Genomic DNA, 55,448 nt, shown 5'->3' on the forward strand with positions numbered 1-55,448 from the left:
TGCTCGCCGGACTGCGCATCCCCCACATCCGCGCGCGGTTCGGCGACCGCACGATGGAGCTGGCCGCGGTCCTGCTGGCCGGCGGCCTCGTCCTGCTCGGCCTGGTTTCGTGGGTCGCCCAGGGGAAGGGCACGGCGATCTGGCTCGCCTGCTTCGAAGTGCTCAGCGTGCTCCTCGGCGCGGCGCAGGCGAGCCAGTACGGCCCGTTGGTCGGGACGGTCCTGGCCGCGGTGCCCCCGCGCATCGCGGGCCTGGCCGGCGGCTTGTTCACGACAGCACAACAGGCCGCGCTGGCGCTCGGCATCGCCACCATCGGCGGGCTCTTCGGCACTCTCGCCCCCGCGCTCGGCTGGCAACACGCCTTCACGGTCGCACTCGGCGGGCAACTGGCCACCACCGCACTGTTCTGGCTCCTCGCGCGGCGACTTCGGAACCGCAGAGCACTCATCGATTTCCCGCAATCAACGAAAGAAGGACATCACCCGTGATCAAGATGGTCATCACGCTGAAGCGCCGGAAGGACATGACCCACGAGGAATTCATCCATTACCAGCAGAAAATCCATCGGCCGCTGCTGATGTCGATCCCGGAGTCGGAGCGCTACATCCGCCGGTTCGTCGTGTCCTACCCGGTCGCGGCACCCCGGTACCCCGAACCGGAGTACGACTCGGTGGTCGAGGCCTGGTTCGACAGCATGGCCGATCTCGAAGCCCTGTTCTTCAGCGACAACTTCCTGAAGATCGTCGACCCGGACCACGAGAACTTCATCGATCTCTCGAACTTCGGGCGGATCATCTGCGAAGAGGACGTGGTCGTCGACCGCGGGTAGGAGCCCCGGCAGGGGCCCTTCTCGCGACAGCCCTGCCCGACGCGGCTCGCGGCCGTACCACCGACCGGGTCCTCCGGTCGGTGGCGGCGACCCCGCGCCGCACCTCGTCACAGCGGGCGGCGCAGCCCGTCCAGCACGAGGGTGATGACACCGTCGGCCTCGGCCCGCCAGGCAGGGCGGTCATGAGCCGCGCCGATGCCGTGCAACGCCATCATCACGGCACCGGCGTCCACGTCGTCGCGAACGGTACCCTCCCGCACGGCGGCGGCCACCAGGTCGCCGACCGCCTCCTCCAGCGCCCGGCTGCCCTCGGCGAGGGCACCTGAGCGATCAGCCCACAGCGTGGCCAGCGTCCGGGCGAGGCCCTGGTGGGCGGCTATGTGGTCGACCATGTCGCGGAGGAAGGTCGCCAACGCCTCCCCCGCGGGCAGCGTGGCCTGCAACTGGCCGGCGCGGTCGCACAGCGCGGCGACTTCTCCGTGGTAGACCGCCTCGGCCAGTGCCTCCCTCGTGGGAAAGTGGCGATACAGCGTGCCGGTGCCCACCCCGGCCAGGCCGGCGAAGTCGTCGAAGCGCAGGTCGAAGAATTCGCCGGCGTCGAAGACCTCCCGAGCCTTGGCGAGCAGGGCCTGGCGCTTGCGCTGGGCGTCGGCCCGCAGCGGCTTCTCAGCGGTCACGCACTCCCCTCACGTTGACAAATGGAGATGACCTCCATATTTTCGAAAGTGGAGATGACCTCCAAATCGATCCTACCCCACGAGGTACCCCGTGAAGATCCTGATGTTCGGCCGAGGCGTGATCGCCACCATCTACGGCTGGGCACTGCAGAAGGCGGGCCACGACGTCGAGTTCTACGTCCGGCCGGGCCGCGCGGCGACGTACGGGGACGCGGTGGACCTCGATCTGTTCGACGGGCGGCGCCGGGTGTGGGGGCAGCGCGTCACCGAGAAGTGGCCGGTGCGCTACCGCGAGACCCTGGAGCCCGGCCACGACTTCGACCTGATCGTGCTCAGCGTGCCGCACCACCGCCTCACCGAGGCGACGGCCTTCCTGACCCCGCGCGTCGCCCAGGCCACGGTGCTGGTCTTCGGCAACCTCTGGACCGAGCCGGCAGCCGCGATCGGCGCCCTTCCCCTCGACCGGGTCGCCTGGGGCTTCCCCCAGGCCGGTGGCGGTTTCGACGCGGACGGCGTGCTCCGCGGAGGACTGCTGCCCTCGGTCGTCTTCGGCACCCTCGGCCGGCCCCCGGCCGACCGGGAACTCGCCGTGCGCCAGGCGTTTCGTGAGGCCGGGCTCCGGATCAAGGAGCGACCCGACTTCCGCGGCTGGCTGTGGGTCCATTTCGTGTCGGATGCCGGCATGTTCTCGCAGGGCCTGCGGCGGGGTTCCCTGTCCGAACTGGCCGGGGCGCGGAAGGACCTGCGCGAGGCGCTGCTGGCCGGCCGCGAGCTGCTGCCGCTCCTCCGGGCGCGCGGCCTCGACCTGCGACGTCACCGGGGCGGTCTGCTGCCGTTCCGGGCGCCCACCTGGCTGACGGCCGCCGCGCTCGCCTGGCTGACCACTCATGTCCCGGCCGCTCGCATGGGCCTGACAGCACACGACGACCCCGACGCCGAGGAGCCGCGTGAGGTCTGCCGGGACACCCTCGCCGAAGCACGACGACTGGGCATCTCGGTACCACGGCTGGAAGCGGCGGAACCGCACTTCGCCCGCGAGGGACCGGGGCGGGCCTGAATCCACCGATGTCGCCGATCGAGCGCACGGCGGCGGGCGCCTGGGACGCGCGCGAGCCCATTTCCCCGTCACGTCCGAAGTGGACTTGCCGTCGTCAGCCCCGAGGGCCGATCCGATCGGGACGCGACGACCCGCGCCGGATTCGTTTCCGCGCAAGGGATCCGGTGCAGTCGATGGCCGGCACGCGTAGGGTGGATCATGATCCGCGCCGGCGCGGGCCGGTAGCGCACAGGGGCACGCGAGTGCCGAGAGGGGATGGCGTCATGAGCACACTTGCCGTTGTCGGGGCGGGGCCCCAGCTGGGGATGTCGATCGCCCGGCGGTTCGCACGCGAGGGCTTTTCGGTGGCGCTGCTCGCGCGGAACGGTGAACAGCTCGAAAAGCTCGCGGCGACACTGCGGGACGAGGGCGCCGACGCCGGGGCGTTCCCCGCCGACATCCGCGATGCGGACGGCCTGCGCACCGCGCTGGCAGCGGCGGAGGAGCGGTTCGGCGGGGTCGACGTGCTGGAGTTCTCGCCGGCGCCGAGCCTTGCCGACCTGCGGAACCAGCCGCTTGTCGACGCGAGCGAGGTGACGGTCGAGTCGGTGCTGCCCGAGTTCGACCTGTACGTCCGTGGCGGTATCACCGCCGTCCGGCAGGTGCTGCCGGGGATGCTGTCCCGCGGAACGGGCACGATCATCTTCACCACGGGAGCGGGATCCGGCCCGATGATCGCCCCGCACGTGGCGAACGTGCAGATCGCCACCGGGGGCTTGCGCAACTGGGCGCTGAACCTCCACGCCTCCCTGGCGGACCGAGGCGTCTACGTCGCTCATGTGGCCCTGGCCGCGATGATCGGCCAAGGCGGACCCGACGCGGAGCCCGACGCCATCGCGAACGCCTACTGGACGCTGCACACCGAGCGCGCCGAACCGGAACTGGTCTACGACGCGATGCCCGAAGACTGGCAGATGGGCACGGTCGCCGACAAATTCGTCGTCGACTAGCAGTGTCCCGAGTTCGTGATCCGTGCTTCCGCCGCCGGGCGCCCACCTGCGCGAGCACGAACTGACCCCGGACCACGCGGCGGAAGTCGAGCGGGCCGGCTACCCACTGGGTGACGACCCGATCGCCACACTCGTCGCGCTCGCCGACGCGGTGCACGCCGTCAAGGCCGGGTGACGGGCCACCGGATCAGTCCGACGCGTTCGGCGGCGGTCTCGACGACCAGGTGCTCGCGGTCCCCCGGCTCGCACTCCCGCTCGACGAGTGCGCGAGCCGTCGGCACGGCCGTCCCCGGTCAACGTACCGCCGGCGGGCAGGACGGAACCGCTCTCGCACATCGCTCGCGGCTAAGGGATCAGGCCGAGCCGCCGGGCCTGGGCCACGGCCTCCATGCGCCCTTGGGCGCCGAGCTTGGCCAGGATGTTCTTGACGTGGTCTTTCACCGTGTAGACGCCGATGCCCAGCCGCTCGGCGATGCCCTGGTTCGGCAAACCCGTCGAGAGCAGCGCCAGCACGTCCTGCTCCCGGCCCGTCAGGTGGGGGACGTCCGCCTCCGGCGACCGCTCGCCGACCAGGAGTCCGGCGGTGTTCAGCAGCCGCGCGCGCAGCCGGGGGTCCCCGATCTCGTCGGCGAGGGCGCGCAGGTCCGCGTAGGCCTCGGACACCCGTGACCGCCGGATGCCGTCCTCGGTGGCCTGCCGGTCACGCAGCCGGCGGAGAACGTCGGTGACGGCCAGATCTTGTTCGAGGGCACGGGCTTCGTGCGACACCGCGTCGAGCAGGCGCCCCATCTCGCGTTGGCTGGTGCGCAGGGCGACGTAGAGCACCGCGACCGAGCGCCGCGCCACGATCACCGGGGCAGCCGCCATCGCCCGCAACGCTTCGGCCCGGATCACCTGGTCATAGCGGTGGGTGATCGCCGGCGAACCGACGTAGTCCGGGAGCGACAGCGCACGTTGCCGGTAGGCGACGCGGCCACCCACGCCTTGCCCGGCGCCGAGCAGGACGCCGCGCAGGGGGCCGACCACGGGACCGTCGAACGCGTTGAGCAGGACACCCGACCGGGTGACCCGGCCGGCGAACGCGAGGCTCACCCCGGTCGCGGCGCGCAGCCTGGCCAGGGCCGCGGTCACCGCCGGGCCCAGGGGATCGACCCCCCTCTTCGGAGGGTGGCTCGCCTCGTCGCTCACGGCCACAGTGTCACCCGGGCGGTGCCCGTTGACAATCGCCCGCCGTCCGAACCGGACCGAAGACGCCCCGGAGAAACCTGATGCAGCCTCGAACCCTCGCCGCACAGCCGCTGGTCGGCACCTGGCTGACCGAGTACGCCACCGCTGAGGCGGACGCCGCCCACCTGCTGTGTGACCGCCACGACGCCCGGTCCGTCGCGTTCACCTTCGTCGCCCCGGACCTCACGCACCGCGACGTGACCTACGGGGAGCTGGCCGATCGTTCGCGGCGGCTGGCCACCGTCCTCGCCGGGCGGGGCGTCCGGCGGGGTGACCGGGTGCCGGTTCTCATGGGCAAGCGCCCCGAACTGGTGACGACCCTGCTGGCGATCTGGCGCCTCGGCGCGGTGCACGTCCCGCTGTTCACCGCGTTCGCCACCGGCGCCATCCGGATGCGCGTCGAAGCCGCACGGGCACAGCTGGTCGTCACCGAACCCTCCCAGCGGGCGAAGCTCGACCCCATCGAAGGCATCGACGTCCTCGAGACCGGCGAGGAGTTCGACCGGCTCGTCGACGACGCGGTCCCCCTCGCCACCTCGGTCGCGGTCGGCGGCCGCGAGACGATGCTGCAGCTGTTCACCAGCGGCACCACCGGCAAGCCCAAGGGCGTCCCGGTGCCGGTCCGCGCACTGGCGTCCTTCCACTGCTACCTGCACTACGGCCTCGACGTCCGCGAAGACGACGTCTTCTGGAACGCCGCGGACCCGGGCTGGGCTTACGGCCTCTACTACGGCATCCTGGCCCCGCTCGTCACCGGACGGCGCAACCTGCTCCTCGAGACGGGCTTCACCCCGGAGTCCACAGTGGACGTCATCGGCAGGTTCGGCGTCACGAACTTCGCCGGCGCGCCCACCATGTACCGGGCGCTGAGCAAGAGCGGCCTGGTGCGGAACCTGCGGCTGCGCCGAGCCTCCTCGGCCGGCGAACCGCTGACCCCCGACGTCGTCGACTGGGCCCGCGAAGCGCTCGGCGTCGAAGTCCGCGACCACTACGGCCAGACCGAACTCGGCATGGTCGTCAACAACCACTGGCACCCGGACGTGGCCCGCCCGGTCAAGCCCGGCTCGATGGGTCAGCCCATGCCCGGCTACGTCGCGGGAACCGTCGACGGCCAGATCGCGATCGACGTCGAACACAGTCCCCTGCTGTGGTTCACCGGGTACCACGAAGACTCCGAGAAGACGTCGGAGCGGTTCACCGCCGACAAGCGCTGGTACCTCACCGCCGACTCCGGCCGCGTCGACGACGACGGGTACTTCTTCTTCACCGCCCGCAACGACGACGTCATCCTGGCCGCCGGCTACCGGATCGGCCCGTTCGACGTCGAAAGCGTGCTGATCACCCACCCCGCCGTCGCGGACGTCGCGGTCGTCGGCCGCCCCGACCCCGACGGCATCCGCGGCGAAGTCGTCGAGGCCTTCGTCGTCCTCACCGGAGACGCCGAAGCGAACGACGAACTGGCCGCGGAACTCCGGCAGCTCGTCCGGGACAACTACTCCAAGCACGCCTACCCGCGCACGGTCCACTTCGTCGACGCGCTGCCGAAGACGCCCAGCGGCAAGATCCAGCGGTACCTGCTGAGGCAGCGGTAACCGCGTCAGGTGGTGTCGCGTGAGAGGTGGTCGGCGTTTCGCCGGGCAGCCCGGACCCGCCCGCGGCCTCGGTGTCTCACCCGGCCGAGGTGCGCGGCGCCGGCTTCGCCTGCTCGATCGCCGCCGCCGCGTGGCGCAGGGCCGCCAGGTACTCCGGAAGCCGGTTCGGGGCGTAGCGGAACTCCGGGACGCCCAGGGAAACCGCCGTGTGCGCGTGGTCCTCCCGGCCGCCCACCGCCACGCCCAGTGCGACGAATCCCGACCTCGTCTCCGTGACGTTGGTGCCGAAACCCTTGGCGCGCACGTCTTCCAGGGTGCGGCGCAGGCTGCGGGGGTCGGCGGCCAGGCGTGAGCCGCTGTGGAGCGCGATGACGTCTTCGTCGCTCATCGTCGCCAGCATCGCCCGGCCGCCCGAGACCATGTGCGCCGGGAGCACCAGGCCGGTCCGGTCACCGACCCGGACCGCCTGCCCCGACTCGACCGTGGCGACGAAGTGCACGTCACGACCGCGCAGCACCTGCAGGAACACCGTTTCGCCCGTCCGCTCCGCGAGCTCCTTCATCGCCGGCGCCGCCGACGCCCGCAGCCGGTTCAGCGGATCGCTGCCCGCTCGCTGCACCGGGAGGCGGTGGCCCGCCCGGTACTCACGCCTCACCCCTTGCTCGGCGAAGTCGCGGTACACCAGCGCGCTCAGCACCCGGTGCGCGCTCGACCGGCCGATGCCCAGCAACTGCGCGACGTCGCCGACCGTCACCGACGCACCGGCCTGCAGCGTCGCCAGCACCTGCAGCGCGTGGTCCACCGATTTCAGCGGATGACCCGGCGCGCGTCCCATCGCTTCACCTCCGCACCTCGATGGCCTGATCTTAGCTGGTCAGCGCTTTGCGGTTCCGCACTGCGGAACGGAGGCCACCGCCGGGCTCCGGCGAGGCACCGTTCTGCACCATGACCGGACGAGAACCAGCGTTGCCGCACCCGACGATCGACCTGCCCGGCGAAACGATCGAGGTCGACCGATCCGTGGACGTCGCCGTCGCGGGTGGTGGTCCGGCCGGGTTCTGCGCGGCCGTCGCCGCGGCGCGGTCCGGAGCCCGGACGGTGCTCGTCGAGCAGGCGCCCTTCCTCGGCGGCACGGCCACCGGCGCGATGGTCGCCAGCTTCATGGGCTTCTACTGGCGGGACGTGCGGGTCGGCGGCGGCATCGGCCACGAGATCACCGAACGCCTGGTGAAAGCCGGCGGAGCGAAGGGGTTCACGCCGTACGTCCTCGCCGAGGCGAGCCGGAACCCGGTCAAGGTGCGGACCTTCCCGTTCGATCCGGAGGTGCTGAAGTTCGTCCTCGACGACCTGCTCGCGGAGAGCGGCGCCGAGGTGCGGCTGCACACCCAGGTGGTCGATCCCCTCCGGGAAGGCGCCACGGTCCGCGGAGTCGTCACGCAGGACCAGTACGCCCGTCGCGCGATCCGGGCGCGGGTGGTGGTCGACGCCACCGCGAACGCCCTCGTCTGCCGCCGCGCGGGGTGCCGGACGCAGAACCGGGTCGAGCAGCGGCGAGACCGCCAGCCGATGACGCTCATGGCGAGGCTGTCGAACGTCGATGTCGCGCGCTTCCGCGCCCTGCCGCGCGAAGAAAAGCGGCGGCTCGCGGTGTCCGGCGTGCGGGCCGGCGCGCTGAAGCAGGAGCTGCTCTCCCTGGTCAGCTCGCCCGAAGGCTCGGACGCGTTCATCCTCATGACCCGGGTGACCGGGCTCGACGGCTCCGACAGCGCGGATCTCACCATCGCCGAGCGGACCGGCCGCACCCAGGTCCGGGCCGTCGTCGAGTTCCTGCGGACGTCCGTGCCGGGGTTCGAACGCTCCTACCTCGCCGCGCTGGCGCCCTGGATCGGCGTGCGCGAAACCTGGCGCGTCGAGGGTGACTACACGCTGACCGAGGACGACGTGCTCGGGGGACGCCAGTTCGGCGACGCGATCGCCCAGGCCGGCGGCCCCTTGGACGTGCACGACACGACGGGGACCGGACTCGTCCTGCTCGAACCACCCGCACCGTTCGCCGTCCCGTACCGGTGCCTCGTCCCGCGGGGGACCGAGGGGCTGCTGGTGGCGGGCCGGTGCCTGTCCGCGACCGGGCGCGCCATGGGCGCCACCCGGCACATGGGCACGGCGATGGCGACCGGCCAGGCGGCGGGCACCGCCGCGGCCATCGCGGCCGCCGAGGCCGTCGGCACCCACGACGTCCCGGGCGAGCAGCTGCGCCGAGCACTGCGCGACGCGGGCGCCATCGTCGATTCCCCCCTGCCCTGACACCCCCGCACTTCCCTTGCCCAGTCCCGTAAACCCGACGTCGAAGGCGGTCACCGTTGACCCACACCTCATCGGCTCTGCACCCGAGGACGACCTCGCGAGCCAGACATCGCGCCGTCGCCGCGAACCTCATCGGCACCGTGCTGGAGTGGTACGACTTCTACCTCTACGGCACGGCCACCGCGCTCGTGTTCGCCCCGCTGTTCTTCCCCGCGGCGAGCGCGGTCGCCGGAACGCTGGCGGCCCTCGCCACCTACGCGATCGGCTTCGTGTTCCGCCCGGTGGCGGGCATGGTGCTCGCGCGGTGGGGCGACACGATCGGGCGCAAACGCCTGCTGGTCCTCTGCCTGGTGCTGATGGGCGCCTCGACCGGCGCCATCGGGCTGCTCCCGACGCACGCCCAGGCCGGGCTGGCGGCCCCGGTCCTCCTGGTGGTCCTGCGGCTGGTGCAGAGCCTGGGAGCCGGCGCCGAATACGGCACCGCGGTGACGATGACCGCGGAGTACTCGACCGCCGGTCGGCGGGGGCTGTACGCGACCGTGCCGGCCCTCGGCGTCGGGCTGGGGATCATGCTCGGCACCGGCGCCTTCTCGGTCATGTCCCTGCTCCCCCGGCAGTCCTTTTTGGACTGGGGCTGGCGGCTGCCGTTCCTCTTCGGGTTCTGCCTCGTGTTCGTCGGGCTCTACCTCCGGTTGCGGGTGCCGGAGTCCCCGGCGTTCGAGCGGCTGCGGGAATCCGGGACGCTGGCGGCGAGTCCGCTGCGGGAACTCCTGCGCACCGGCCGCAAGCACCTGGTCCTGGCGTCCCTGGCCCGCTCGACCGAGTCCGTCTGCGCCCAGCTGTTCAACGTCTTCGCGATCTCGTACTGCACCGCGCAGCTCGGGATGGGCGCCGGGCCGGCCCTGACCGGGGTCCTGGTGGCGAACGCCGTCGGGCTCGCGGTGATCCCGCTGAGCGGGCACCTGGCCGATCGCGTCGGCCGCCGCCCGGTGTTCCTCTTCGGACTGTTCTTCCTCGCCGCGTTCGCCTTCCCGTTCTTCTGGCTGCTCGAGACGCGGAACCCGCTGCTCGTCGTCGTCGCGCTGGTGCTCGCCTACGGGCTCGGCGTCAAGGTCATCCTCGCGGTGTCCGGCGCGTACCTCGCCGAGATGTTCGAGCCGCGGGTCCGCAACTCGGGCGTCACCGTCGCCCGTTCGCTTTCCGATCCACTGGGCGGATTCACCCCGTTGATCGCGTCCGCGCTGTGCGCGGCGACCGGTTCGTACTGGGCGATCGGAGCGCTGCTCGTCGTCCTCGCCCTCACTTCGGCGGGCGCCGTCCTGGCGAGCCCGGAAACCCGTGAGCCGTCCCCGAAAGGTGTGTCCTCGTGAACTTCCCCGTCGAGCAAGGTCATCCCGTGGCCCGTGCCGGGATCGACGGCCTGCGCGTCCTGGTCGTCGGAGCCGGGAACGGCATCGGCGCCGGAGTCGCCGAACTGCTGCTGGCCTCGGGCGCGGTGGTCGCCGGCAGCGACCTGCCCGCGGTGCCTCCGCCGCTGCCCCGTCTGGCCGGCTGGTGGCCCGTCGACCTCACCGATCCGGCGGGAGTGCGAGAGCTGGTGAGCAGCGCGACACGCACCTTGGGCCGGCTCGACGGGGTCGTCAACTGCGTCGGCATCCTCGGTGACCCCGCCCCCGCGGCCGAGGAGCCGATCGAGCACTTCGAGCACGTCCTGCGCGTCAACCTCACCGGGGCGTTCGCGCTGTCCCAGGCGGTGCTCCCGGTGATGGCCGCCGCCGGGTACGGCCGCCTGCTGCACATCGCCTCGATGGCCGGCAAGGACGGCAACGCCGGCATGACCGGGTACTCCGCCTCGAAAGCCGGGCTCATGGGCATGGTGAAGGCACTCGGCAAGGAGTACGCGACCACGGGTGTCACGGTGAACGCGATCGCGCCGACGATGGTCGAGACGACCCTGATCCGGGGCATGTCCGACGAGCAGGTGGCCCGGCTGCGCACCCTCATCCCGATGGGCCGGCTCGCCACGGTGGCCGAGGTCGCCGCGCTCGTGCGGTGGGCCGTCTCCCCGGCCGCGTCGTTCACCACGGGGTTCACCTACGACCTCTCGGGCGGGCGGGCGACGTACTGATGGCCGGCTGGGATCACGAAACCGACTTGCTCGTCCTCGGCTCGGGTGCCGCCGGGCTCACCGCCGCGGTCGTCGCCGCGCGGGCGGGCCTGTCCACCCTCGTCGCCGAGAAGTCGGAGTGGGTGGGCGGAACCACGGCCCGCTCGGCGGGCACGGTGTGGGTTCCGGGGCACCGGCAGCAGGCCGATCCGCGAGCGGACGTCGTCGAGGCGACGCGCTACCTCGACGCGCTCGTCGGCGACCGCGGCCACCGCGACCTGCGCACCGCGTACCTCCGCTACGCCCCCGAAGCCCTGGAGCACCTGCGGGACCTGGGAATCGGCTTCCGGCACACGGCCGGTGCCGCCGACTACCACCCCGAGGTGCCCGGAGCGGGCGCCGGGCGGGCGCTCGAACCGGAGCCCTTCGACGGACGGCGGCTCGGACGGCGGGCCTTCGGCCGGATCCGCCACCCCGTGCGGGAGTTCACGCTCCTCGGCGGGACCTTGATGCTCCGCCGGGCGGAAGCCGACGAGCTGGCGGCCGCGTTCACCGGGCGGACCGTCCGGGCCGCGGCGACGGCGGGCCGCCTCGGCCTGCGCTGGCTGCTCGACCGCGCGGGCGGCTACCCGCGCGGAACCCGGTTGACGATGGGCAACGCGCTCGTCGCCGCCCTCTACGAGCGACTGCCGGCGAGGACGGCGGACGTGTGGTTCACCGCGCACGCCGGCGAACTGGTCGTCGGCGAGCGCGGCCGGGTCGAAGGCGCGGTGGTGCACCGGCGTGGCACGGTCAACCGGGTCCGCGCCCGGCGCGGCGTCGTCCTGGCCTGTGGTGGCTTCGCCGCGAACCCCGCGCTGCGCGCCGCACACCTGCCCGAGCCGGTCGCCCAGTTCACGCCGGCCGTACCGGAGGCCGCCGGAGACGGCCTGCGCCTGGCCCGATCGGCGGGCGGAGCGCTCGGCGCCGCCCGGGACGACAACGCCCTGTGGTTCCCCGCTTCCGTCGGCCGGCGCCGCGACGGCAGCACGGTGGTCTTCCCGCACATCTGGGACCGGGCCGGGTCCGGCGTCGTGGCCGTCGACCGGACGGGCCGCCGGTTCGTCGAGGAGTCGGTGTCCTACCACCGCTTCGTCCGCGCCATGTACGCCGCCCGGCCGGATCCGGCGGTGCCGGCGTGGCTGGTCACCGACGCGGCGGCGCTGCGGAAGTACGGCTTGGGCCTGGTCCGGCCGTACCTGCCGGGAGCGGCGTTGCGGCGTCATCTCGACGACGGCTACCTGCGGTCCGGCCGGTCCGTGCGGGCGCTGGCCGCGGAGATCGGCGTCGATCCCGACGCGCTGGCGCACACCGTGACGGCACGCGGAACCCTCGGCCGGCCGCCGTTCTACGCCGTCGCCGTCTTCCCGACGCCGTTGGCGACCACCCTCGGGGTGCGGACCGATATTGACGCCCGCGTCCTCACCGGGACGGGCGAACCCGTGCCGGGTCTGTACGCCTGTGGCGATGACGCGCACTCGTTCACCGCGTCGGAGTATCCGGGGCCGGGGTGCCGCGTCGGCGGCGCCGTGACGTTCGGCTACCTCGCGGCGCGGCACGCGGCACGGTACACCCGGGAAGGGAACGGCATTTGACCAGCACGCCGCCGAACCGGCGCACGATCCTCGGGAGCGCACTGATGGCCGGATTCGGGCCGCCACCGGGTCACGGGAAGACAGCCGAGACGGACTTCGTCCTGGTGCACGGGGCGTGGCACAGCGGTGCCTCCTGGGCGGACGTGAGCTTCGAGCTCACGGCGGCGGGCGGGCGCGTCAGCGCCCTCGACCTGCCGGGCGCGGGCCCGAACGCCCGCTTCCCGGTGTCGTACCCGACCGCCGGGCAGCAGGGGCTCACGACCGAAGTGTCCCCGCTGCGGGACCTCACGCTGGACGACACCGCCGACGCCGTCGTGGCCGCTCTCCGGCGGCTGCGCGGTACCGGGCGCAGGCTCGTCCTGGTCGCGCACAGCCTCGGCGGGCTCACGGTGACCAGGGCCGCGGAACAGGCTCCCGGCCTGGTCGACCACCTCGTCTACGTCGCGGCCCTCGTGCCCACGCTGCTGGGGTCGGCCGCCGCCTACCTCCGCCTGCCCGAGGCCGGGCCCCGCTACCCGGACCTCTACGTCGGCGACCCGGCGGCGATCGGGGCGACCCGGATCAACTTCCGCAGCACCGACGCCGGCTACCGCGCCCTGCTGCACCGGACCTTCTACGGCGACGTCGGCGAAGAGCGGTTCCTGGCCTTCGCCAACGGTCTGGTCCCGGACAACCCCACCCGGATCGCGGCGGCCGAGGTCGGCGCGACCCGGCAACGGTGGGGTTCGATCCCGCGCTCGTACGTGCTGACGACGCAGGACCGGGTCGTCACCCCGGCGCTCCAACGACGGATGATCGACGACGCCGACCGGTTCGCCCCGGCCCACCGCTTCCGGGTCGGCTCGCTCGAGAGCAGCCACTCGCCGTTCGCTTCGCGGCCGAAGGACCTGGCGCGGCTGATCCGGACGCTCGCGGCGTGACGGCCGATCAGGTGGGGCGACCCCCTTGCCCCGCGTGCAGCGACGCCAGGAGCCGCAGCCGGTCCGCGTCGGGGCCGCCCGGTTCGGCGGTGAACACCACCATGACCGGTCCGGGGTTGCCGGGTAGCGGTAGGTGTCCCAGTCCAGCAGGATGTCGCCCACCGCGGGCACCCGGAAGGTCTTGGTGCCGCTCACCGACTCGCGAACGTCGTGGCGGGCCCACAACCGCCGGAACTCGGCGCTGCGGATGCTCAGCTCGCCGACGATCGCGGTGGCGCGGGGATGGGTGGGGTCGGCGGCGACGGTGGCCCGCAGCATGCCGATGTAGTCCAGCGCCTGCTTCTCCCAATCCGTGGCCCGCGGGCGCAGCCTCAGCGGTCGGCTGGAGGCGATACGCGACGTGGCTCACGTGGGTGAGGCAGCCGGACACATCATCGACGCCGCCGATCATCGTCACGCACGTGCGAAGTTCCTACCTTCGGAAGGAGACATCGGCCCGACAGCTGGAGAAGCAGTTGAACATCGAAAACTCGGTGGCGGTCGTGACGGGGGCGAACCGTGGCATCGGAGAGCAGTTCGCCCGGAGCTTCCGCGTGCGAGGGGCGTCAAAGGTGTACGCGGGCGCCCGGTACGCGGCGCGTGACGATGCCGGGCGTCGAGCCGGTATCGCTGGACATCACCGACCCGAAGTCGGTTGCCGCGGCCGCTGCGCTGGCCGGCGACGTCACGCTGCTGGTCAACAACGCCGGGGTCGCCCAGGCGCGGAACCTCGCCGACGGCGATGTCGACCGGATCCGCGCCGAGATCGAGACGAACGTGTTCGGGACGCTCTCGATGGTCCGCGCGTTCGCTCCGATCCTGGCCCGCAACGGTGGCGGGGCGATCGTCAACATCCTCTCGGCGGCCTCCTGGTTCTGCTACCCGGGAAGCAGTTCCTACGCGGTGAGCAAGGCGGCGCAGTGGAACTTGACCAACGGCGTGCGTATGGAGCTGGACGCGCAGGGCACGCTCGTCGTCGGCGTGCACGTGGGCATGGTCGACACCGACCTGACCGCCGCCCTGGACGTGGCGAAGATGCCGCCGGCCGAGTTCGTCGAGATCGCGCTCGACGGGCTCGAGAACGGTCAGGTGGAGATCGTCGCCGACGACCTGAGCCGCCGTGCCAAGGCCGCCCTGGCCGGTCCGCCCCGCCTGCTCGTCCCGTGAGGCTCCCGCGCCCCGCCGCTGACGAAGTGCTGTTCGCGGTGGAGGCGGTGTCGCGGAACCACGGCGAGGTGCGCTACCTCGCCGCGCTCACCCCCGTCGCGATCGCCGCCACGTGAGGGGTCCAGCCGCCGGCTGAGCACCGTCCCGGCGGGTGATCGTTACGCCGGGATCCGGCGGCCGAGGTCCCCAGCCGCGCACGGTGGTGCGGAAGCGGAACTCGCTCGGAGCCGAGCCGCGAGCTCGCCGGAAGGCGCGGCTGAACGCGTGCGGTGAGGTGTACCCGACGGCGGCGGCAACGGCTTCGACCGTGTCATCGGTGTCGCGCAGCCGTGCGGCGGCGAGATCGATACGCCATGCCGTGAGGTAGGCGCCGGGTGTCCGACCGAGCGCGGCCGGGGAAGCGCCGCGACAGCGTGGCGCGCGAGACCCGGGCTGCAGCGGCCAGGGTCGCGGTCGTCCAGGCGCGGCCGGGTTCGCCACTCACGGACGCGGCCGCAAACGCCGCGCGGTTCGGTTCGGGCATCCGGCCGGCGCGGCCGCGCCGCGCGCCGTGGCCGACGCCGTGCGCGGTCACGGCCCGGACCCGGCCGGCCCCGGGGCGGGGAGGAATCACGTCGGCTCCAGCCATGTTCCGGCTGTGGCAACCCCGCGGCCGACCGTGCAGTCCAGTGCGGCGCAGATCCGATCCAAGTCGCCCAGCCGGACGCTGATCGGGCTCTGCGTCCGCGCCCGTCCCGGTCGTGCGGAGCTACGCCGGGTTCTCCGCGACGGCGAGGTAGTCCGTGTAGATCTGCGGCGAGCCCGAAAACGAGGCCAGCTGCTTCCACTCCTCGTACATCTGCTTGGTGTCGCGGTGGGCAGCCGCGAACTCCGCGGCCACGCCGGTAGCGATATCGGGCTCGGGGTAGAAGACGTCCAGCGCCTCCAAGCTCGCGATCTCCATCATCATCACGTACTGGTCGAGACGGTTGCCCCGCTCGCCCTTGAGCACGTGGAACCGCCAGCCCGGGTAATCGTCGATCCGGTGGTGGTTCTCGGCGATGAAGCGGTCGAACATCTCCTCGGTCGCCCCGGCGCGCAACGCCAGGTTGTGAATCCCGACGACCCGGGCGACGGGCTCCTCCCCCGGGCGGTCGCGGTAGCGAGGGCCCGGCGTGACCGTGCTCCGCGGATTGTCGGCCAGCAGCCGGTAGTCGGTGAACAACGTCGGCAGCTCGCCGAACGTCCCCAGCCGCCGCCACCGCGCCAACACCACCTCCGCCTCCGGGTGCCTCGCCCAGAACTGCCGGGCCGGCTCGGTCTGCTCACCCCGGGCCGTGACGTAGCGGTCGCGTTGCTCGGCGCTGTCGATCTCGTACAACATCAGGTACTGCCCGGTCCGCTCCCCACGCAACCCGCGCAGCAGAGTCCACCGCCACCCCGGGTACAAGGGCAGGTGCACGCCTTCACCACGCACGAAGGTCTCGAACTCCTCCGGCGTGACACCAGCCTCCGTGTCGATGGCGATGTACTGGAAGGTGAACACCGACGAGCGTCCCAATTGCGTCCAATCCTCGGGCCGGCAAAGGAACGCGCTTCCGACGAGCACGACTCCCCTGCACCACATCCTGCCAGCTCCAGAGCAACGGTGCCCGCGAGATCCTCGTCGCCCGGCTGGTTGTCCGGAACGTTGTCCTTGTCGGTGTTTCCCGCCGTGGTCAGCGGCTCACCGTAAGGCGTGCAGGTCCGCGGCGCGCCGACTCGATGGCCGCTCCGGTCAGCGGTCAGGACGAGGTCACCCCGGATGGTGGATGCGTCCCAGGTGGCAGCCGCCGGGCGCGTTCGGCTCCACCCGAGACCGGTAGAACGTCTGGTGCTGCTTCGCCGCGGCTGTCCACGTGTACCGGCGCGACAGGGATCGGCCGGGCGCCGGGTCGGCGCCGGCGAGGGCAGCGCGGAACTCGTGGGCGAAACCGGCCGGGGTGGTGGCGAAGCGCGCCACTGCGCCGAACACCTCGCGCAGCACCGGCAGATCCCGGGTGACCACCGGCACTCCGGCGGCCAACGCCTCCATCGCGGCCAGCCCGAAACCCTCCTTCGTGGACGGGAAGGCGAAGACCGCGGCGGACGCCACCAGCGCCGGCAGCTCGTCGTGCGCGACCGGCCCGAGGACTTCCGGCTCCACACCCAGTTCGGCGGCGCGCTTCTCCCAGCGGGTCCGGTAGTCGCGGTAGTCGAACAACGTTTCCCCGCCCGCGATCACCAGGCGGACACCGGGTTCGTCCCGGACCAGCAGCGCGTACGCCTCCAGCAGGTCCAACGATCCCTTCCGCGGCTCGATGCCGCCCACCGCCAGGACGTACCGGCCCCGCTCCGGCTCCCGGGCGGCCGTCGCGAACCGGTCGTGGTCGACGCCGTTGGGGATCACCGCCGCCTCGATACCCCAGCCGGCGCGGACTTCCGCCGCCACCGACGCCGAAACGCAGATGTGCGCGTACGGCCGGATGATCGCGCGCTCGTGGCAGGCCGCCAGTTCCGGGGTGGTGAAGGTGTCCAGGTGGTGGATCGTCCGGACGCAGCGGTCGACGGCGTTCGCGCTGATGCAGTCCTGCGCGTGCACGATGTCGTAGGCGTCCGGGGTGAACGCCGCGCGCAGCACCGCGATCGACCGCAGGATCCGCTCTCCCACCGATTCGCCGGGGACGTCCGGGAAGGGCACGATCGAAAGCCGCACCCGCGGGTCGACCGGCCGGAAGAACCCCGCGTCGCCGCCCCGGCCGAGCGTCCACACCGTGACGTCCTCGCCCAGCTCGGCGAGGGCCTCGGCCAAGGCGAGCGTGTGCACCACGCCGCCGCGGGGTTTCGTGGAGTAGCTCAGCAGGGCGATGCGCATCAAGCCTCCCGGTACACCGACGGTTTCCGTTCCCCCAGGTGGTGCAGCACGCGCCGGGCGTTGGCGAGCTCCTGCTCGACGTCGAGCTCGGCCACCGCGATCCCGGCCTTCGACCAGGTGCGGGCCAGGATCTCCCCACCCGGCCCGACGACCTTGGCCTGGCCGAGGAACCGCATCCCGCCCATCGCGCCGGTCTGGTTGGACGAGACGAGCACCACCTGGTTCTCCGCCGCGCGCGCCTGGTCGTAGAGGTCGAACAACCGCGACTGCCGGTCCTGCGCCATCCGCGGCGCGCGGTTGGTGATGCTGGTCGGCCACGCGCTCAGGCAGGCGACGACGTCGGCGCCGTCGACGGCGAGCGAGCGCGCCGACTCGGGGAACGTCTTGTCGTAGTCGATCAACATGCCCAGCCGCCCGACCGGGGTGTCGAACGCGGCGAACTCGGCACCGGGTGCGTAGGCGACCTGCTCCCCCGGCGGCTGGTGGACCTTGCGGTGCCGGCCGAGCACGCCGTCACCGGTCACGCACACCGCGGAGTTGTAGCGCCGTGGCCCGTCGGCCTCGCAGTAGCCCACGCAGACGACCATTTCCGCGGCGAGCGAGGCGATGGTCTTCAGCTGCGGGCAGTCCGGGTCGAGCGCGGGCGGCAGCGCGTCGGGGTCCGGATGGCGCAGGTCGGCGAGGTACCCGCCGAGGGCCGCGTCCGGCAGCACCAGCAGCGCGACGCCGGACGAGCGCGCGTGGTCGATCAGCGTCGCGATGCGCTGCAGGTCGAAGTCGAGGTCGCGGCCGAAGTGCGCGGCGACGGCGGCGATGCGGATCTGCCCCATTCACGGGACACTAACCGGGTAGGCGTCGGGCCGTCTGTCCGCCAGGTGTCCCATCGACCGCCGGGCCGTGGCCAGCGCCTGCTGGACGTCGAGTTCGGCGATCGCCATGCCTTCGGCCACGCCCGTGTCGGCGAGCACCTCGCCGCCGGGGTCGACGACCTTGGCGCTCGCGACGAACCGCAGGTCGCCGAAGGTGCCGGTTTGGTTGGCCGAGAGCCAGACGATCTGGTTCTCCAGCGCGCGGGCCCGGTCGAACAGGTCGAAGCGGCGCTTCCAGCGGTCCTGCTCGAGATCGGGTGCCGCGTGGGTGCGGCTGCCGGGCCAGGCGCTCATGCAGACGACGATCTCGGCGCCGTCCAGTGCCAGCGCTCGCGCGGATTCGGGGAACGCCTTGTCGTAGCAGATCAGCATGCCCAGCCGCCCGGCCGGCGTGTCGAACGCGGCGAACCCGCGGCCGGCGCCGTAGCTGGCGTTTTCGGCGAGGGGCTGGTGGACCTTGCGGTGGTGGCCGAGGACGCCGTCGCCGCTGACGCACACCGCGGAGTTGTAGCGGCGGTCCCCGTCCAGCTCGCAGTACCCCGCCGTGACGACGAGGTCGCCGGCGAGCGCGGCCAGCCGCCGGATTTCGGGACCGTCGGCGGCCAGCGCGGGCGGTCCTTCGGCGCCGCCGTCGAGGTTGGCGAGGTAGCCGCCGAGCGCGGCCTCCGGCAGGGCCAGCAGCCGGACGCCCTCGGCTCTCGCCTCGCCGATCAGCTTCTCGATGCGGGCGAAGTCGGCTTCGAGGTCACGGTCGAACGGCGCGGCCGCCGCCGCCATCCGCAGTGTCGTCATGAGTTCCCCAATCCGGTGACGCCGCCGTCGACGGCGGTCGTCAGTTCGCCGTCGGGCCAGCGCAGCGCGACGCCGGTGCCCGTCACCAGCTCGCCGCAGGCCGCGGTGACCGCGGGCCCGGCGGGGGCCGGGGCGCCGGCGGTGAGCATCGCGAAGCCCGGAAAACAGGTCAGCCAGTCCCCTGTGGACGCTCCAGGCGGCCGCGGCACGCGCTCGACGTCGAGCACCGCGCCGCAGCCGGACGCCTCGGCGAGCATGCCGAGTGTGCCCGCGATCCCGGCCATCGAGACGTCCTTGGCCGCCGCCGGCCGCGCTTTCGCGACCGAACCGAGCAGTGCGCGCAGCTCGGACGTGCCGCGAGTGCTCGTCGAGTCCCACTGACGTCCCCCGTACCCGGGTCGCCAGCCGCCGCCGAGGTCGGCGGTGAGCCAGACGCGCTGCCCCGGTTTCCCACCACCTCCGGGCACCGGATCGGCGGTGCGGCCCAATGCGGTGACCGACAGCGAAGCCGGGACACCGAACTGGGTGTGCCCGCCGAGCACCGGCACACCGTAGGCCTCGCTCGCCTTCCGCAGTCCACTCAGGACACGGGCGGCGAAGGAGGCGTCCCGGGCGCCCAGCGCGTCGAGCAACCCGGTCGGCATGGCCCCCATCGCGGCCAGGTCGTTGAGGTTGACCAGCACCGAGCACCAGCCCGCCCATTCCGGGTCGCGTTCGACCATGGCCGGGATGATCGCGTCGCAGGCGGCGACGACGTCGGTGCCGGGCAGCGGGACGCCGTCGTCGCCGACGAAGCCGGGCACGCCGGTCAGGCCGCGCAGCAGCGGGCCGAGGGCGGCCTTCGTCGAGCGGGCCAGCGCGGCGATCCGCCCGATCGGCCACCTCATCAGGACGTGGTCGTGGCCGGCGACGGTCACCGGCCGCACCCGGTGCCAGCCGAGCCGGGTGAACAGCTTCTCGGTGCGGGTCTGCACGGTCGCTTCGAACCGCAGCGCGCCTTCGGCCTCGGCTCGCGCGCAGGCCGCGCGGACCAGGGCCGAGCCGATCCCGGGCGGCGCGCCGGGGGCGACGACCAGGCGCCCGCCCCGCCACCAGCCGAGGTCGGGCCCGTCGGTCACCGGGCCGAGCCGGACGCCGCCGAGCACGTCCGCGGCGGGGTTTCGCGCGACCAGTACGACCGTGCGCGGGTCGGTGTCGTGGTCGTCGAGGTCGTGCCCGTCGAACAGGCCCTGCCGGGTCACGAAGGCCTCGTGGCGCAGGGCCCGGTAGGCCGTCCGTCCACTGTGGTCGGCTTCGTCGAGGTGGAACGCCGGGCGGTCGGCGACGCTGCGGACGTCGCCGAGCAGCGCGAGGATGTCGTGGTCCACGTCAGCCCCCCGCCGCGCTCAGCAGGCCGCAGGCGCCGCACGCGGCACAACCGGCGCCCTGGTCGGCGCCGGTCATCCCGGCCGCCCGCAGCAACGCCGCGACCCGGCCGGTGACGTCGGCGACCAGCCCCGGCGACGGCGCGGTGGCCCCGTCGCGGCGGGCCAGGGTGCCGAGCATCGGGCGCATCGGCACGACGAACGGGTAGACACCGGCGCCGATCAGCCGTCCGGCGCCCGCGACCAGATCGTCCGGGTCCTCGCCGAGCCCGATCAGCAGGTACGTCGAGACGCGGTTGCGGCCGAACACCCGGACCGCCTCCGTCCATGCGGCCTCGTACTCGGCCAGCGGCACGGTCGACTTGCCCGGCATCCAGCGCCGCCGGACGTCGTCGTCGAGCGACTCGACGTGGATGCCGATCGACGTGGCTCCGGCGTCCCGTAGTTCGGTGAGCACGCCGAGGTCGCCCGGCGGTTCGATCTGCACCTGGATCGGCAGTCCGGGCACGGCGTCGAGCACCGCGCGGACGCAGCGCACGAGGTGCCGGGCGCCGCGATCGGGCCCGGCCGTGGTGCCGGTCGTCATCACCATCTGCCGGACGCCGTCGAGGCGCACGGCCGCTTCGGCGACTTCGGCGAGCTGCTGCGGGGTCTTGGCAGCCACCGTGGACCCGGCCCGCAGCGACTCCTCGATGGTGCAGAACCGGCAGCGCTGGTCCTCGGCGTACCGGACGCACGTCTGCACGACGGTCGTCGCGAGGACGTCCTTGCCGTGCAGCAGCGCGATCTTCCGGTACGGCACACCGTCCGTTGTGGACAGGTCGTAGAACCGGGGCCGCGCCACCGGCGTCACGCTGAGGCCGAGGTCGGTCGTCCCGCGGTGGATCCGGCCGTCCCGGACCTCGTACGGGCTGTCGGGGTTCAGCGGCAGCGTGGCGTTGGCACCGTCGACGACCAGGTGGCCGTCGTCGCTCGGCCCGGCGCCCTTGCTGCGCTGCACAGGTGCGTCCACGCGCACCCCGCGGACGGCGATGTCGGCGCGGGTGTCCAGCTCCTCTTCGATGCCAACGCGCACGTACCGCTCCCTAGAACATGTAGGTGGAGTTGATGATTGCGCCCTTGCGCGCGTAGTGGATCAGCGCGTCCTGCACATCGAGGGGGTGGGTCGGGATGACGCCCTCGATGAGGTCCTCCTCGCGGGCGCCGTGCAGCGACAGCCCGAACCGGCAGCAGTAGGCCTTGCCGCCCTCGGAGATGAACGTCTTGAGCTGGTCGTTGATGTTCAGCTCACCCGGGAACGCGGCGTTGCCGGTGGTCGGGAAGCCGCGGGTGGCCAGGCAGTTCAGCGAACCGGGGCCGTAGAAGTAGATCGCGGCCTCGAAGCCCTTCCGCAGCGCGCGCGTCGCCTGCAGGATCGCCACGAAGCTCACCGACGACTCGTGCGCGATGCCGTGCACGAGCGTGAAGTAGCTCTGGCCGGGTTCGGCCTGGTAGTCCGGGAAGACCTTGGTCCCGCCGTACAGGCTGGAGCCCTGGGGCAGCGACGGGTGCGGGATCTCGTCGAGGCTGGTCTTCTCGGTTTCGGTCAGCTCTGCCATCGGTCTATTTCCCTTTCTTCGGTCCGTACAGCACGTCGAACGTGCCGCGGAAAACCAGGTCGGCGAGTTCGCCGTCGCCGGCCGCGGCGGCCAGCTTCGCGAGTTCGCCCTCGTGATCGCCCCACGGCTGGTCGGAGGCGAACAGCACGCGGTCGTGGCCGAGGCCGCGGCGCGAGATCTCCTCGACGAGCCAGCGCGGGGTGAAGCCGATCGCCCAGGACAGGTCGGTGTAGACCTGCTTGCCGGCGGCGATCCAGTCGAAGAACCGGCCGCCGACGAGCTTGATGTGCCCGCTCATCCCGCCGCCGAAGTGGACGAGGTGCAGCTTGACGTCGTCGGCGTAGGCGTCGACGAGCTTGCCGACCTCGTCGACGTCCGAGGCCGCGCCCGGCGAGGTGTGGACGTGCACGACGAGGTCGTGCTCCCTCGCCGTGGCGAAGATCTTGTCGAGCTGTGGCTTGCACGCGGCGTCGGATGCCTTGCCGCCCAGCAGGAAGCTGAGCTTCAGTGCCCGCACGCCTTCCGCACCCGCCAGTTTCAGCGCTTCTCCGGTGCGATCGGCGTCTTCGGCTCGTGGAGACACCCACAGCGCGGCACTGATCCGGTCGTCCTTGGCCGCCGCCTCGACGCAGAGTTCGTTGAAAGAGAACGCGATCGCCGGGTCCGGCACGCCGTAGTTCGGGATCACCAGGGCGCATTCGGTGCCTTCACGGTCCATATCGGACAGCAGCTCGCCGATCGTCGCGCGGCTGCCGATCGCGGGGGCGACCGGCGGCCCGCCGTAGAACGGGTACGCCGGCAGCACGCCCAGGTGCCGGTGGGCGTCGTTCGTCCACTTCATCAGGCCACCGTCCGGGGCGCGACCCAGTCGTCGTCGGCCGGGTAGGTGCTCACCGGCGTGCCGGAGAGCCACCGGACGTCGCCGCGGCCGCCGCCGGTGATCCGCCGGGCGAGGTACTCCGCGTCGGCGGCGACGCCGCAGAACCGGCCGGAGCCCCAGGTGTGCTGCCACGGCAGGCCGAGGAAGTACAGACCGGGACAGCTGGTCACGCCGCGGTGGTGCGTCGGGTAGCCCTTGCCGTCGAACACCGGGACGTCGATCCACCGGTGGTCCCGGCCGAACCCGGTGCTCCAGACAACGGCCGAAAGCGCTTCCGCGTCGAGAGCGCGAGGCCCGTCCGGCGGCACCCAGACCGGTTTGTACCGCTCCTCCCGGGGCGCCGCGATCCCGCGCTGGGCGATGAAGGCGTCGATCGAGTCCTTGATGCCCTCGGACACGGCGTCCGCGGCGTCGAGGTTGCGACGCAGGTCGTCCGCGAACTCCAGCTGTCCACTTCGGACGCTGGTCAGCCTGCCGTAGAGCTGCATGCCGTCCGCGGCGAACGCCCGCAGGTCGATGTCGTGCCCGCCGTCCCGGCCGGTGACGTAGTGGTTGGCCCGGAACCGGACGGCGTCCGCGTCGGCGAACTCGTCGATCCCCCGGGCGTAGTAACCCATCTCGTCGAGCCACGCGACGACGTCGCGGCCGCGGTAGCGCCGGGCCACCCGCGGCGCCGACCCGACGGCGAGGTGCACCCGGCGCCCGGCCAGGTGCAGGTCTTCGGCGATCTGGCAGCCCGACTGCCCGGTGCCCACGACCAGGACGTCCCCGGCGGGCAGCTGAGCGGGGTTGCGGTACTCGGCCGAGTGCAGCTGGACGACGTGCTCGGGCAGCCGCTCGGCCAGCCGCGGCTTCAACGGCACCTGGTACGGGCCGGTGGCCAGCACGACGTGGTCGGCGGTCAGCTCACCGGCCGACGTCGTCAGCCGGAAACCGCCGCCGGGCAGCTGCCGCAGCCGCGTCGCTTCGACACCCTCGTGCAGCGGGACGTCGAACTCCCGCACGTACGCCTCGAGGTAGGCGACGATCTCGTCGCGGACCATGAACCCGTCCGGATCGTCGCCCGCGTAGGGGAACCCGGGCAGCCGGCATTGCCAGTTCGGCGTGACCAGGCAGAAACTGTCCCAGCGGCGGGTCCGCCATTCGTGCCCCGCGCGCTCGCGTTCGAGCACCAGGTGCCCGACCCCGGCAGTGGTCAGGCAGTGGGACATCGACAGTCCCGCCTGGCCACCGCCGACCACGATCACCGGCCGGTGCAGGCCGTCGAGCTCGAAGTTCATGCCGATCAGTGCACCGGCGAGCCATTTCCGGACGGTTTCGCCCGGAACACCGGCGCGTTACCGGAACGCCGGGGCGTAACGCTTCTCCCGGCGAGCGCTTAACAGGGGCGCGCTGGGTCGCCGCCGTCGCGCGCCGGGCGGCGCCCCGATGGGGGCGAGAGCCGGAACACGGGCCAGCCGATCTCGGTCCGCCAGGTCGCCGGATCCGGGTCGTCGCGCGGGCCGGCGAGGTAGGTCTCGTGGACGGGACCGGCCACGGTGAGGGCGTGGTCGACCACCCAGGCGCCGAGCCGGCCGTAGGTGACGTCGATGTCGTCGTGGGGTCCGGAATGGACGACGACGGCGAGCTCGGCGGCCGGCAATGCCACGGGCCGGACCCGCCCGCGCGACGGCGGGTCGCCGACGGGCCGGTGGACCAGGACCGCGCCCCGGCCACCGGTGAACAGCTCGTTGGCGTAGCGGCCACCCGGTGGGCCGAGCGACGGCAGGCCGGCGACCGCGGCGTCGAGTTCGGCCATCGCCTCGTCGTACCAGGCCGGCACGTCATCGTGGTCGACGACACCCTCGACGGCGGCGACCGTCTTCGCCGCCACCGAACGGAGCTCGACGGCCGGCTCGCCGCCGCCGGGACGCAGCAGCCGCCGCAGCGAGACCACCGCGGCCCGGGTCCGGTCCAGTTCCGCCTCCAACCGCCGCAAGTGCCCGCCGGCCAGGTCCGCTCGCTCCGCCGCGTCCTCGGTCGCGAGGATCTTGGCCACGTCCGCCAGCGGCACGTCCAGCTCCCGCAGCCGGTGGATGACCTGCGCGGCGGGGATTTGGTCGGCGGTGTAGTACCGGTAGCCGCTGGCGGGGTCGACCGAGGCGGGCTCCAGCAGCCCGGACTCGTGGTACCGGCGCAGGGTCCGCACACTCAGGTGCGTCAGCTTCGCGAACTCGCCGATCGTCAATCCACGGAACACCTCCCCACTGTGCACCGCTTGACCCTCTCCCCGGGAGAGACCCCACCGTGGTGGTCATGAGTGAATCGATCGACCTCCACGAGCTGCCCGCGGTGATCACCGGCTACCTGGCCGCCCACCAAGCCCGCGACCTGGACCCGGCGCTGGCTGGCTACACCGAGGACGCTGTCGTCACCGACGAGGGCCGGACCCACCGCGGCAAGCAGGAGATCCGCACCTGGCTCACCCGGACGGCAAGCCAGTACACGTACACGACGACACTCGTCGCGGCCCACCGCATCGACGACGAACACTACGTCGCGGTGCACCACCTCGAGGGCGATTTCCCCGGCGGGGTCGCCGACCTGCGGTTCCGGTTCACCTTGGACGACGATCGGATCGCCGAACTGGTGATCGAGCCCTGAACAGTGCCACGCGGCGTCAGGACCGACGCCCCTCTCGAGGACGCCGGTCCTGACGCCGTCAGCGCCGGGCCACCTGCACGCTCCAGTCACCCAGGCCGAACGGCGGGGCCGTGACGTCCACGACCGTGTTGCCGATCGTCGTCCAGGGGCCGAGCGGGCGTGCGTCGTAACTCCCCACCGGGGCATCGGTGAACGTCGCGAAGCCCGCGGCGTCGGTCCGGGCCAGTGAGACGACGTGACGGCCGTCCTCCGTCAGGGCCACCGTCGTCATCGCCAGGCCTTCGTCGGCGTCCGGCTGCCCGTTGCCGTTCTTGTCGATCCACACGCGGCCCTTGGCGTTCGCCTTCTTCCCCGGCACCTTGGCCCCGGCGAACGTGTACGGGCCGGAGTTGTAGGTCTTGCCGTCGTCGATGTAGCAGCCGAGCCCGGTGCGGCCGAAGTAGGCGGCCCGCTCCGGCACCTTGCCCGAAACCTTCAGCACCACGCGCTCCCCCGGCGCCAGCTTGCCCGCCGGGTGCCAGGGGTCGAAGGCGCCCCACTGCTCGTGCGGCACGTCCAGTTCCTGCCCGAACCCGCCCGGGTCGCAGCCCGCGTAGAGGTCGGTCAGCGGCTGGTCGCCGGTGTTCTGCAGCGTGACCGTCGCCGTCCCGGTCTCCCCGACGGCGTAGCTCTGCTTGTCGAGGGTGATGGTTTCGGTCAGGACGTCGCTCAGCGGCCGGATCGTCGCGACCTCGAGCGCGGTGTTCGCGCCGCTGCCGTCCAGCCGCAGCTGGGGCAGGGACGGCGGGGTCACCCAGCCGCCGGGCACCTTTTCGAAGTGCAGGGAGTAGCTCGACGACACCGGCAGCGCGTCGAAGGCGAACCGGCCGGCGGCGTCGGTGATCGCGACCAGGTCGTGGGACATCCCGTTCGCGATCACGTGCGCCTCGGCGCCGGCGAGGTTCACTTCACCCGCGGACGGCTTGCCGTCGCGGTCGCGGTCGCCGAAGAGGTGCCCGGCGATGCGGTCGGTGGTCTCCTTCGGCAGCAGGGGCACGGTGACCAGCGTCGAGTTGTCGGCGTAGTCGACGTCCAGCTCGCCGGACGCGGTGAACTCCACGACCGGGTTGCCCTGCTCGAGGGTGCCGACGCTGCCCCGCAGGTGGTAGGTCCGGCTCTCCCCCGGCGCGAAGGTCCCGCCCGGGCCCTGGAACTCCAGGTCGCCCCAAGGTTCCGACGGGACGTAGAAGAACGGCCCGGACTGCGTGTAGGCGGCACCGTGCACCTTGGTCGCCGTCGCGTCACCGGTGTTGGTGATGGTCACTTCGACCGGGACGGCGTCCCCCGGCAGCCAACGTCCCTGCTCGACGGTGGCCGTGATCTTGAGGTCCGGCCCGGTTTCCGCGAAGGCGGGCGCCGCGGCGGCGGCGCCGGCGATCGTGAATGCCGCGCTCAGCGCGCCGGCAGCGCGAGCCGACCGGGCGAATCTGCCCGTGATCATGTACTTCCCCCCTCTTCGAACTGTCCCGGCCAACTTACGACCGGTGCCGGGGACTCCGGCAGCTCGGAACATTCCGGGCACCGGCAACGGCAACCGGGAAGCCGGTTCGGGCGTGTACCGAACGGACCACTACACCCTTCCTCGCCGTAGCGCACGGCCGAAGGCCGGGCCCGGCCCTCACCCTCGCCCGGGCCGGGCGAACGACGTGCGCGCGGTCCGGCGGGAGTTCCACAGCCGCCCGGCCGCAGCGCCGGAAGACTTCGCCGGCCGGCGGGACGTCGTGACCCACCGGGTGTCTTCGTCCACGACAGGACAGGCGTGCCAGAGGTAGGACGAGCAGTCCGGTGGGGCATTCGAGCCGGGGACACCGCAGGCCACCGGCCACCGTTTCGGGTTCACCGTCCCAGACGGCAACGCGTGCGGTGACCGAGCCGCGGCTGCAGAACCGGCGCACAGGAGTTCTGCATGTTCGAACCGCACTCGACCGGTCATGTGCGGTAAAGCTCGGTAAGGAGCTCGAGCACGCTGCGAGTGGCGGGGTGAGGGTCGGCGCGCCACCAGGCAAGTCGTACATCGACAGGTTCGGCGTCGCGCACCGGCCGGTAGACGATGCCGGGCCTCGGATAGTGGTCGACGACGGACTGCGCTGTGACCCCCACGCAGCGGCCGGTGCCGATGATCGTGAGCCAGTCTTCGATGTCGCGGCTCTCCTGCGTCGCGGGCCGCGCGTTCGCGGGCCACAAATCCGCGGTCGTCGTTCCCGTGCGCTGGTCGACGAGCAGGACGCGGCTGCCGAGATCGGCCAGGTACACCGAGCGACGCCGCGCCAAGGGGTCGGAGGCGGCCAGCGCGCACCAGCGCGGTTCCTGTCCGACGACAGCGCTCTCGAAGCGAGGGTCCTCCAGCGGCCTGCGCAGGACCGCGAGCTCCGCGGTGCCCTCAGCCAGGCCGGCGCTCGGGGAGTTGAGGCGAAGCAGGTGCAGCAGCGTTTCCGGGTGCGCTTCCCGCCACCGGTCCTGAAAGGCGGGTGTGAGTCGGCCGAGCGCCGACCAGGCGTGGCCGATACGCAGCTCGGCATGGTCCGACGTCGCTTCCCGCACCAGGTTCTCGACCTCGGTCAGCACGCGCCGGGCGTGCGCCACGACGCGGAGTCCGATCGCCGTCGGCGAGGTTTCGCGGGACGTACGTCGCAGTAGCCGGACTCCGAGGCGCTTCTCCAGCGCTGCGAGTGTGCGAGAGACCGCCGCCTGGGAGATGCCGAGCGCGATCGCGGCGTCGGTGAACGTGCCCTCGTCCACGATCGCGACGAGGCAGCGCAGCTGGCGCAGCTCGACATCCATAACCAAATCGTATAGCTCGCGCGTTCCCTGCATTTTGCACACGGTTCAGTGCGCCGCAGGATCGATGCGTGCAAGCAGAATCCGATCGCCCGGCAGGCCGCGCCGTCTTGCCCGCGAAGCATCGCGCCGTGCCCCTAGCCGGGGTCGGCATGATGCTCACCAGCGGTCTTTCGACCCAGCTCGGCGCCGCGATCGGGTCGCTGGCCTTCCCGGTGCTCGGACCGGTCGGCGTCGTCGCGGTCCGCCAGTGCGTCGCGGCGGTGGTGCTGCTCATCCTCGTCCGGCCCCGCCTTCGGTCCTTCACGCGGCGCCAGTGGGGGCCGGTGCTGCTGCTCGCGGCCGTCTTCGGTGTGGTGAACCTGTCGCTCTACACCGCGATCGACCGGATCGGTCTCGGCCTGGCGGTGACCCTGGAGTTCCTCGGTCCCGTCACGATCGCGCTGGCCGGCTCGCGCAGACGCGTGGATCTGGGCTGTGCCGTACTCGCCGTGGCAGGAGTCGTCGTCTTGATGCGTCCACGCCCCAGCGCCGATTACCCGGGCATGGGGCTCGCTCTGCTCGCCGCTGCCTGCTGGGCCGCTTACATCCTGCTCAACCGTTCCATCGGGCAGCGCATCCCCGGCGCACAGGGCACGGCCGCCGCGGCGGGGCTGTCCGCCGTGGTCTACCTGCCCATCGGAGCCGGCGTCGTGGTCCACCACCCCCCTTCCGCCGGCGCGGTCGGTGCGGCCGTCGCGGCCGGGCTCCTGTCCTCCGCATTGCCGTTCCTCGCGGACTTGTTCGCGCTCCGCCGCGTTCCCGCCGCGGCGTTCGGGTTGTTCATGAGCGTCAACCCGGTGTTCGCCGCGGCCGTCGGCGTACTCGTCCTGGGACAGAAGCTCGACGTCGCCGCCTGGTCGAGCATCGCGGTGATCATCGCGGCCAACGCCATCAGCATCCTCACTCCGTTGCCACACAAAGGAGCCCTTCCATGCCCGGTGTCACGCTGACCGACCATCACTTCTCCGTCCCCCTCGACCATGATCAGCCGGATGGCGAGCACATCGAGATCTACGCCCGCGAGGTGGTGGCCACCGGACGCGAGCACGAGCGGCTTCCCTGGCTGCTGTTCTTGCAGGGCGGCCCCGGCATGCTGCCGCCGCGTCCGGTCGGCCGGGACTCCTGGCTGGACCGCGCACTCGACGATTACCGCGTTCTGCTGCTCGACCAGCGCGGCACGGGCCGCTCCAGTCCGATCAGCCGGCAAACGCTCCCGGCCCGTGGCGGGCCCGGCGCGCAAGCCGGCTACCTCACCCATTTCCGAGCCGACGCCATCGTCCGCGACGCCGAACTGATCAGGCGCGAACTGACCGGCGAACCCTGGTCGGTGCTCGGCCAGAGCTTCGGCGGCATGTGCACCGTCACCTACCTCTCGTTCGCGCCCGAGGGCCTGCGCGAGGCGATGATCACCGGCGGTCTTCCCGGTTTGGGTGTCACCCCCGACGAGGTCTACCGCGCCGCCTATCCGCGCGTGCAGCGCAAGAACACCGCGTACTACCGCCGGTACCCGCAGGACGTCGCCGCGGTCCGCCGCATCGCCGCGCACCTGATCGAGCGTCCGGCACCCATGCCGGACGGATCCTTGCTCACCGTCGAAGCCTTCCAGTCGCTCGGGATGATGCTCGGCACGAGCGACGGCGCGGACGTGCTGCACTACCTTTTCGAAGACACCTGGGCCGGCGCGGAGCTGTCCGACGGCTTCCTCGCCCGCGTCGCGGCTTTTCTCAGCTACGCCCAGCTGCCGCTGAAATCGCTCATGCTCGAACTCACCTACGCCCAGCGCGGCACCGGCGCGCCGAACTGGGCGGCTCAGCGGGTGCGCGGCGAGTTCCCCCAGTTCGACGCGCGCAGGGCGGTGGCCGGGGACGACCCGGTGCTGTTCACCGGCGAGACGACCTACCCGTCCCTGTTCGACCAACCCTGTCTCGCGCCCCTGCGCGAGCCGGCCGAGGTGTTGTTCGCCCGCGGGGACTGGCCCGACCTCTACGATCCTCGGCGCTTGGCCGCGAACGAAGTCCCCGTGGCCGCCGCCGTCTACCTCGACGACATGTACGTCGACGCCACTTACTCGTTGCAGACCGCCGAGACCATCAAGGGCCTACGACTGTGGGCGACCAACGAGCACGAGCACGACGGGCTTCGCGTCAGTGGCGGGCGCGTCCTGGACCACCTGCTGCGAATGCTGCGCGGCCAGATCTGAACCGGAGCGCCTGCCAACCGGCTGAGTCGCGGCCAGGACCAGGAGTGCCTGGTCCTGGCCGGGCCTGGGGCTGGTATCGAAGTCGATCCGCCGGGCCTCGACGACGCTCAGCGGGCCAGCAGCTCCCGGATCGCGGTCGCGATCTCGCCGGGTGCTTCCTCGGCCATGAAGTGCCCGGCCCGGGTCAGGCGGTGGTCGAGGTCGGGCGCCCACGCCTTCCACAGGCCGGCGGCATCGTAGCCCAGCTGCGCGCCCCAGTCCTGCTGGACGACCGTCACCGGCATGGCCAGCTGCGAGCCGGCGTCGAGGTCGGCCTGGTCGTGGTCGACGTCGATGTCCGCCGAAGCCCGGTAGTCCGCGACGATCGATGGCACCGCGGCCGCGCTCGCCCGCAGGTACTCCGCGCGCACCTCGGCCGGGATCGCCGACGGGTCGTTGGCCCACGCGTCGAGGAACGAGCCGAAGAACGCGTCCGCGCTGGCCGCGATCATCGTCTCGGGCAGGCCGGGCGGCTGGGCCATGAGGAAGAGGTGGTAGCCGACCGCCGCCGGGACGCCGTGCAGGACGTTCCACATGTCGAGCGTCGGCACCACGTCGAGGATGCCCAGGTGGGTGATCGACTCGGGGTGGTCCAAGCCCGCCCGGAAGGCAACCAGGGCACCCCGGTCGTGCCCGACGAGGGCGAAGCGCTCGTGGCCGAGCGCCGCCGCCAGTTTCACCACGTCGGCGGCCATGGCGCGCTTGGCGTACACGCTCCGGTCGTCGGCCGCCGGCTTGTCGCTGGCGCCGTAGCCGCGCAAATCGGGGCAGATCACCGTGTGCTCGCCGGCGAGCCGCTCGGCGACGTGCCGCCACATCAGGTGGGTCTGCGGGAAGCCGTGCAGCAGCACGACCGGGTCGCCGCTGCCGCCGACGGCGGCCGCCAGTTCCACGCCGTCGGCGCCGGGCAGGCGGACGTAGTCGAAACCGCGGATGGTGAGCGTCATGGAAGGCCGTCTTTCTGCTTGAAAGGACTTGATGCGGCCAGCTTCGGCGACGCCGATCAGCAACCGATCAGTACGAGGGGCGTGGCCGGGGCGCGGCCCCGATGATGGGGGCATGCGAATCGACGTGCTGGGCGCCGTGCGGGCGCTGGGCGACGACGGGAGCCCGGTGGACCTGGGCGGGCCGCGCCATCGCGAAGTGCTCGCCCGGCTCGTGGCGGCCGAGGGGCGGATGGTCACCACCGACACGCTCGTCGGCGACCTGTGGACCGACCCGCCCGCCCGCGCCGTGGGTGCGCTGCGCACGTTCGTCGCCGCCCTGCGGCGCGCGCTCGAACCCGGCCGGCCGCCGCGGACCCCGCCCCGGGTGATCGTGACCGAGGGCCCCGGCTACGCACTGCGCCTGCCGCGCGAGGACGTGGACGTCCACCGGTTCGAGGACGCCCTGGACCGAACCCGGCGGGCTCCCGGCGCCGTGACCGACCTCAGCGCGGCGCTGGCGGCTTGGCGGGGAACCGCTTACGCCGATGTGCCGGACTCCGCGTGGGCCCAGCGCGAGCGAACCCGGCTGGAAGAGCTGAGGCTGACGGCCGTGGAGTTGCGCGCCCGCGTGCTGCTCGACGCGGGCGAGGGCGGTGATCTCGTGGCCGAACTCGGCGCCCACGTCGCGGAACACCCGTGGCGCGAGCCGGCTTGGGGGCTGCTGGCCCGTGCCTTGCACCGCGCCGGACGGCAGGCCGACGCGCTGGCGACCCTCCGCCGCGCTCGCGCGATGCTCGTCGACCAGCTCGGGCTCGCCCCCGGCGCCGAACTCCAGCGGCTGGAGGCCGAAATATTGACCGGGGCCGGGACCGCGTGGCCCGCCTCCGGTGCCCGGTTCGGCCCGCGCACGACCGTGGATTTGGCCCGCACCCTCGCACTGGCGGGTGGCGACGCCCTCGTCCACTCGCGGCGTGACCGCCTGACCGCGATCCAGGCCGCCGAACGCACCGGCGACCTCGTGCTGACGGCCCGGATCATCGGCGCCTACGACGTGCCCGCGATCTGGAGCCGGGCCGACGACCTCGAGCAGTCGCGCGCCGTCGTGGCGGCTGCCGAGCGCACGCTCACCTCGCTCGGCCCCGGCAGTCCGCCCGACCTGAGAGCCCGCCTCTTGGCGACCGTCGCCGTGGAGAGCCGGAGCGGCGATCTCACCGCCGCCGAGCGGGAACGCGCGCGGCGAGCCGCGGACGAGGCCGAAGCACTGGCCCGCGGCGTCGGCGATCCCGCACTGCTGGTGTTCGCGCTCAACGGGGTTTTCCTGCAGTCCTTTTCCCGCCCGGGGCTGGCGGCCGTCCGCGACCGGACCGGCGCCGAAATCCTCGACGTGGCGACGCGGCACGACCTGCCGGCCTTCGCCGTGCTCGGCCGGCTCGTCCGCCTGCAGTCCGCCTCGGCCACCGGCGACCTCGACACCGCGGCCGCGCACGCGGCGGCGGCCGAACAGCTCGCCGCCACCGCCGAGTCGCCCTTGGTCGCCGTCCTCACCGCGTGGTTCCGGGCCCGGGCGACGGCCGCCCGCGGCACGGAACCCGGCGGCCCGGCCCCCGCCACTGCCGCCGCGCAGTACCGCGCCGCCGAGGACGCCCTGCGGACGGCGGGCATGCCGGGACTGCACCGCGGCCTGTTCCCCTTGGCACTGCTGGGGTTGCGCCTGCTGCACGGCCGGGCCGCGCCCACCGATCCGCACCTCGACTGGGGTCCGTACCGCCCGTGGACCCAGCCCCACGTGTCGCTCGCCCAAGGCAAGCGGGAAGAGGCCCGCGCCGCCCTCGCGGCCGCGCCCGAACCACCGCGCGACCACCTGCAGGAGGCGATGTGGTGCCTGACCGCCCACGCCGCGGTCCGTCTCGGCGAGCGCGGGATCGCGGCCGCCGCCGCGGAAAGCTTGCGCGACGCCGCGGGCGAACACGCCGGCGCGGCGAGCGGAATGCTGACCTTGGGACCGGTGGCGCGGTACCTGGCCGAAGCGGCCGCCTGCGCCGGAACGCGGTGAGCGCCGGGGTTCGGCGGGTGAGCTGCCGCCGCGTTCCGGCGGAGACGTGCGGCTTCGTCACCTGGACGCACCAGCCGTCCTTCAGAGGTCGGTGTCAGCGTCTCCAGTCAGCGCAGAAACTCGAGCAGCAGCGCGGTGAGCTCCCGCGGTCGTTCTTCGGTGAGCCAGTGGCCGGTGCCGGCCATCACCCGGGTCTCGACGTTCGAGGCGTAGCCCTTCCACTGGGTACCGACGGCGCTGCTCAGCGCCTCTTCGCCACCGACGGCCAGGACCGGCATCTTCAGTAGCCCCGCTTCACGGAATTTCTCGTTCTGGGCGATGTCGGTGTGCAGCGCTTGGTACATGTCCATCCACGCCCTGAACCGGCCGGGCTCGCGGAGGTAGCGGGCGTAGAACTCGTAGTCGCCGGTGTCGAACGCGTTGTCCACTGCCAGGTACTGCTCGATGAAACCCCTGACCAGGTCACGCTCGTGCCCGCGGACCAGATCCTGAGCGAAGTCCTTCTGGAAGAAGCCGAGGTGCCACGTCGAAAGCTCACCCTCAGGCGGGAAGGCCGGGAACGTGTAGAGGGACCGGTCGGGGATGGGCCCCTCCATCACCACCATCCTGCTGACCTCGGTGGGCCACATCGCGGCGTACGGGTAGGCGATCCACGCGCCGATGTCGTGGGCCACGATCTGGATGCCCTTGGTGAGGTCGAGGTGGGCGAGCAGCGTGTGCACGTCGTCAGCCAGCTGTGTCGTGTCGTAGCCGGTCCCCGGCACCGAGGAGTCACCGGTTCCGCGAAGGTCGACCGCGATCACGGTGTGGTTCTCGGCGAGCGCCTGAAGCTGCGGCTCCCACTCGGCGGACGTCTGCGGAAAGCCGTGCAGGAGAATGACCGGTGAGCCGCTGCCTCCGCGGAGGTAGTGCATCCGGAATCCGTTCACCTGCGCGTAGTTCGACTGGTAGCCGACCGGCGGCCGGCTGGGCGATTCGTCGGCCTGGGTGGCGGCGCTCTGCGCGGCAGCCGACTCCGGCCTTGGGGTTACGGCCGCATCGGCCGAGACCAGGCCGGCCCCCACGACAGCGGTGGCCGCGGTGATGGCGGCAAGGACTGCCCTGCCCAGGACAGTCATTCTCGTTCTCATTGTTTTCCCCTAAAGGTGTGATCGGCGCGGTGAGGTCGACTGCTTTAAGTTCCGATCGGTACAGAACGCTAGCACATCAAGACCGATCGGTACTAAAGTCTGCGTCATGAGTGGTTCGCGGAGCACAGTGTTCGGTCGCCCCCGGGAGTTCGACGTCGACGAGGCGCTGGAGCGCGCCATGCAGGTGTTCTGGGCTCGGGGATACGACGGCACGAGCCTGACGGACCTGACCGGCGCCATGGGAATCACCAAGTCGAGCATGTATGCCGCGTTCGGCAACAAGGAGCAGCTCTTCCGCAAGGCCGTAGCGCGCTACGCCGAGGGGCCGGCCTCCTACGCGACGCGCGCCCTGCACGAGCCCACGGCACGCGGGGTGGCCGAGGCGTTCCTCCGCGGAGCCGTCCGGACCACGACCTCGCCCGGCGCCCCCGCCGGCTGCCTGTCCGTTCAGGGCGCACTGGCACTGAGCGAGCAGGGCCGCCCGGCACACGATGTGCTCCTCGCCTGGCGCAACGATGCGGGCGTACGGCTCGAGGAGCGTTTCCGACGCGCCGTCGACGAGGGCGACCTCGGGCCGGACGCCGATCCGAGGCGTCTCGCCCGGTTCATCATGACGATGGGATTCGGCATCGCGGTCCAGGCCGCGAACGGCCTGGGGACCGACGAACTCGATGCGATCGTCGCCACGGCGCTGCTCGCCTGGCCGGGCTAGCGCTCTGGCACCTCATCCGACGAACGAGTCCGGAAGGAAGGCGATGGGAGAACCCGGAAGACGGCCGACCGGTGTCGGGATCGTGGGCCTGAGCGCGTCGGGAGGGTGGGCGGCCGGAGCACACCTGCCGGCACTTTCGGCCGTCGACGGCCTGGAACTGACCGCGCTGGCGGCGAGTTCCGAAGCCTCGGCGGTCGCTGCCGGCGCCGCGTTCGGGGTGCCCGGCTACGCCTCGGTCAAGCAGCTCGCCGAGGACGAGAACGTTGACCTGGTCGTCGTCGCGGTCAAAGTGCCCAGGCATCGCGAGCTGATATTGCCCGTGCTGGCGGCAGGAGTACCGGTGCTCAGCGAGTGGCCGTTCGCCGTCGATCTGGCCGAGGCCGAGGAAATGCACCAAGCCGCCCGCGGGACGCGTACCTTCATCGGGCTCCAAGGGCGTTCCTCACCCACCGCCCGCTGGCTGGCCGACCTCGTCGCCGGCGGATACGTGGGAAAGGTGCTGTCCGCGACGGTGCTGGCGTCCTCGGTCGAGTGGGGTACCCCCGTCTCCGAGCGCATGCGGTACACGCTCGACCGCGCGCTCGGGGCCACGATGCTCACCATCGCCTTCGGGCACGCCATCGACCTGGTGTCCATGATCGTCGGTGAGTTGCAGGACGTAGTCGCTTCGACAGCGGTCCGGCGACCGCTCGTCCCTCTGGGCCGCACCGGCCGGACGGTCCCGATGACAGCCGAGGATCAGATCGCCGTCTCGGGCACGTTGCCGGGCGGCGCCGTTCTCTCCGCCCACCACCGCGGCGGAACGCTGTCGGGACCCGGATTCTCCCTTCTCGTCGACGGCACTGACGGAACCCTCGAGGTCACCGCCGCCACCGGGTACCCGCACCTCGGCCCCGTCACGGTACGCGGCTCACGCGGTCGCGCCCCGCTGTCGGAGCTCACCTTGCCCGACGACTACGACGACTACCCCCAGCTCGCCGGAACACCGATTCACACTTTGGCGCACGCCTACGCGGCGGTCCGCAACGATCTCACCCACGGCACCGCGACCGCCCCGGACTTCACCCACGCCGTCAAACGTCACCGGCTCCTGGACGCGATCGGCCGGTCCGCCGCCGAAGGACGGCGAGTGTCTCTCCCGGGCTTCTGACAAGACCCGACGGAGGCGGTCGACGGCCGACCCGAGCACCTGCGCGGCTCCGCGCGGTTCCGCAACCTCACCCGGTTCGGTCACCCAGGACGGCCCGTCCCTCGGTGGACGGCACGAATCCCGGGAAGCTCTGCTCCCGTTTGCCGAGCCAGTGCGCAATGCGCGCCGGGGCGCGGACGTAGGGATCGGGGACGCCCAGTTTGCGCGCGGCGTCCAGCGGCCAGTTCGGGTTGTAGAGCAGCTCTCGTCCGAGCGCGACCAGGTCCGCCCGGCCGTGCTCGATGACGGATTGGGCCTGTGCCGCGTGGACTATGTGCCCGACGGCCATCGTCCTGCTCCCGGTCCGCTCGCGGATCTGGTGCGCGTAGGGCACCTGGTAGCCGTAGTCGGTTTTCAGGCCGGGGAACGGCAGCCCGGTGATCCCGCCGGAGCTGCAGTCGATGACGTCGACGCCGTGGCCCCGCAGTTCCCGCACCAGCTCGACGGTCTGGTCGATCGTCCACTCGACATCGACGCACGAGAGGCGGACGAACAGCGCCTTGCCGTCCGGCCAGACCGTCCGGATGCGATCGACGATCTCGACGAGGAACCGGAACCGGTTCTCCGCGGAGCCGCCGTAGCGGTCGGCGCGCCGGTTCGCCAGCGGGGAAAGGAAGCTGTGGATCAAGTAGCCATGAGCTGCTTGTAGCTCAACGACTTCGTAACCGGCTTCGTCGGCTCGTCGAGCGGCGTTGGCGAAGGCCACCACGGTGTCTTCGATGTCGCGCAGCGTCATTTCGACGGGGGTGTCGGCCCCTTCGAGGCCGAGGGGTATCGCGCTGGGCGCGAGCAACGGCCAGTCCGCGGAGGGCGGTGGCGTACCGGGGATCCACGGCGGGTTCCGGCGCCCTTTGCGGCCGGCGTGGATGAGCTGGATGCCCGGCACGGCCCCACCGGCCTTGACGACCTCCACGAGCTGCGCGTAGCGGGGAACCACGTCGTCCTCCCACAGACCGAGGTCCCCCGCGGTGCCCCGGCCGCGCCGGTCCACCGTCGTGCCTTCCTGGATGACCAGCCCCGCGCCGCCTTCGGCCAACCGTCCGTAGTGGACGGTGTGGGTCGACGTCGGCCGGCCGTCCACGCCGGCGTACTGCCACATCGGCGACACGACCACCCGGTTCGGCAGGCGCACCCCGCGGATCTCGATCGGACTGAAGAGGGTCGGCGGCATCCCGCTGCTCCTTCGCTCGGCAATTGACATGCCCCCACGGCGCACTTACCGTCATGCTACTCGACGATACGTCGTATCACATAGCGGCACGAGGAGCAGACATGGCGACGAACCGGGTGACGGACAGCCGCGTAGTCCACCGACCGGATGAGACGTCCATCCGGTATTCGATCAGCGGACCGGACGAGGGACCCACGGTCGTCTTCGTCCACGGCTGGGCGTGCAACCGGACGGACTTCGACGCGCTGACGGGGTTCCTGCCGGACGAATACCGCGTGCTCGCGGTCGACCTCGCCGAGCACGGCGAATCGCGCTCGGCGCGCGAGACCTGGACGATCGAGGAGTTCGCCCGCGACGTCGCCGCGGTCCTCGACGCCGAGGAGGTGACCGGGTGCGCCGTCGTCGGGCATTCACTCGGCGGGGCGGTGGCGGTCGAGACCGGTCGGCTGCGCCCCGAGCGGGTCCGGCACATCATCGCGCTCGACGCCCTGCACTACCTCTTCCTCTTCGGCGCCATGGACGAAGAGGAGGCCCAAGGGTTGCTGCGACCGCTCCGTGACGACTTCGCCGGGCTGGTCCGCACCATGGTCGAGGCCGGTTCGCCCCCGGGGACCGACCCGGTGCTCAAGGACGCGCACTTCGCCAAGATGGCCGCGGTGCGGCAGCCGGCGGGGACCCGGGCGTTCGAAGGTCTCGTCGCCTGGGACATGGACGAGGCACTCGCCGACGTGCAGCAGCCGATCACCGTGTTCGGCGTCCGAGAGCTCGTCACCCAGGAGGCCATCGACCGGCTGACGGGCCGCGTCGAGGTGGTGCTCGTCGACCTCGGCAGTCACCACTTCCCGGTGGAGTCACCGGAGGGAACGGCCAACCTCATCGCCGGCGTCGTGAGCGCTCGCGACGCGCGCGCCGTCACGGGGACGAGAGCAGGCGGCTGATCTCGTCCGCGGCCGCGACGACCTTCTCGGCCAGCTGCCGCTCGTGCGCGGGCCGGTACCGCATCTCGGGGATGCTCAGCGTGACCGCCGCGATGGGTCGTCCGGTCGCGTTGGTGATCGCCGCGCCGAGGGAAGTGACGTGCGGGCGGTACCAGGACGACATGTTCATGGCGTAGCCGCGCTCGGCGGTCCTGGCGATCTCTTTTCGCAGCTCGTCGGGACCGAGCAGCGGCGCGCCTTCGAACTCCCGGGGCTCGGCGCGCAGGAGTTCGCCGACCTCGCCCGGTTCGAGGCGGGCGAGGATCGCGACGCCCCCCGAACTCGCCCCGAGTGGCACCCGCGTTCCGATTTCCATGAACACGCGGACGAGCTGGGAGCTGTCCTCGCGCGCGACGATCAGGTAGTCATCGCCGTCGCGCAGGCCGAGGAGCACGGTTTCGCCGGTCTCCGCGGCCAGCCCCTTGATGACCGGCGTCGCCACTTCGCGCAGGTCCTGCTCGCCGGCGCTGCGCAGACCCAGCACGAGCGCCTTCATCGTCACGCCCCACCGCGCGTGCTCCCGGTCGACGATCCGGAGCCACCGGGCTTGTTCGAGGGTGACCAGACAGCGCTGGACCGAGCTCTTGGGGATGCCCGTCACGCGGGCCAGCTCCGAGACGCCGATCGGCTGGCGCACCGCGACCTCTTCGAAGACGCGAAGCGTGCTCAGCACGCTGTTCATCGACCGGATGCTGCTGTTCGGCTTGTCCGGTTCGCCGTCGTCGCCCGCTGTGCCCATGAGGTCACGACCGTACCACTGGACGCACTGCCGTACCTCATCCCGGCACAGGAGTTTCTTTACAACGCCGACAACGTCGGTCTACTCTGCGGCACAGCGTGCCACAGTACGGAACGGAGTTGCACATGGATCTGACTGTCGTGGGCGATGTCGTCGTCTCGGGGTGGCCACGCCGTCCCGGCGGCTCGGACCCCGGCGCTTCGGCGTTCGGGCTCCTGCGCGGCGGGGACCTGACGATCGGGAACCTCGAAGTCCCCCTCACCGGACGCGGGCAGCGCGCGGAAAAGCTGGTCGCCATGCGGGCCCCGACGTCGGGCGCCACGGAGCTGGCCGACCTCGGGTTCGACCTGGTTTCCCTGGCGATGAACCACGCGATGGACTACGGCGCCGACGGCATGCGCGACACCGTCGAGGCGCTCGACGCCGCCGGAGTCGGCCACGCCGGCTTCGGGGAAACGCGCGCCGAAGCGACGCGCGCCCGGGTCGTCTCGGCCGGCGGCGAAAGCCTCGCGTTCTTCAGCTTCTGCTGCGCGCTACCGCTGGGCTTCGACGCGACCGCGGACCGCGCGGGCATCGGCGCGATCCGGGTGCGGCAGTCCTTCGAGTTCGACAGCGGCTTCCTGGACGAGACGCCGGGCACGCCGCCGTTCGTCCATTCCGGCACCCACGAGCCGGACGCGCGGGCGGCCGAGGCACTGGTCCGGGAAGCCAAGCACCACAACGACTTCGTCGTCGTCGCGCTGCACTGGGGTGTCCCGCACTGCTATCTGCCCGCGGCACAGGGCCCGCTCGCCGAGTACCAGCAGCCCTTGGCCCGGCTGTTGATCGACGCGGGTGCCGACCTCGTCATCGGGCACCACCCACACTGCCTGCACCCCGTGGAGTTCTACCGGAACGGGCTGATCCTGTACTCCACCGGCAACTTCGTCTTCGACTGGTGTGACGGCTGGAACGCCGAATCGATGGTGCCGAAGGAAGACGCGCACCCGTCGGCCCCCTACCGCCCGGCACTGGTGCGGGGCCCGTGGTTCGAGAGCGCCGTGTTCCGCGTCGGGCTGCGCGGCACCGGCGGGCCCACCCTCCGCCTCGACCCGATCGAACTCGACCCGGACAGCCAGCCGGTCCTCCCCCGGCCGGACGTCGCCGCGTCGATCCTCGCGCAGGTCGCCGACGCGTCCAGGGACCTGGACCCGGCCGTCGTCGTGGACGCCGACGGCACCGTGCGGCGCGCCGCCGTCGAAACCGCGACCGCCTAGCCACCACCGACCGCACAGGAGCGTTCCGATGTACAGCCCCGCCGCCAAGCCCGACGACTACGAATCCTTCCCCTACCTCCGACGCGGAACCGACTTCCCCGCCGTCGAACTGTCCGATCCGAGTGCTCGCCGAAGCCGCTTCGACGCCGGTTCGGACGACGACCGGCGGGCGCGGATCGAGCGCCTGCTGGCCGACAACGTGACGATCAGCTTCCACGACCACCCGCAGCTGCTGCCGGCCGATTTCGCGGATACACCCGACTTCCTGCGCGCCAAGCACGAGTTCACCGCGTTCGCCGAGCTGCGCCGGGCCGGCCTGACCGCGGTCTTCGACAACTGGTTCGGCGTCATCGGCAGCACCCGCCGGGCGGGCTGGAAGTGGGACGACCTCATCACGACGCTCGGTCTGCGGCTCGCCGACCTCGCCCACCAGGACGGTGTCGTGGTCGCTCGCACCGTCGGAGACATCCTCGACGCCCAGCGCGACGGGCACGTCGCCTTCGTCATGGGCACCGAGTCCGCCGGCATGATCGAGAACGAGCTGGACCGCATCGACGTCCTCTACGGACTGGGCATCCGGCAGATGGGCCTGGTCTACGCGGAGGCCAACACGCTTGGCAGCGGCCAAAAGGAGCAGCTCGACGGCGGCCTGACCGCCTTCGGCCGGCGCGCGGTCGAGCGCATGAACGCCGTGGGCATGCTCATCGACGTCTCCCACGCGAGCGACCGGACGAGCCTGGACGCGATCGAGGCGTCGGCCAAGCCCATCGCGATCACGCACGCCGGCGCGCGGGCGGTCTGGCCCATCGCCCGGATGAAGCCGGACGAAGTCCTCAAGGCTTGCGCGGAGCGCGGCGGCGTGCTGGGGATCGAGGCGGCGCCGCACACGACCGTGTCCTACGACCACCGGGCGCAGTCCATCGAGTCGGTGATGGACCACTTCACCCACGCCGTCGAGCTGATGGGCATCGAGCACGTCGCGTTCGGCCCGGACACGCTCTACGGCGACCACGCCGCCTTCCAGAAGGCCATCAGCCACGTGATCGGGTCGTCCACCGTGTTCGACGCGGGCGACCTCGAGTGGGAGCGAGTCGGCCACGTCGACGGGCTCGAGAACCCGACCGAGAACTTCCGCAACATCGCCGGCTGGCTCGTCGAGCACGGCTACCGCGACGACGAGATCACCGCCGTGCTCGGCGGCAACATCCTGCGGCTGCTCAGCGAGGTGTGGCGATGACCGACATCCGGAATCGCGTCGAAAGCGCTTTCGCGCATCACCTCGACGACGTCTTGGCGCTGTCGCACGCCATCAACGCCGACCCGGAACTCGCCTTCGAAGAGCACCGGACCTCCGCCGCGCTCACCGAAGTCCTGGCGCGGCACGGTTTTTCGGTCGAGAAAGGGGTCGCGGACCTGCCCACGGCTTTCGCGGCCACGGCGGGTTCCGGCGATCTGGTGTTCGGCATCTGCGCCGAAATGGACGCGCTCCCCGGCATCGGGCACGGCTGCGGGCACAACACGATCGCCGCGGCGGCCGTCGGCGCGGCTCTGGCCCTGGCACCGTTCGCCGACGAGCTTGGGCTGACGCTCAAGGTGTTCGGCACGCCGGCGGAGGAACGCGGCACCGGCAAGGAGATCATGGTCAACCGCGGCGTCTTCGCCGGGACGCACGCGGCCATGATGGTGCACCCGTCGCTGAAGGACGTCGTCAGTCCCCAGTTCCGGGCCTCGCGGTCGTGGCGGATCGAGTACACCGGCCGGGGCGGTCACGCGTCACGCCCGTGGAACGCGCTCAACGCCGCCGACGCGGTGGTGGTCGCGCAGACCGCCATCGGACTGCTGCGTCAGCAACTGCGCGACGGAGTCCGGGTCCATTGCGTGGTGCAGGAAGCCGGCTCGGCCGTCAACGTCATCCCCGACCGGGTCGTGGCCGAGTGCATGATCCGCTGCGACACCATCGCCGAAGTCGACGAGGTCTGGGCGCGGGTCCGCCGCTGCTTCGAAGCGGGCGCGCTCGCGGCCGGGACCACGGTGGAGTTCACCACCCAGCCGTCGCTGTACCGCGAGTTCCGGCACGACCCGGATCTGGCTTCGCTGTTCGAGTCCCACGCGAAGAACCTGGGCCGCACGTTCCCGGACTACCCCGACAAGCTCTTCGGCTCGACCGACATGGGCAACGTCTCCCAGGTGCTTCCCGCACTCCACCCCATGCTGTCGTTCGACCTCCCGCCCGAGGACGGGAACCACACCGCCGCCTTCGCGGCCGCGGCCGGTGGCGCGGAAGGCGACCGGTTCGTCCGCGACGGCGGCCTGGCGATGGCGCTCACGATCGCGGACGTCGCACAGTCCGCACCGATCCGGGCCCGGCTGACCGCCCCCGGGAACTGAGGAGAACGACCATGGAACCCACTCGGCTCGGCACGGCCCCGGCGGAAGCGACCGGACGGGGCAACCGCCGGGCGCTCGTCGCCGGCAGCATCGGCAACGCCGTCGAGTTCATCGACTGGGCGGTGTACACGACGTTCTCGTCCGTCTTCGCGCACCACTTCTTCCCGCCGGGCAACGACAGCGCGGCGCTGCTGTCCACTTTGGCCATCTTCGCCGTCGGTTTCGTCGTGCGGCCGATCGGCGCCGCGATCATGGGCGCCTACGCCGACCGGCACGGCCGCAAGAAGGGCCTGGTGCTCACGATCGGCCTGATGGCCGCGGCGACGTTCGTCATCGGGGTCTCGCCGTCCTACGCCCAGGTCGGCCTCGCGGCGCCGATCATCCTGGTGCTCGCGCGGATGGCACAGGGCTTCGCCGCCGGTGGCGAATTCGGCTCGGCGTCGGCTTTCCTCGTGGAGTCCGCCGGACCCGGCCGCCGCGCGTTCGCGGGTTCGTGGCAGCAGGTCTCGGTCGGTGTCGGCATCCTCATCGCTTCGGGCATGGGCGCGATCGTCACCTCGGCGCTGCCCCGGCAGGCGGTGGACAGCTGGGGCTGGCGCCTGGCGTTCGTGGTCGCTTCGCTGTTCGGGCTCATCGGGCTCTGGCTGCGCCGCTCGGTGGCGGAAACGGCGTCGTTCCGCCACGTTCACGGCCCCCGGCGCAACGTCCTCGGAACGATGCTCCGGGAGCACCCGAAGGCGGCGTTGCGCGTCTTCGGCCTGAACATCGCCGGCGTGGTGCTCTACAACATGTGGCTGACCTACCTGCCCACCTACGCGGCGGTGTCGACGCACATCCCGCTCAACCAGGCGTTGCTGGCCAACGTCATCGGGCTCGTCACCTTCGTGGTCCTGCTGCCGTTCGCCGGGCTGTTGTCCGACCGGCTCGGCCGCAAGCCCACCATGGTGGCGTTCGCGGGCGGGTTCCTGCTGCTCGCGTGGCCCGCTTTCCGGCTGCTGAACGGTGACTTCCGGCCGCTGCTCCTCGTCCAGGTCGCCGGGCTGGTCCTGCTGCTCGGTTATTCGGCCAACGTCGCGGCCGTCATGGCGGAGCAGTTCCCGCCGGAGGTCCGGGCGACCGGCATCGGTCTCCCCTACGCGTTGTCGGTCGCGGTGTTCGGCGGCACCGTCCCGTACCTCACGACGTGGCTGACCACCCACAGGCTCGGCACGTGGGTGTGGCTGTACTGCACGATCGCCGCCGCGATCGGCCTGGTCGTCTACCTGACGATGCCCGAGACGAAGGACAAGGCCATCGACTGACGCGGATCAGTCGATCGTCAGCACGACCTTGCCGAAGCGGTCCGGGCTCACCAGGCGTTCGTGAGCCCGGGCCACGTCGGCCAAGGCGAACACCGAATCGACCACGGGGCGCACCTTCCCCGCGGCGAGCCAGGCGATGACGTCGGGGACTTCGCGGAGGTCCCCGGCGTGCGCCCCACGGAAGTCGATCTCGTGGCGGTAAAGGCTGTACAGGTCGATGTCGGCGTGCGGACCGGAATGCGAGCCCATGCCGATCAGCCGGCCACCGGGGCGCAGTGCCCGGACGGACTCCTGGATGGTCGCGCCGCCCGCCGAGTTGTGGACGAGGTCGACGCCCCGGCCGTCCGTCAGCGAGCGGACCGCCGCGCCGAACTCCGGCACCTGCCGGTAGTTCACGACTTCGTCGGCGCCGATCCCCCGCAGCAGGTCCCGCTTGTCGTCGGTGCCGGTGGTGGCGATGACCCGCGCGCCGAGTGCACGGGCGAGCTGCACCGCGGCCGTGCCCACGCCGCTCCCGGCGCCGACGACCAGTGCGGTTTCGCCGGACTGCAGGCCGCCGCGCGTCACCAGCATGTGCCAGGCTGTCAAGTACGCGAGCAGGCTCGCCGCCAGCTCCACGTAGGTCAGGGACTCCGGCGCCGGGACGGCGTTGCGTGCCGGGACGGCGAGGTATTCGGCGTACGTGCCGTCGGTGTGCTCGCCGAGGAACTTCAGCTCGCGACAGCGGCTGTCCACATCGGACCGGCAGGCATCGCACACGCCGCAGCCCAGCATGGGCAGCAGGACCACGCGTTGCCCCACCTCGACGTTCGTGACCGCGCTGCCGACCGCCGCGACGTCTCCGGCCCCTTCGACACCGAGGATGATCGGGAACGGCGGTTGTTCGGCGAACCGCCCGTCACGGACGAGCACGTCGGCGCGGTTGAGCCCGGCGGCCCGGATCCGGACCAGGACCTCCCCCTCGCCGAGCGGGGGACGCGGCACGTCGTCGATCTCGACGACGCCGGCTTGCCGGACGATTGCGGCCTTCATCGTGCTTTCCTTTCTCCAGTAAGCGTTTCGACCTGGCCGGTCGCGGTGATCCGGCCACTGTGGTCACGAACGGAAGCCCCGCCGCTGGTGGCGCGCACCACCAGACCTTGGTGGTCGAACAGCGGCGCGACGACGCGGTAGTCGATCGCGGTGGCCGTCGCCCCGGTTCCGCGGACGGTTTCCGCCATGGCCAGCGCCTGCAGCGGGCCGTGGACCACCAGTCCCGGGTAGCCCTCGGCGTCGCGGGCGTAGTCGCGGTCGTAGTGGATGCGGTGGGCGTTGTAGGTCAACGCCGAGAAGCGGAACAGGACGGTCGGGTCGACCGGGAACGCCCGCTCGTCCGCTTCGAGCGGCACCGGGGCCGACGCCGTCACCGAGGTTGGCGCGGCCGCGGCGTCGCGGTAGACGATGTCCTGCTCTTCGACGACCCTCACCTCGCCGTCCTGGCTGATGGTGTGCCGGACGACGACGAAGGTCAGCGGGCCTGATCGCCCGGACTTCTCCGTCGTCGAAACGACTTCGGAGCGGCGGGTCGCTTCCCGGCCGACCACCAGCGGCCCGGTCCGGGTCACCCGGCCTCCGGCCGCCATGCGCCGGCGGCCCGGCGCGGGTGGCGCCGGGACGACCCCGCGCACGGGATGGCCGTCCGGCCCGAGATCGGCCTGGCGCGGCCGGTCGAGCAGGTAGAGCCAATGCCACAGCAGCGGAAGTCCGTCGTTCTCCAGGTCCGGCAGGTCGACGCCGAGCAGCCGGGCAAGGGCCACGGCGGGTTCCGGTTGCAGCACTTCGGTGTGCTCGGTCACGGGATGACCTCCTCGCACCGGAGGCCGAATTCGGCGCGGAGGGCGTCGTTGTGCTCGCCGAGCCGCGGCACCGGGCCCAGCACTGGCTCGACTTCGTCGATGTCGACCGGCGGCAGCAGGGCCCGGACGGCACCACCGGGGGCCTGGATCTGCTGCCAGCGATCACGCCCGGCGAGCTGGGGATGGTCGAGGAGCTCACCCGGCCGGCGCAGGCGGGCGCACGCAATCCCGGCGTCGCCGAGCAGTGCGACAACCCCGTCGGCGTCGAAAGCCGCGAACGCCGACTCGATCAGCGGCCCGATCAAGAGGTCGTGGGCGACGCGTTCGGGATTGTGGACGAATCGCGGGTCGTCGGCCAGGTCCGGGCGCCGGAGCACCTCCCGGCACAGCCGAACCCACTCCCGGTCGCTTTGGACGGCCAGGAAAACCTGGTTGCCGTCGCCGGCCCGGTAGGGGCCGTACGGCGCGATCGACGCGTGCTTCGCCCCGGTCCGGCGGGTCTCCGATCCTCCGTACACCGCGTGGTACGCCGGTTGAACCATCCACTCCGCCAGCGCGTCGATCATGGCGACCTCGATGGTCGCGCCGGCCCCTTCGGTGGCTCGCCGCAGCAGCGCGGTGAGAACGCCGGAGTAGGCGTACATGCCCGTCGCGATGTCCGCGATCGAGATCCCGGCCTTGCTCGGCTGCTCCGGCGTGCCGGTGGCGGTGACGAGGCCGGCCTCGCACTGGATCAGCAGGTCGTAGGCCTTCTTCGCCTGGTACGGGCCGCCCGGGCCGTAGCCCGAGATCGAGCAGTGGACGAGGTCGGGACGGGCCGCCCGCAGGGTCGAGGCGTCGAGGCCGAGGCGTTCCACCGCGCCGGGCGCGAGGTTCTGGACCACCACGTCGGCGGCCGCGATCATCGCGTCGAGCACGCGGCGGTCGCGCCTGTCCTTGATGTCCAGCTCGATCGACTCCTTGCCGCGGTTGAGCCAGACGAAGTAGCTGGAGTCGCCGTGGACCGTCCGGTCGTAGCCGCGGGAGAAGTCCCCGGCGCCGGGTCGTTCGACCTTGATGACGCGGGCGCCGAGGTCGGCGAGCTGCCGGGTCGCGAAGGGAGCGGCGACCGCCTGTTCCAGCGCGACGACGGTCGTGCCTTCGAGAGGAAGCATGGAAAGCCTTTCGTAGCCGGCACTTCAGGGCCGGAGGATGGCGCGGGCCCGGTCGAGCACCGGCTTGTCGATCATTCGTCCGTCGGCGCCGGTGACCGCGCCCGCCGATCCATCAGCCGCCTGGAGCACCTCCCGTGCCCACGCGATGTCGTCCGCGCTGGGGGCCAAACCACGGGTGGCGGGTGCGAGCTGGGCGGGGTGGATGCAGAGCTTGCCGCCGAAGCCGAGGCTCCTGGCGTACCGAGCCGCCGCGGTCACCTCGTCGGCGTCGTGGATGACCGTGGTGACGCCGTCGATCGGCGCCGGCAAGCCGGCCACCCGGGAGGCGAGCACGATCGCGGCTCGTGCGAACAGCATCGCCTCACCGGTTTCGTCGGATCGGAGGTCGGCGGCCAAGTCGAGCGAACCGAACGCGAGCCGGGTCACCCCGGGCGCGGCGGCGACGTCGTGCACGCGGTGCAGCCCGACCGCGGTCTCGACCAGCGCCACCACCGGGGTGCCCGGTGGCAGCCGTGCCGACAACGCGGCCAGGGACGCCGGGTCCTCGGCCTTGGGCACGAGCACGCCGAGCAACCCGCTCGCGCCGGCGACGGCGTCGACGTCCGCCTCGAACCACGGCGTGCCGGCGGCGTTCACGCGGACCCAGGCTCGGCCGCCGCCGGTCAACCAGCGGAGCGTCTCGGCGCGGGCGGTGTCCTTGTCCTCGGGGCGCACCGCGTCTTCGAGATCGATGACGACGGCGTCGGCGCCCGCGGCCGCCGCCTTGGCGAAGCGGTGCGGCGTGTTGCCGGGCGCGAAGAGCCAGGTGGCCTCGGGCGTCATCGGACCGGGTTCCGCTTGATGAGCTGACGTGCGATGACGGTCCGCTGGATCTCGTTGGTGCCCTCGCCGACGATCATCAGCGGCGCGTCGCGGAAGTACCGCTCGACGTCGAACTCCGTCGAGTAGCCGTAGCCGCCGTGGATCCGCACCGCGTCGAGCGCGATCTTCATCGCCGTCTCGGAGGCGAACAGCTTCGCCATCCCCGCTTCCATGTCCGCGCGCTCGCCGGAGTCGTAGCGGCGGGCGGCGTACTGGACGAGCTGCCGGGCCGCGGTCAGCCCGGTCGCCATGTCGGCGAGGTGGTTGCCGATCGACTGGTGCTGCCAGATCGGCTGCCCGAAGCTTTCGCGTTCCTGGCTGTAGCGGATCGCGCGCGCGAGGGCGGCGGCGCCGACGCCGAGCGCTCGCGCCGCCACCTGGATGCGGCCGATCTCGAGCCCGCGCATCATCTGCGCGAACCCCTCGCCTTCGACGGTGCCCAGCAACGAGCCGCGGGGCACGCGGAAGTCGGTGAAGGACAGCTCGCAGCTTTCGACGCCCTTGTAGCCGAGCTTCGGCAGGTCGCGGGACACCTCGAACCCGGGCCCCTTTTCGACCAGCAGGATGCTGATGCCGCGGTGCTTCGGCTCCGCGGTCCGGTCGGTGAGGCACAGCAGGGCCACCAGCTGGGCGCGGCGGGCGTTGGTGATCCAGGTCTTGGACCCGTTGACGACGTAGTCGTCGCCGTCCTTCCGGGCCACCGTGCGGATGGCCTGCAGGTCGGATCCGCCGCCGGGTTCGGTGAGCGCCATGGTCGCCCGGATCTCCCCGGTCGCCAGCTTCGGCAGGTAGTGGTCCTGCTGCGCCGGGGTTCCGTAGTGCAGCAGGAGCTTGGCGACGACGCTGTGCCCGCCCATGGCGCCGGCGAGGCTCATCCACCCGCGGGCGAGTTCCTCGGTCACGGCCGCGTAGCACGGCGTGGACACGCCGGCGTCGTTCCACGGCTCCGGAATGGCGAGTCCGAAGATGCCCATCCGCTTCATCTGCTCGATCAGGGCTTCGGGGTAGGTGTCGGCGTGTTCCAGTTCTCGCACCACGGGCTCGACCTCGCGGTCGACCCACTCGCGGACGACGTCGACGATCGCGGTCTCGTCTGCGCTGAGTTCGTACATGACCGCCATCCTGAATCGTTATGACAGGTCGTGGGAAATGCCGATCCGTGATATCCCTAGACCGGCCCGGCATAGCAGGAGGACACGGTGGAACTCAAGCAGCTCTTGGCCTTGGTGACCGTCGGCGACACCGGCAGCGTCACCAAGGCCGCGCGCCTGCTCCACGTCGTGCAGCCCGCGGTCAGCCGGTACATCCGCACCCTGGAGGACGAGGTCGGGGTTCCGCTCTTCGAGCGCAGCAGCCAGGGGATGACTCTCACCCCGGCGGGCGAAGTCCTCGCCGAGCGTGCGAGACGCGCGCTGCTCGAACTGGACCGGGCCCGCGCCGAGATCCGCCCGGACCGCGAGCACGTACGCGGCATCGTGACGATCGGGCTGCTGGAAAGCACCGTCGAACTCGTGGCCGCGCCGTTGGTGGAGGTGCTGGGGCGCCGGCACCCGGGCATCGACGTGCGGATCCTGAGCGCGTTTTCCGGTCACCTGCGGCAGTGGCTCGACGACGGCGCGGTGGACATGAGCCTGCTGTACAACGTGAACTCGACGCCGTCGATCGCCGTCACCCCGTTGCTGCGCGAAGCGTTGTGGGCGATCGCTCCCCCCGACGCGGAACTGGGCCGCGAAGCGCTCACCTGGGATCGGGTGTGCGAGAACCGGCTGATCCTGCCGGTCGCGGGCCACGGGCTGCGCACCCTCGTGGATGAAGCGCTCGGCACAGCGGCCGCGGCGCCCACGATCGTGTGCCAGACGAACTCGATGCCGGTGCAGAAGAAGCTGGTGGCCGTCGGCACCGGGTGGAGTGTCCTCCCCGCCGCCGGCGTCGCCGAAGACGTGGCAGCCGGGCGCCTGCTGGGCGGCCCGATCGTCGATCCCGCGATCTCCCGCACCATCGTCCTGGCGTTGCCGCGAGCCGGCCGCATCCCGCCCGCCGCCGAGGTCGCCGCCACCGAGATCGTCCGGGTGACCCGCCGGCTGGTCGAGGACGGCACCTGGCCGACCGCCAGCGTGGCTCAGGCCGGGTGACCACACACCGGCCGCTGCCGTTGACGGTCGCGACGACCTGGTCGCGGCCGGCGCACGCCCGAGGCGGCCGGCCACATCGACCCATCGGCCGGCCGCGAACGTCGAGACCAACGACAGGATGCCGGGCGAGTCGGCCAGCGTCCGCGACCAGCCGCTGCAGGCCGTCGGAAGACGCTTCCAGTCGCGCCGCAGCTCGTCGGTCAAGACCTCCTCACGCACAACGCCCACCGCGCCCGCCGCTGGTCGTCCGGCGGGTGCGCTCGCACCGGGAGGCCACTAGCGTGGTGGCCCGGGACGGTCGGGATCCCGCAACGGCGCAGGAGGCAGAGGTGGGCATTGCGTACGTGGTAGGCACGTTCGACACCAAAGGCGGCGAACTCGCCTATGTCGCCGGGCTGATCGCGGCGGCGGGGGTCGCCGTGCGCACCGTGGATCTGTCCACCTCGGGTTCCGGCGGCGACGGGGTGGACGTGCCCGCGGCGCAGGTCGCGGCGGCGCACCCGGACGGGCCGGAGGCGGTGTTCACCGGGGACCGGGGCAGCGCGGTGGCCGCGATGGCCGAGGCGTTCCGCCGCTACCTGCCCACCGCGCCCGAGCTGGCCGGGGTGCTCGGACTCGGCGGTTCCGGCGGAACCGCGCTGATCACGCCCGGCATGCGGGAGCTGCCGGTCGGCGTCCCCAAGATCATGGTGTCCACGGTGGCCTCGGGGGATGTGTCCGGCTACGTCGAGGGCAGCGACACCACCATGATGCACTCGGTCACCGACGTGGCCGGGCTGAACCGGATCTCCCGCCGGGTGCTGGGCAACGCGGCGCACGCGCTGGCCGGGGCCTGCGCACATCCGATCCCGGTCGCCGACGACGGGGAGGCCATCGGGCTGACCATGTTCGGGGTCACCACGCCGTGCGTGCGAACGGTGACCGACGCGCTGAAACAGCGGTTCGAATGCCTGGTCTTCCACGCCACCGGCACCGGCGGCAAGGCGATGGAGAAACTCGTCGACGACGGCCTGCTCAGCGGCGTGCTGGACGTCAGCACCACCGAGGTGTGCGACTACATCGCGGGCGGTGTCCTCAGCGCGGGCGAGGGCAGACTGGACGCGATCGCCCGTACAGGAGTGCCCTACGTCGGTTCCTGCGGCGCGCTCGACATGGTGAACTTCGCGGCGCCGGACACCGTTCCCGAGCGCTACGCCGGCCGCCTGTTCTACCCGCACAACCCGCAGATCACCCTGATGCGCACCAATACCGAGGAGTGCGCGCGGATCGGGTCGTTCATCGCGGCGAAACTCAACGCGTGCGAAGGCCCGGTGCGGTTTCTCATTCCCGAGGGCGGAGTGTCCGCATTGGACAGTCCCGGGCAGCCCTTCCACGATCCGGGTGCGGACGCCGTACTGTTCGACACGTTGGAGCGCGAGGTGCGCCAGACCGGCACCCGGCGGCTCGTCCGGTCCCCGCACCACATCAACGATCCGGAGTTCGCGGCCGAACTGGTCGCGGCGTTCGACGAGGTGAAGGGAAGCTGACGTGCCACGGTTGGACCGAGCGGACCTGCTGGCGAAGTTCGCCGACATGGCCGCACGCGGCGAGCCGATCGTCGGTGGCGGCGCGGGCACCGGGCTGTCCGCGAAGTGCGAGGAAGCCGGCGGCATCGACCTGATCGTGATCTACAACTCCGGCCGCTACCGCATGGCCGGCCGCGGTTCGCTGGCCGGGCTGCTGGCCTACGGCAACGCCAACGAGATCGTGCTCGAGATGGCGGGCGAGGTGCTGCCGGTGGTGCGGCACACGCCCGTCCTGGCCGGAGTGAACGCCACCGATCCGTTCCTGAACACCGCGCGCTTCCTCAACCAGCTGAAGGATCTGGGCTTCTCCGGCGTCCAGAACTTCCCGACGGTCGGCCTGATCGACGGAACGTTCCGGGCCAATCTGGAGGAAACCGGGATGGGCTACGAATCCGAAGTGGACATGGTGGCCGCGGCCCGTGCGGCGGACCTGCTGACCACGCCGTACGTGTTCAGTGCGGCCGACGCACGGGCGATGACCGAGGCGGGCGCGGACATCCTGGTGTGCCACATGGGTCTGACCACCGGCGGCTCGATCGGCGCGGTCACCGCGAAGAGCCTGGACGACTGCGTGGCACTGATCGACGAATGGGCCGCGGCGGCCAGGGAGATCCGCGACGACGTGCTCGTGCTGTGTCACGGCGGGCCCATCTCCGCGCCCGAGGACGCCGCCTACGTGCTGGCGAAAACCCGGTACTGCCACGGATTCTACGGGGCCAGCAGCATGGAGCGACTGCCGGTCGAGCAGGCACTCACCGAGCAGACCCGCGCTTTCAAGAACCTGCCCACCGCGAAGGAGAACTGAGTACCCAGACCGTATTCGAGTGGCGTCGAGCCCGCTGACGTCACGAAGGTGCGGCCGCCGGGCTTTGGCCCCGTCCTGACGCGCCGGATGGACGCGCAGCACCGGAACCGCCGAGAACACGGTCTCGCGAACCTCACTTGCACTACGCCGGCCACCGCGGCCCAGGCCGGCGCCAGCACCGCCGCGCGGCGGGCGATCCGGCGCAAGCCGGCGACCTGCGCGTCAAGGTCGACGCGGCCCTCGCCGTTGGTCGCGTCGCGCGCGGGCAGCCAGGCACCGTAGCCCGGTACCTCGGCGCGCAGCCGGCGGTCCGCGACTCCCGGGCGATACTCAGGGCGAGGGATCCGGCCAGGATGGCAGCCTCTCGGCTTCGGCGGCCGCGAGCAGGTTTTCAGCTCGTCCTCGAGGGCGCGGATCTGGCGCGACAGCGCGGGCTGGGCGATGTGCAGCCGCGCGGCGGCCCGCCCGAAGTGCAGCTCTTCGGCCACGGCGACGAAGTACCCGCAGCTTCCGCGGATCGAGGTCCACGCCGACGCACCTCCCGCTCCCCATCATCGCGGGTCGGTGATGCCGTCGGGGCATCACAGCGCGCGAAACGGGTCTTGGACGCACTGCGGGCGCCTGGGTCACCGTGGAGGAGGAACGAAACACGAGCGAAAGGACAGTGATGAAGATCTTCCTCACGGGCGGGTCGGGCTACATCGGCCGCGCGACGATCGGCGAGCTGGTGCGGCTCGGGCACACCGTCGAGGCGCTCGCCCGCAGCGACCGCGCCGAGGCGGCCGTGGTCGCCGCCGGGGCGAGCGCGGTCCGCGGTGGCCTGACCGACCTCGACGTGCTCAACCACGCGGCCTCGCGGGCGGAAGCGGTGATCCACCTCGCTCAGGCCACCAGTGGCGAGGAGGACCTGGCGGCCGCCACCGCGATGCAGGACGGCGTCGGCGGCGGCACCTACGTGCACACCGGCGGCAGCTGGGTCTACGGCGACACCGACGGCATCCAGGACGAGACCGCGCCGTGGAACCCGCCGGCGGTCGTGGCCTGGCGCAAAGCCGTCGAAGACGCGGTGCTGGCCCGCGCGAAGAACGGCGGACGGCCCGTCGTCGTCCAGCCCGGCCTGCTCTACGGCGGCGACAACCGCCTGATCGACGTCTTCTACGTCCAGCCGGGCAAGGAAAGCGGCGCGATCCCGTACCTCGGCGACGGCGCCAACCACTGGGCGCTGATCCACCTCGACGACCTCGCCCGGCTGTACGCGGCGGCGCTGTCGGCCCCGGCAGGCTCGGTGTACCTCGGCGTGGGCGGGGTCAACCCGACGGCCAAGGAGGTCGCCGAGGCGTGCGCCCGCGCCGCCGGGCTCGACGGGAAGACCGTCTCCCTCTCCCTGGATGAGGCCCGCGAGCGGATGGGCCCGATCGCCGACGCGTTCGCCCTCGACCAGCGGCTCACCTCGGCCAAGGCACAGCGTGAGCTGGGCTGGAGGCCCGTGCACACCGACCCGCTGACCGAGCTCGCCGCGGAATGAACCGGGAACCGGGGATGGACCGCGGGGCAGTGCTGTGGTCCGAAGAGGAGCGTGCCCGCGGGTCTCGGCCGCTGCTGGTGATGCTGCACGGCTGGAGCTACGACGAGACGCATCTGCACCGGCTGATCACGCCGCGCTTGCCGGAGGAGGTCGTGGTCGCTTCGGTGCGGGCCCGGATTCCCGAAGCCGGTGGGTATGCGTGGTTTCCCAGCGCGGGCAATCCGATCGGTGATCCTCGGCCGGCGGTGGCGAACGCGGCGGCGCTGGACGTGCTTTCGTGGCTGGAGGCGGTCGAGGCGTCGTCGGTCGGGCTGCTCGGCTTTTCGCAAGGCGGAGCGATGGCGCACCAGCTCATGCGGTTGGCGCCGCACCGGTTCGCTTACTGCGTGAACCTGGCCGGGTTCGTGGTGCGGGACGAGCAGCCCGGCGACGAGCCGCTGAGCGTCACGCGGCCGCCCGTCTACTGGGGCCGGGGGCGGGAAGACCGGGTCATCCCGCCCGGCGCGCTCGTGCGGACCGAACGGTGGCTCGCTCGCCACGCCACCGCCGAGATCCACGTCTATCCCGGGCTGGGCCACGACGTCCGCGGCCGGGAGATCGACGACGTCGCCGCCTTTGTCAGCAAGCAGATCCGCTAGTGGCTTCCGAGGGAGTGTTCATGCGTCACGACATCGAGTTCGATGCCGAAGGAGCGTTGCTGCGAGGCTGGTTCTACGAGCCCGCGGGAGCCGGCGGCCCGGCGCCGTGTGTCGTGATGGCCCACGGCTGGAGCTCGACGAGGCGGATGTACCTCGATCGGTTCGCGGAGGTGTTCGCCGCGGCCGGGCTGGCCGTGCTGGTGTACGACAACCGCGGCTGGGGCGATTCCGAGGCGGCGCCGGGACAGCCGCGGCACGAGATCGATCCGTGGGTTCAGGTCGGCGACTACCGGCACGCCATCACCCACGCCCAGAACCGGTCCGAAGTGGACCCCGACCGCATCGGCGTGTGGGGGACCAGTTTCTCGGGCGCGCACGCCTACGTCGTCGCGGCCATGGACCGGCGGGTGAAGGCCGTCGTCACGCAGGCGCC

At 71.8% G+C, this 55,448-nt stretch carries 53 protein-coding genes and 3 pseudogenes (1 of these 56 running past the window's edge); 29 read left to right on the top strand and 27 right to left on the bottom strand.

Features of this window, described 5'->3' with window-relative positions; all coding sequences use genetic code 11:
* Together ABFJ78_RS42125 and ABFJ78_RS42130 are read left to right on the top strand one after the other, a co-directional pair.
* Positions 1-488, top strand: a pseudogene (locus tag ABFJ78_RS42125) (hypothetical protein); the annotation flags it as partial.
* Positions 489-493: 5 nt separating this feature from the next.
* Complete coding sequence (locus ABFJ78_RS42130; protein ID WP_436393221.1) at positions 494-829, top strand: EthD domain-containing protein; 336 nt, start codon at positions 494-496, stop codon at positions 827-829.
* Between the two features lie 107 nt (positions 830-936).
* On the opposite strand, the gene ABFJ78_RS42135 is transcribed toward ABFJ78_RS42130, so the two are convergent.
* Positions 937-1,506, bottom strand: a complete 570-nt coding sequence (locus tag ABFJ78_RS42135; RefSeq protein ID WP_436393043.1) for a TetR/AcrR family transcriptional regulator — start codon at positions 1,504-1,506, stop codon at positions 937-939.
* 91 nt (positions 1,507-1,597) lie between these two features.
* On the opposite strand from ABFJ78_RS42135, the gene ABFJ78_RS42140 reads away from it, so the two are divergent.
* The 3 genes from ABFJ78_RS42140 (at position 1,598) to ABFJ78_RS42150 (ending at position 3,727) form a co-directional block, all read left to right on the top strand.
* A complete protein-coding gene (locus tag ABFJ78_RS42140; protein WP_436393044.1) occupies positions 1,598-2,563 on the top strand; it encodes a ketopantoate reductase family protein in 966 nt (321 codons plus the stop codon).
* 263 nt (positions 2,564-2,826) lie between these two features.
* A complete protein-coding gene (locus ABFJ78_RS42145; protein WP_436393045.1) occupies positions 2,827-3,552 on the top strand; it encodes an SDR family NAD(P)-dependent oxidoreductase in 726 nt (241 codons plus the stop codon).
* A 22-nt stretch (positions 3,553-3,574) separates the two neighbouring features.
* A complete protein-coding gene (locus ABFJ78_RS42150) occupies positions 3,575-3,727 on the top strand; it encodes a hypothetical protein (RefSeq protein WP_436393046.1) in 153 nt (50 codons plus the stop codon).
* A gap of 170 nt (positions 3,728-3,897) precedes the next feature.
* Here ABFJ78_RS42150 and ABFJ78_RS42155 read toward each other — a convergent pair whose 3' ends face one another.
* Entirely contained in the window at positions 3,898-4,740 is an 843-nt protein-coding gene (locus ABFJ78_RS42155; protein WP_436393047.1) for a helix-turn-helix domain-containing protein, read from the bottom strand.
* Between the two features lie 80 nt (positions 4,741-4,820).
* On the opposite strand from ABFJ78_RS42155, the gene ABFJ78_RS42160 reads away from it, so the two are divergent.
* Positions 4,821-6,371, top strand: a complete 1,551-nt coding sequence (locus ABFJ78_RS42160) for an AMP-binding protein (RefSeq protein ID WP_436393048.1) — start codon at positions 4,821-4,823, stop codon at positions 6,369-6,371.
* Positions 6,372-6,447: 76 nt separating this feature from the next.
* Here ABFJ78_RS42160 and ABFJ78_RS42165 read toward each other — a convergent pair whose 3' ends face one another.
* A complete protein-coding gene (locus ABFJ78_RS42165) occupies positions 6,448-7,206 on the bottom strand; it encodes an IclR family transcriptional regulator (RefSeq protein ID WP_436393049.1) in 759 nt (252 codons plus the stop codon).
* A 110-nt stretch (positions 7,207-7,316) separates the two neighbouring features.
* Here ABFJ78_RS42165 and ABFJ78_RS42170 point away from each other — a divergent pair, with 110 nt between their 5' ends.
* Genes ABFJ78_RS42170 through ABFJ78_RS42190 form a run of 5 tightly spaced genes read left to right on the top strand, consistent with a single transcriptional unit; the run spans position 7,317 to position 13,336 of the window.
* Positions 7,317-8,675, top strand: coding sequence for an FAD-dependent oxidoreductase (locus ABFJ78_RS42170; RefSeq protein WP_436393050.1), 1,359 nt, complete (start codon positions 7,317-7,319; stop codon positions 8,673-8,675).
* 56 nt (positions 8,676-8,731) lie between these two features.
* Positions 8,732-10,045 carry an MFS transporter gene (locus ABFJ78_RS42175; RefSeq protein WP_436393051.1) on the top strand — a complete coding sequence of 438 codons (1,314 nt, stop codon included), beginning with the start codon at positions 8,732-8,734 and terminating at the stop codon, positions 10,043-10,045.
* Positions 10,042-10,803 (top strand): SDR family NAD(P)-dependent oxidoreductase, encoded by a 762-nt coding sequence (locus tag ABFJ78_RS42180; protein WP_436393052.1) that lies wholly within the window; start codon positions 10,042-10,044, stop codon positions 10,801-10,803. The genes ABFJ78_RS42175 and ABFJ78_RS42180 overlap by 4 nt, the downstream gene beginning before the upstream one ends.
* Positions 10,803-12,416, top strand: coding sequence for an FAD-dependent oxidoreductase (locus tag ABFJ78_RS42185; RefSeq protein WP_436393053.1), 1,614 nt, complete (start codon positions 10,803-10,805; stop codon positions 12,414-12,416). Before ABFJ78_RS42180 ends, ABFJ78_RS42185 begins: the two co-directional genes overlap by 1 nt.
* 44 nt (positions 12,417-12,460) lie before the next feature.
* Positions 12,461-13,336 (top strand): alpha/beta fold hydrolase, encoded by an 876-nt coding sequence (locus ABFJ78_RS42190; protein WP_436393054.1) that lies wholly within the window; start codon positions 12,461-12,463, stop codon positions 13,334-13,336.
* A gap of 165 nt (positions 13,337-13,501) precedes the next feature.
* Here the strand turns inward: ABFJ78_RS42190 and ABFJ78_RS42195 are convergent.
* A pseudogene (locus tag ABFJ78_RS42195) lies at positions 13,502-13,654 on the bottom strand (MmyB family transcriptional regulator); the annotation flags it as partial.
* 327 nt (positions 13,655-13,981) lie between these two features.
* Here ABFJ78_RS42195 and ABFJ78_RS42200 point away from each other — a divergent pair.
* Positions 13,982-14,542, top strand: a complete 561-nt coding sequence (locus ABFJ78_RS42200) for an SDR family NAD(P)-dependent oxidoreductase (protein ID WP_436393222.1) — start codon at positions 13,982-13,984, stop codon at positions 14,540-14,542.
* Positions 14,543-14,629: 87 nt separating this feature from the next.
* Here ABFJ78_RS42200 and ABFJ78_RS42205 read toward each other — a convergent pair whose 3' ends face one another.
* The 11 genes from ABFJ78_RS42205 to ABFJ78_RS42255 all read right to left on the bottom strand — a co-directional run bounded on the left by ABFJ78_RS42205 (position 14,630) and on the right by ABFJ78_RS42255 (position 25,156).
* Positions 14,630-15,022: a helix-turn-helix transcriptional regulator gene (locus tag ABFJ78_RS42205; RefSeq protein WP_436393055.1), complete on the bottom strand. Its 393-nt coding sequence runs from the start codon at positions 15,020-15,022 to the stop codon at positions 14,630-14,632.
* Positions 15,023-15,290: 268 nt separating this feature from the next.
* Positions 15,291-16,130: a hypothetical protein gene (locus ABFJ78_RS42210; protein WP_436393056.1), complete on the bottom strand. Its 840-nt coding sequence runs from the start codon at positions 16,128-16,130 to the stop codon at positions 15,291-15,293.
* Positions 16,131-16,316: 186 nt separating this feature from the next.
* Positions 16,317-17,414 (bottom strand): MSMEG_0565 family glycosyltransferase, encoded by a 1,098-nt coding sequence (locus ABFJ78_RS42215; protein WP_436393057.1) that lies wholly within the window; start codon positions 17,412-17,414, stop codon positions 16,317-16,319.
* Positions 17,414-18,244 carry a carbon-nitrogen hydrolase family protein gene (locus ABFJ78_RS42220; protein WP_372665914.1) on the bottom strand — a complete coding sequence of 277 codons (831 nt, stop codon included), beginning with the start codon at positions 18,242-18,244 and terminating at the stop codon, positions 17,414-17,416. Before ABFJ78_RS42220 ends, ABFJ78_RS42215 begins: the two co-directional genes overlap by 1 nt.
* A complete protein-coding gene (locus tag ABFJ78_RS42225) occupies positions 18,245-19,075 on the bottom strand; it encodes a carbon-nitrogen hydrolase family protein (protein ID WP_436393058.1) in 831 nt (276 codons plus the stop codon). It abuts the gene before it with no gap.
* Positions 19,072-20,442, bottom strand: a complete 1,371-nt coding sequence (locus ABFJ78_RS42230) for an MSMEG_0567/sll0787 family protein (protein ID WP_436393059.1) — start codon at positions 20,440-20,442, stop codon at positions 19,072-19,074. The genes ABFJ78_RS42225 and ABFJ78_RS42230 overlap by 4 nt, the downstream gene beginning before the upstream one ends.
* A gap of 1 nt (position 20,443) precedes the next feature.
* Positions 20,444-21,514, bottom strand: a complete 1,071-nt coding sequence (locus ABFJ78_RS42235) for an MSMEG_0568 family radical SAM protein (RefSeq protein ID WP_436393060.1) — start codon at positions 21,512-21,514, stop codon at positions 20,444-20,446.
* Positions 21,515-21,524: 10 nt separating this feature from the next.
* Positions 21,525-22,037 carry an MSMEG_0572/Sll0783 family nitrogen starvation response protein gene (locus ABFJ78_RS42240; RefSeq protein ID WP_086864132.1) on the bottom strand — a complete coding sequence of 171 codons (513 nt, stop codon included), beginning with the start codon at positions 22,035-22,037 and terminating at the stop codon, positions 21,525-21,527.
* A gap of 4 nt (positions 22,038-22,041) precedes the next feature.
* Positions 22,042-22,878 (bottom strand): amidohydrolase family protein, encoded by an 837-nt coding sequence (locus ABFJ78_RS42245; RefSeq protein ID WP_436393061.1) that lies wholly within the window; start codon positions 22,876-22,878, stop codon positions 22,042-22,044.
* Positions 22,878-24,197, bottom strand: coding sequence for an MSMEG_0569 family flavin-dependent oxidoreductase (locus ABFJ78_RS42250; RefSeq protein WP_436393062.1), 1,320 nt, complete (start codon positions 24,195-24,197; stop codon positions 22,878-22,880). The genes ABFJ78_RS42245 and ABFJ78_RS42250 overlap by 1 nt, the downstream gene beginning before the upstream one ends.
* A 98-nt stretch (positions 24,198-24,295) precedes the next feature.
* Entirely contained in the window at positions 24,296-25,156 is an 861-nt protein-coding gene (locus ABFJ78_RS42255; RefSeq protein ID WP_436393063.1) for a MerR family transcriptional regulator, read from the bottom strand.
* A gap of 56 nt (positions 25,157-25,212) precedes the next feature.
* Here ABFJ78_RS42255 and ABFJ78_RS42260 point away from each other — a divergent pair, with 56 nt between their 5' ends.
* Entirely contained in the window at positions 25,213-25,560 is a 348-nt protein-coding gene (locus ABFJ78_RS42260) for a nuclear transport factor 2 family protein (protein ID WP_436393064.1), read from the top strand.
* 58 nt (positions 25,561-25,618) lie between these two features.
* Here ABFJ78_RS42260 and ABFJ78_RS42265 read toward each other — a convergent pair whose 3' ends face one another.
* Together ABFJ78_RS42265 and ABFJ78_RS42270 are read right to left on the bottom strand one after the other, a co-directional pair.
* Positions 25,619-27,040 carry a hypothetical protein gene (locus ABFJ78_RS42265; protein ID WP_436393065.1) on the bottom strand — a complete coding sequence of 474 codons (1,422 nt, stop codon included), beginning with the start codon at positions 27,038-27,040 and terminating at the stop codon, positions 25,619-25,621.
* Between the two features lie 488 nt (positions 27,041-27,528).
* Positions 27,529-28,380, bottom strand: a complete 852-nt coding sequence (locus tag ABFJ78_RS42270; RefSeq protein ID WP_436393066.1) for a LysR family transcriptional regulator — start codon at positions 28,378-28,380, stop codon at positions 27,529-27,531.
* 128 nt (positions 28,381-28,508) lie between these two features.
* On the opposite strand from ABFJ78_RS42270, the gene ABFJ78_RS42275 reads away from it, so the two are divergent.
* Both ABFJ78_RS42275 and ABFJ78_RS42280 read left to right on the top strand, forming a co-directional pair.
* Positions 28,509-29,369: an EamA family transporter gene (locus ABFJ78_RS42275; RefSeq protein WP_436393067.1), complete on the top strand. Its 861-nt coding sequence runs from the start codon at positions 28,509-28,511 to the stop codon at positions 29,367-29,369.
* Complete coding sequence (locus tag ABFJ78_RS42280) at positions 29,351-30,619, top strand: alpha/beta fold hydrolase (RefSeq protein ID WP_436393068.1); 1,269 nt, start codon at positions 29,351-29,353, stop codon at positions 30,617-30,619. The genes ABFJ78_RS42275 and ABFJ78_RS42280 overlap by 19 nt, the downstream gene beginning before the upstream one ends.
* A gap of 107 nt (positions 30,620-30,726) precedes the next feature.
* On the opposite strand, the gene ABFJ78_RS42285 is transcribed toward ABFJ78_RS42280, so the two are convergent.
* Positions 30,727-31,605, bottom strand: coding sequence for an alpha/beta fold hydrolase (locus ABFJ78_RS42285; protein ID WP_436393069.1), 879 nt, complete (start codon positions 31,603-31,605; stop codon positions 30,727-30,729).
* A gap of 112 nt (positions 31,606-31,717) precedes the next feature.
* Here ABFJ78_RS42285 and ABFJ78_RS42290 point away from each other — a divergent pair, with 112 nt between their 5' ends.
* Positions 31,718-33,637 (top strand): BTAD domain-containing putative transcriptional regulator, encoded by a 1,920-nt coding sequence (locus ABFJ78_RS42290; protein ID WP_436393070.1) that lies wholly within the window; start codon positions 31,718-31,720, stop codon positions 33,635-33,637.
* Positions 33,638-33,744: 107 nt separating this feature from the next.
* Here the strand turns inward: ABFJ78_RS42290 and ABFJ78_RS42295 are convergent, their stop codons facing one another.
* On the bottom strand, positions 33,745-34,755 hold the full coding sequence (locus ABFJ78_RS42295; protein WP_436393071.1) for an alpha/beta fold hydrolase: 1,011 nt from the start codon (positions 34,753-34,755) through the stop codon (positions 33,745-33,747).
* 118 nt (positions 34,756-34,873) lie between these two features.
* On the opposite strand from ABFJ78_RS42295, the gene ABFJ78_RS42300 reads away from it, so the two are divergent.
* The gene (locus ABFJ78_RS42300; protein ID WP_436393072.1) at positions 34,874-35,479 is read left to right on the top strand and encodes a TetR/AcrR family transcriptional regulator; all 606 of its coding nucleotides are present in this window, start codon (positions 34,874-34,876) and stop codon (positions 35,477-35,479) included.
* A 43-nt stretch (positions 35,480-35,522) separates the two neighbouring features.
* The gene (locus tag ABFJ78_RS42305) at positions 35,523-36,629 is read left to right on the top strand and encodes a Gfo/Idh/MocA family protein (protein WP_436393073.1); all 1,107 of its coding nucleotides are present in this window, start codon (positions 35,523-35,525) and stop codon (positions 36,627-36,629) included.
* Positions 36,630-36,696: 67 nt separating this feature from the next.
* On the opposite strand, the gene ABFJ78_RS42310 is transcribed toward ABFJ78_RS42305, so the two are convergent.
* Positions 36,697-37,839, bottom strand: a complete 1,143-nt coding sequence (locus ABFJ78_RS42310; protein WP_436393074.1) for an NADH:flavin oxidoreductase/NADH oxidase — start codon at positions 37,837-37,839, stop codon at positions 36,697-36,699.
* Positions 37,840-37,940: 101 nt separating this feature from the next.
* Here ABFJ78_RS42310 and ABFJ78_RS42315 point away from each other — a divergent pair, with 101 nt between their 5' ends.
* The gene (locus ABFJ78_RS42315; protein ID WP_436393075.1) at positions 37,941-38,777 is read left to right on the top strand and encodes an alpha/beta fold hydrolase; all 837 of its coding nucleotides are present in this window, start codon (positions 37,941-37,943) and stop codon (positions 38,775-38,777) included.
* Here the strand turns inward: ABFJ78_RS42315 and ABFJ78_RS42320 are convergent.
* A complete protein-coding gene (locus ABFJ78_RS42320; protein ID WP_436393076.1) occupies positions 38,752-39,555 on the bottom strand; it encodes an IclR family transcriptional regulator in 804 nt (267 codons plus the stop codon). The two genes, ABFJ78_RS42315 and ABFJ78_RS42320, sit on opposite strands and share 26 nt — an antisense overlap.
* Before the next feature lie 125 nt (positions 39,556-39,680).
* Between ABFJ78_RS42320 and ABFJ78_RS42325 the strand changes: the two genes are divergently transcribed.
* Genes ABFJ78_RS42325 through ABFJ78_RS42340 form a run of 4 tightly spaced genes read left to right on the top strand, consistent with a single transcriptional unit; the run spans position 39,681 to position 44,500 of the window.
* Positions 39,681-40,811 (top strand): CapA family protein, encoded by a 1,131-nt coding sequence (locus ABFJ78_RS42325; RefSeq protein WP_436393077.1) that lies wholly within the window; start codon positions 39,681-39,683, stop codon positions 40,809-40,811.
* 28 nt (positions 40,812-40,839) lie between these two features.
* A complete protein-coding gene (locus ABFJ78_RS42330) occupies positions 40,840-42,048 on the top strand; it encodes a dipeptidase (protein WP_436393078.1) in 1,209 nt (402 codons plus the stop codon).
* Positions 42,045-43,199, top strand: a complete 1,155-nt coding sequence (locus tag ABFJ78_RS42335) for a M20 family metallopeptidase (protein WP_436393079.1) — start codon at positions 42,045-42,047, stop codon at positions 43,197-43,199. Before ABFJ78_RS42330 ends, ABFJ78_RS42335 begins: the two co-directional genes overlap by 4 nt.
* Before the next feature lie 11 nt (positions 43,200-43,210).
* Positions 43,211-44,500 (top strand): MFS transporter, encoded by a 1,290-nt coding sequence (locus tag ABFJ78_RS42340; RefSeq protein ID WP_436393080.1) that lies wholly within the window; start codon positions 43,211-43,213, stop codon positions 44,498-44,500.
* A gap of 6 nt (positions 44,501-44,506) precedes the next feature.
* Here the strand turns inward: ABFJ78_RS42340 and ABFJ78_RS42345 are convergent, their stop codons facing one another.
* The 5 genes from ABFJ78_RS42345 to ABFJ78_RS42365 are packed head-to-tail and all read right to left on the bottom strand — an operon-like array spanning position 44,507 to position 49,462.
* A complete protein-coding gene (locus ABFJ78_RS42345; protein WP_436393081.1) occupies positions 44,507-45,532 on the bottom strand; it encodes a zinc-binding dehydrogenase in 1,026 nt (341 codons plus the stop codon).
* On the bottom strand, positions 45,529-46,335 hold the full coding sequence (locus ABFJ78_RS42350; RefSeq protein WP_436393082.1) for an FAS1-like dehydratase domain-containing protein: 807 nt from the start codon (positions 46,333-46,335) through the stop codon (positions 45,529-45,531). Before ABFJ78_RS42350 ends, ABFJ78_RS42345 begins: the two co-directional genes overlap by 4 nt.
* Positions 46,332-47,489, bottom strand: a complete 1,158-nt coding sequence (locus ABFJ78_RS42355) for a CaiB/BaiF CoA transferase family protein (protein WP_436393083.1) — start codon at positions 47,487-47,489, stop codon at positions 46,332-46,334. The genes ABFJ78_RS42350 and ABFJ78_RS42355 overlap by 4 nt, the downstream gene beginning before the upstream one ends.
* Positions 47,490-47,513: 24 nt before the next feature.
* Positions 47,514-48,311 carry an HpcH/HpaI aldolase/citrate lyase family protein gene (locus ABFJ78_RS42360; protein WP_436393084.1) on the bottom strand — a complete coding sequence of 266 codons (798 nt, stop codon included), beginning with the start codon at positions 48,309-48,311 and terminating at the stop codon, positions 47,514-47,516.
* Entirely contained in the window at positions 48,308-49,462 is a 1,155-nt protein-coding gene (locus ABFJ78_RS42365) for an acyl-CoA dehydrogenase family protein (RefSeq protein WP_436393085.1), read from the bottom strand. Before ABFJ78_RS42365 ends, ABFJ78_RS42360 begins: the two co-directional genes overlap by 4 nt.
* 87 nt (positions 49,463-49,549) lie before the next feature.
* Between ABFJ78_RS42365 and ABFJ78_RS42370 the strand changes: the two genes are divergently transcribed.
* The 3 genes from ABFJ78_RS42370 (at position 49,550) to ABFJ78_RS42380 (ending at position 52,852) form a co-directional block, all read left to right on the top strand.
* Positions 49,550-50,482 (top strand): LysR family transcriptional regulator, encoded by a 933-nt coding sequence (locus tag ABFJ78_RS42370; RefSeq protein WP_436393086.1) that lies wholly within the window; start codon positions 49,550-49,552, stop codon positions 50,480-50,482.
* A 329-nt stretch (positions 50,483-50,811) separates the two neighbouring features.
* A complete protein-coding gene (locus ABFJ78_RS42375) occupies positions 50,812-52,008 on the top strand; it encodes a Tm-1-like ATP-binding domain-containing protein (RefSeq protein ID WP_436393087.1) in 1,197 nt (398 codons plus the stop codon).
* A gap of 1 nt (position 52,009) precedes the next feature.
* On the top strand, positions 52,010-52,852 hold the full coding sequence (locus ABFJ78_RS42380) for a phosphoenolpyruvate hydrolase family protein (RefSeq protein ID WP_436393088.1): 843 nt from the start codon (positions 52,010-52,012) through the stop codon (positions 52,850-52,852).
* Between the two features lie 392 nt (positions 52,853-53,244).
* On the opposite strand, the pseudogene ABFJ78_RS42385 reads toward ABFJ78_RS42380, so the two are convergent.
* Positions 53,245-53,380 (bottom strand): annotated as a pseudogene (locus tag ABFJ78_RS42385) (LysR family transcriptional regulator); the annotation flags it as partial.
* A gap of 139 nt (positions 53,381-53,519) precedes the next feature.
* On the opposite strand from ABFJ78_RS42385, the gene ABFJ78_RS42390 reads away from it, so the two are divergent.
* The 3 genes in view from ABFJ78_RS42390 to ABFJ78_RS42400 are tightly spaced (at most 20 nt apart) and all read left to right on the top strand, a layout consistent with a single transcriptional unit that may run on beyond the window.
* Positions 53,520-54,377: an NAD-dependent epimerase/dehydratase family protein gene (locus ABFJ78_RS42390; RefSeq protein WP_436393089.1), complete on the top strand. Its 858-nt coding sequence runs from the start codon at positions 53,520-53,522 to the stop codon at positions 54,375-54,377.
* 14 nt (positions 54,378-54,391) lie between these two features.
* Complete coding sequence (locus ABFJ78_RS42395; RefSeq protein ID WP_436393090.1) at positions 54,392-55,015, top strand: alpha/beta hydrolase; 624 nt, start codon at positions 54,392-54,394, stop codon at positions 55,013-55,015.
* A gap of 20 nt (positions 55,016-55,035) precedes the next feature.
* Positions 55,036-55,448 carry the beginning of an alpha/beta hydrolase gene (locus tag ABFJ78_RS42400; protein WP_436393091.1) on the top strand. 520 nt of this gene lie beyond the right edge of the window, so only the first 413 of its 933 coding nucleotides appear in the window; the start codon lies at positions 55,036-55,038; its stop codon lies off the right edge, out of view.

This window comes from Amycolatopsis sp. MEPSY49, assembly GCF_051337345.1.
Lineage (GTDB): Bacteria > Actinomycetota > Actinomycetes > Mycobacteriales > Pseudonocardiaceae > Amycolatopsis.

Bases quoted from the DNA above. Each gene is read 5' to 3' on its own strand.
- ABFJ78_RS42130 (WP_436393221.1), top strand. From the start codon at position 494: ATGGTCATCACGCTGAAGCGCCGGAAGGACATGACCCACGAGGAATTC.
- ABFJ78_RS42145 (WP_436393045.1), top strand. From the start codon at position 2,827: ATGAGCACACTTGCCGTTGTCGGGGCGGGGCCCCAGCTGGGGATGTCG.
- ABFJ78_RS42160 (WP_436393048.1), top strand. From the start codon at position 4,821: ATGCAGCCTCGAACCCTCGCCGCACAGCCGCTGGTCGGCACCTGGCTG.
- ABFJ78_RS42165 (WP_436393049.1), bottom strand. From the start codon at position 7,206: ATGGGACGCGCGCCGGGTCATCCGCTGAAATCGGTGGACCACGCGCTG.
- ABFJ78_RS42170 (WP_436393050.1), top strand. From the start codon at position 7,317: ATGACCGGACGAGAACCAGCGTTGCCGCACCCGACGATCGACCTGCCC.
- ABFJ78_RS42185 (WP_436393053.1), top strand. From the start codon at position 10,803: ATGGCCGGCTGGGATCACGAAACCGACTTGCTCGTCCTCGGCTCGGGT.
- ABFJ78_RS42190 (WP_436393054.1), top strand. From the start codon at position 12,461: ATGGCCGGATTCGGGCCGCCACCGGGTCACGGGAAGACAGCCGAGACG.
- ABFJ78_RS42200 (WP_436393222.1), top strand. From the start codon at position 13,982: ATGCCGGGCGTCGAGCCGGTATCGCTGGACATCACCGACCCGAAGTCG.
- ABFJ78_RS42215 (WP_436393057.1), bottom strand. From the start codon at position 17,414: ATGCGCATCGCCCTGCTGAGCTACTCCACGAAACCCCGCGGCGGCGTG.
- ABFJ78_RS42220 (WP_372665914.1), bottom strand. From the start codon at position 18,244: ATGGGGCAGATCCGCATCGCCGCCGTCGCCGCGCACTTCGGCCGCGAC.
- ABFJ78_RS42225 (WP_436393058.1), bottom strand. From the start codon at position 19,075: ATGACGACACTGCGGATGGCGGCGGCGGCCGCGCCGTTCGACCGTGAC.
- ABFJ78_RS42240 (WP_086864132.1), bottom strand. From the start codon at position 22,037: ATGGCAGAGCTGACCGAAACCGAGAAGACCAGCCTCGACGAGATCCCG.
- ABFJ78_RS42245 (WP_436393061.1), bottom strand. From the start codon at position 22,878: ATGAAGTGGACGAACGACGCCCACCGGCACCTGGGCGTGCTGCCGGCG.
- ABFJ78_RS42250 (WP_436393062.1), bottom strand. From the start codon at position 24,197: ATGAACTTCGAGCTCGACGGCCTGCACCGGCCGGTGATCGTGGTCGGC.
- ABFJ78_RS42260 (WP_436393064.1), top strand. From the start codon at position 25,213: ATGAGTGAATCGATCGACCTCCACGAGCTGCCCGCGGTGATCACCGGC.
- ABFJ78_RS42265 (WP_436393065.1), bottom strand. From the start codon at position 27,040: ATGATCACGGGCAGATTCGCCCGGTCGGCTCGCGCTGCCGGCGCGCTG.
- ABFJ78_RS42270 (WP_436393066.1), bottom strand. From the start codon at position 28,380: ATGGATGTCGAGCTGCGCCAGCTGCGCTGCCTCGTCGCGATCGTGGAC.
- ABFJ78_RS42280 (WP_436393068.1), top strand. From the start codon at position 29,351: ATGCCCGGTGTCACGCTGACCGACCATCACTTCTCCGTCCCCCTCGAC.
- ABFJ78_RS42285 (WP_436393069.1), bottom strand. From the start codon at position 31,605: ATGACGCTCACCATCCGCGGTTTCGACTACGTCCGCCTGCCCGGCGCC.
- ABFJ78_RS42290 (WP_436393070.1), top strand. From the start codon at position 31,718: ATGCGAATCGACGTGCTGGGCGCCGTGCGGGCGCTGGGCGACGACGGG.
- ABFJ78_RS42295 (WP_436393071.1), bottom strand. From the start codon at position 34,755: ATGACTGTCCTGGGCAGGGCAGTCCTTGCCGCCATCACCGCGGCCACC.
- ABFJ78_RS42300 (WP_436393072.1), top strand. From the start codon at position 34,874: ATGAGTGGTTCGCGGAGCACAGTGTTCGGTCGCCCCCGGGAGTTCGAC.
- ABFJ78_RS42305 (WP_436393073.1), top strand. From the start codon at position 35,523: ATGGGAGAACCCGGAAGACGGCCGACCGGTGTCGGGATCGTGGGCCTG.
- ABFJ78_RS42310 (WP_436393074.1), bottom strand. From the start codon at position 37,839: ATGCCGCCGACCCTCTTCAGTCCGATCGAGATCCGCGGGGTGCGCCTG.
- ABFJ78_RS42315 (WP_436393075.1), top strand. From the start codon at position 37,941: ATGGCGACGAACCGGGTGACGGACAGCCGCGTAGTCCACCGACCGGAT.
- ABFJ78_RS42320 (WP_436393076.1), bottom strand. From the start codon at position 39,555: ATGGGCACAGCGGGCGACGACGGCGAACCGGACAAGCCGAACAGCAGC.
- ABFJ78_RS42325 (WP_436393077.1), top strand. From the start codon at position 39,681: ATGGATCTGACTGTCGTGGGCGATGTCGTCGTCTCGGGGTGGCCACGC.
- ABFJ78_RS42330 (WP_436393078.1), top strand. From the start codon at position 40,840: ATGTACAGCCCCGCCGCCAAGCCCGACGACTACGAATCCTTCCCCTAC.
- ABFJ78_RS42335 (WP_436393079.1), top strand. From the start codon at position 42,045: ATGACCGACATCCGGAATCGCGTCGAAAGCGCTTTCGCGCATCACCTC.
- ABFJ78_RS42340 (WP_436393080.1), top strand. From the start codon at position 43,211: ATGGAACCCACTCGGCTCGGCACGGCCCCGGCGGAAGCGACCGGACGG.
- ABFJ78_RS42345 (WP_436393081.1), bottom strand. From the start codon at position 45,532: ATGAAGGCCGCAATCGTCCGGCAAGCCGGCGTCGTCGAGATCGACGAC.
- ABFJ78_RS42355 (WP_436393083.1), bottom strand. From the start codon at position 47,489: ATGCTTCCTCTCGAAGGCACGACCGTCGTCGCGCTGGAACAGGCGGTC.
- ABFJ78_RS42360 (WP_436393084.1), bottom strand. From the start codon at position 48,311: ATGACGCCCGAGGCCACCTGGCTCTTCGCGCCCGGCAACACGCCGCAC.
- ABFJ78_RS42365 (WP_436393085.1), bottom strand. From the start codon at position 49,462: ATGTACGAACTCAGCGCAGACGAGACCGCGATCGTCGACGTCGTCCGC.
- ABFJ78_RS42390 (WP_436393089.1), top strand. From the start codon at position 53,520: ATGAAGATCTTCCTCACGGGCGGGTCGGGCTACATCGGCCGCGCGACG.
- ABFJ78_RS42395 (WP_436393090.1), top strand. From the start codon at position 54,392: ATGGACCGCGGGGCAGTGCTGTGGTCCGAAGAGGAGCGTGCCCGCGGG.